The following is a 57671-nucleotide window of genomic DNA, read 5'->3' as shown; positions in this document are numbered from 1 at the left end:
TACTTCCAGCGTCCCCAGTACGGTGGCATCGACATGCCCTCCCCTGATAAGTCCAAAGCTGATATCGCTTGAGAAGAAGCTCCCTCCTGGCAGCAGGCTGATAAAGCGCCCCCCGGCCCCGATACATTTGTAATTCGGAACGGCCGGCGGCGGTCCGATTCCGATGGCTCCGTTTTCAGCTTGAAATATTATGTGCTTTCCCTCCGGAATATAATCAGCTACAAGAGTTGGGATCCCGATGCCGAGGTTGACCACCTCTCCCTCCTCGAATTCCATAGCTATTCTCTTTGCTATGCGCTCTCTGACAAGCTTTTCATCAAGTTCTGGAAGCATAGACAGAATCTCCTTTCAGTACCAGCATGTCCACAAGGATGCCTTGTGTCGCTATATTGTTGGGATCCAGTTCACCGACATTCACAACTTCATCCACTTCGGCGATCACGATCTTTGCCGCAGTTGCCATCGTTGGATTGAAGTTCTTGTTCGTCCCAGTATAAGTAAGGTTCCCCATACGATCGGCTCGGAAAGCTCTTATTAAGGCAACGTCGGCCGTGAGCGGCAGCTCGAGAATATATTTTTTCCCGCCTACCTCAAGCACCTTTTTCCCATCTTCGACCACAGTGCCGACGCCGGTAGGAGTGAGAAATCCTCCAAGCCCTGCTCCGCCTGCTCTGATCTTCTCGACATAAGTCCCCTGGGGGAAGAGCTCAAGCTCCATCTTTCCCTCGTGGAAGAGGCGTCCTGTCGTCTTGTTGAGCCCCACATGGGATGCGATCACCTTTTTGCAGCGCCCGCCGGCCACAAGTTTTCCCTGTCCGCAGAATTCGTAGATTGTATCGTTGGATATCAGCGTCAGTTGATCCGTCCCTTGGTCGTAAAGTGCGTCCGTAAGCGTGTAGGGGATACCGCCATAGTTGAAGCCGCCGACCATAACGGAGTCTCCTCTCTTTACACATTTCACGGCCTCCTGTGCGGAGAGCACAGGCTTAATGATTTTTTTAGGCATTACGAGATTCCTCCTTTTCTTGCAAGGTCCTTTTTCTTAAGATTGATCCGCTGCGTCGTATAGATTGCCGCGATTATCGCGACGCCGATCAGATTGCTCATCAGGGTCGGATATATTATCAGAAATGGAACGCAGAACAGAAATAGCCGCTCGACGATATTGAGGTCGTTGACCAGATATCCCTGTACCCCGGCCGACAGCCCCAGAATGCCGATCAGCGCCGTAACGCAGCCGATCAGTACATGCGGCGCGTCTCCCTGTAAGAGCAGATAGGGATTATAGACGAACATGAAAGGGACCAGGAAGCCGGCGGCTGCTGTGATGAGCGCCGTGAATCCGGTCTTGATGGGGTTGGATTTGGCAATGCCGGAAGCCGCGTAGGTGGCCAGCGCCACAGGCGGCGTGACGTCTGCCAATACTCCGAAGTATAGACAGAAAAGATGCGCCGACATCATCGGGACCCCCATCTGTGCGAGCGCCGGGGCAGCCAAGGTCGAGGTGATGATATACTGTGCCGTTGTAGGGACCCCCATTCCCAGTATGATCGAGCCTATCATCGTCAAAATGAGCGCAAGCGGAAGGATCCCGTATGAAAGACTGAGAACAAACGAAGAGAATGCCAGACCCACTCCTGTTATGGCGATGACCCCGATGACGATGCCGGAGCAGGCGCAGGCGGCCGCCACCTCTATTGCTCCCGTACCGCCGGAGATCAGCGCCGCGACGATCTTCTTGGGAGTCATGCGGTGCTCCTTATCTCCGAGCCACGAGAAAACTATTATCGCGATGATCGACCAGAAGACGGCCATAGTCGGTGAATAGCCTGTCGCGAGAAATACTATCAGCGCCACTATCGGCAGCAGCAGATGCGCGCCTTTACGCAGGACGGTGCTCACCTTGGGTAAGTTGTCTTTATCGAGACGTGCCATACGTTTTTTCCCAGCCCGGAAATGGACCATTGCCATTATGGAAATGAAGTAAAGGGTTGCCGGTATCGCCGCTGCGACGACGATCTCCCAATACGATACGCCGAGGAATTGCGCCATGACGAAGGCCGCCGCCCCCATGACCGGGGGCATTACCTGTCCTCCCGTTGATGCACAGGCGACGATGGCCCCGGCGAATTCAGATTTATATCCTGCCTGTTTCATAAGAGGGATGGTAAATGCACCGGTGGTGACGGCGTTTCCGCATGAGCTCCCAGATACGGTGCCCATCAGGCCGCTTGCGACAACGGCGGCTTTACCGGGCCCCCCTTGACTCCTTCCGGCGACCGCGACGGCAAGGTCTATAAAGAACTGCCCGGCTCCTGACGAGCTGAGGAACGCTCCAAAGAGAATAAACAGGAATATGAATGAGGCGGATACTCCGAGAGGAACACCGAAAATACCGTCCGTCCTCAGATAAAGAAACGGCGCCAATTCATCTAGATTGAATCCCCCGTGTGCCAGAATGCCCGGCATATAAGGACCAAATATGCCATAGAGTATAGCGACGATGGCCATTATAGGCAGCGGCCATCCCATCGAGCGACGTGTGCCTTCAATGACAAGGAAAACCATTATTATGCCTATATAGATATCTGAGGGTATCGCCGCCCCTTCGCGCAGAGCTATTGCCTCGTAATTGTAGAGAATGTTGGCGCATCCGATGACGAGCGCGCCTGCCAGTATCCAGTCAAGCCACTCTATTCTAGTCTTTGAGCCGCGTTTCTGCGACATTGGATAGCATAGGAACAGGAGTGAACCCATGAACATCCAGTGCCACGATCGCTGTGTCATTGCGTCGAAAAGTCCGAAAGCCGCCGTATAAAGGTGGAATATGGAAGCGATTATTGCAATCCCGGCAACCAAATAGTACTGGTATCCGGACAGCATCCTTTTTTTGCTCTCTTCCGGGTCAAAGACGATGACTCTTTCGGTCTCTGTGCGAGGAGTGCTTTTTTTGCCTGAGTCGTCAGTCATAAATCAAACCTCCTAAATCAGTGTCGGCTGTAAATAAGATAAATCCGGCGATACCAATGTTTTTCAAGAGCTTTGCATGATTTCAGCTTTATTAGATGGGACATGGGAAGATATTGACATCCCTATGCCCCATCTGCTGATGATTATTTCGTTTCTACGCTTACGCCCTTTTCCTTGAAGTATTTGGCCGCTCCCTTGTGGAACGGGATGATGCCGACTCCAGACTTTTGCGGAGTAAAATCTACTGCCTGCGGTGTCACCTTCATGATATCCTCTTTTTTCTCGATGAATATCTTCACCATATCATATGCCGCCTTCTCCGGCAGCCTCTCGTTCACGACGAGGAAATTACCGTCGGCGATTGTCTTGACATCCAGATCTTGCTTTGAATATGAGCCTTTGGTTATCGTATAGGGCATGAGGAACGGGTGCTTCTTCGTGACCTTCGCGATCACGTCATCGGGGAGGGGTATGAGCACCACGTCGCGGACGGCCGCGATCTCCATGACCGCGGAGCCGGGGACCGCGAAGTTGAAGAAGACGGCGTCGATATTCCCGTCTTTAAGCGCAGTTACCGCTTCCGGCTGCGAAAGCTGCTGTTTGCGAAGGTCCTTGTCAGGGTCCATTCCCGCCGCTTCGAGTATCATCAGGGAGAGAAGCTGATCCCCCCCGCCCTGTGCGCCGAGCGAGACCCTTTTTCCTTTAATGTCCTCAAATTTCTTGATCCCCGTTCTGGTCGTCGTTACCAGGTGCTGCGGCGCGGCATACATATGCATCAGCGTCAAAAGCGGCAGCTTGCCGTCGTCTTTGAATGCCTCTGTCCCCGTGTATGCCTGATAGAGCGTCGACCCCATCGTCATCCCTATCTGGGCTTTGTTGGATGCTACCAGACGGCAGTTCTCCTTTGATGCCGCCGTCGAGCGCGACGTCGCCTTGATATCGACGTTTCCTTTCGTGAGCAGCTCGGCCATCACCCCGCCCAGCGGATAATAGGTACCTCCGACCCCGCCGGAGCCGATCGTCACAAATGTCGTAGCAAACGCCGCCGAAGCAAATAGCGCTGAAATAACTATGCTTATTAGAATTCTGCTACTCTTCATGCTGTAATCCCCTTTCTGGATTAAAAATTACCTGCGTGTCTTTAAAGAGATATGGTCACGGTACTTACTTAGCGATAGCGTTTTCCGCTTTTTCGATGCCGGCTTTCAGTTTTTCTAATAGCTCTTTCACCTGGGGTTCGGTGATTACCAGCGGTGGTCCTATCATAAAGTTGTCTCCGCCGGTTCCGGTTATCTGTCCGCTGCTGGGATAGATGATAAGTCCCTCTTCAATACAGGCCCTGGTCACGACGTTCGCGGCGGCGAGTTTTTTCTCGAAAGGTTCCTTCGAAGCTTTGTCTTTTACCACCTCAAATCCCCACATCAGCCCCTTACCGCGGACCTCGCCGATAATGGCGCTCCCTTCGCCGATCTTTTTCAGTCCTGCTCCCAGCAGCTCTCCCATCTTCGCGGCATTCTCCACGACTTTATGCTCCTTCATATATCTAAATACGGCGGCTACGGCGGCAGCGCTCATTGGGTTGCCGTTATAGGTGTGCCCGTGCATGAAAGCTCCGCTGCCGTTTTTGATCGCCTCTATTAGATGGTTCCTGGCGATGATACCGCCAGTTGGCATGTAGCCGGCGGCCATGCCTTTAGCGGTGGCGATTATATCCGGTACGACGTTCCAATGGTCCACACAGAAATTCTTGCCGGTACGACCACAACCGGTCATCACTTCATCCGCTATGAGAAGGATGTCATACCTGTCGCAAATTTCGCGAAGCATAGGCCAATATTCGTCAGGAGGAACGACGGCTCCCGCCGTGGAGCCGACGATCGGTTCCGCAATGAACGAGGATATGTACTGCGGCCCGATTATTTGGATCATTTCTTCAAGGGCGTGGGCACAGAGCAATCCGCATTGCGGATACCGCTTACAGAAATGGCAGCGGTAGCAATAGGTGGAGGGGATCTTGGGGGATTCTTTAAACAACGGTAAAAACATTCTTCGGCGCGCCATCGAACCGGCTACGGCCATAGTACCGATAGTGCTGCCATGATAGGAGTTCCACCGGCCTATAGTGACATGCTTACCGCTGCCTTCGCCGTCACGTTCAACATAATATTGCCGCGCCAGTTTTAAGGCTGTTTCAACGGCTTCGCTGCCGCCGCTGACAAACCAGACGTTGTCAAGGTCGCCGGGAGCGGTCTCGGCCACCGCTGCCGCCGCTTCCTCGGCGATATCGGTGCGCCAGCGCGAAGGATGTGCGAATTCCAGCTTAGCGAATTGTTTTTCCACCGCGGCAATTATGTCCTTATTGCGATGTCCAAGGTTTGATATGAGAGCTCCGCTACAGCCGTCCAAATATTTCTTGCCGGCTTTGTCGTAGATGTAAAGCCCGTCGCCGTAGTCGGCTTCTAAATAGTTGGTTTTAAAACTGCGCGGAAACAAATATTGATGCATATGATTATCCCCCTCTTTTATGATTATTGAAGGATATACTTCATAAATTCAATATATTGTTGCAGTGTTATGAAGGAAATCCTTCAGCAAATATATAAACGCATTTGTCAATTTTGTCAAGTGCATTTTAGCCGACTATTCACTGTATACACCTGCAACGCCATTTTTTCAGAAGATTGATATATGGGAATTTTAAACATGGCATAATAATGGAAATATGTGTAAAATTACAAAATGATTCCTTGTGGCAGGTGAATTAATTGAGTTGGCAGAAAATTAACGAAAATCTGGACAATCTACCCTCGGCGCAGAAAAATGTGGCCTCCTATATGTTGATGAACAAAGAGAAATCTATCTTCATGACTGCGGCGGAGCTTGGGCATAACTCCGGCTCCAGCGAAGCCTCAGCGATCCGTCTGGCGACCACGCTCGGATACGCGAATTTTCCCGATTTCATTAAATCGCTGCAGCTGGAAGCCCAGGAGCAGTTGACAACGATGGAACGACTGCAGCATCATAAGCTGATACCTTACAAAGGCGGCTATGTCGCCAACATAATCGCCCGCGACCTTGAACTTACAAAAAACGCTTTGTCCGTCGACAACGGCAATGATGTGGCAATCAAAAGGATGGCTGCGGAGATATGCGAAGCGGACGCCGTCTATTTGATCGGACTAAGAAGCGCGCGCTGTCTTGTGTTTTATATGGAATATTATCTTTCGTGGTTTTTCCCTAAGATTTTCATTCCCTCGTACGATAATTTCGGCAATTATATTACAGCGGCCCCTAAGAGCAGTTTGATTATCGGTATAAGCTTTCCGCGTTATACAAGACAGACTGTGGAATGCCTTGCCTTTGCTAAAAGCAGCGGCTTCAAAACAGCTGCGATCACAGATTCTATGCGTAGTCCGCTGCTGAAAGAAGCTGACATTTATGTTACCGCGCCGTGTTCACACATAGCGCATATAGATTCTTTATTGATCCCAATCGGGCTGATAAACGCTCTTCTTATAGAGGTAGCTGAACATCTCGGCCCCAAAACGCTCCACCGTTTGGAAGAGCTGGAGGATATCTGGAAAGAAATGGATACCTATTACTGACGAACCGGCCGGGCAAAAGCAGGCGGCGCCGTGTCCGCGGCTCTGCCTGCGATTATGATTTACTTTATTGCTCTTATTGATTCTCTTCCATGCGCTTATATTTTGCGTATTTTGCTTTGGCCTCTTCGCTGCCCCGTTTGAAATACTTCCTCGCGTTTTCCGGGAAGGTGCGTTTGAGCGCCGAATAGCGGACCTCCCCTTCCAAGAATTCCTCATAGTCCATCGTAGGCGCCTTTGAGTCGACGGTTAGGGGCTTTTCCTTGCGCGGGTCGTAGCGGTAGAGCAGCCAGTAGCCGGCGGCGACCGCGCGCTTCATCTCCTCCTGCGCGCAGCCCATGCCGCGCTTTATGCCGTGCGAGAGGCAGGGCGCGTAGGCTATGACGACTGAGGGGCCGTCGTATTCCTCGGCTTCGCGCAGCGCCGTTACGAGCTGGTTCATATCGGCGCCCATCGCGACCTGCGCCACGTAGATGTTGCCGTAGGTCATGAGCATCGCGCCGAGATCTTTTTTGCCGACCTTTTTGCCGCTGATGCAGAACTGCGCGACCGCGCCGATAGGCGTCGATTTAGACGACTGCCCGCCGGTGTTGGAATATACCTCCGTGTCGACGATCAGCGCGTTGACGTTTTCGCCCATCGCCAGCACGTGGTCGAGCCCGCCGAAGCCGATGTCGTAGGCCCAGCCGTCGCCGCCGTACATCCAGAAGGTCTTTTTGGAGAGCTGGTCGCGGTTCGCGAGCATCTCGCGGACCTTTTCATCCTGTGGCGCGGCTGCGAGCGCGGCGGTCAGCTCCTTCGCCGCGGCCGCCGAAGCGGAGAAGTCGTCGAAGGCGGCGAGCCATTCTTCGAGCGCCCCTTTGAGCCGCGCTGGGATTTCTGATTTTAGAAGTTCCAGCGCGCGCAGCTTCTGCGCTTCGCGCTGTTGTTTAACCGAAAGGAACATCCCGAGGCTGAACTCGGCGTTGTTTTCAAAGAGCGAATTGGACCAGGCCGGCCCCCTGCCCTCTTTGTTTTTGGCGTAGGGGATGCCGGGCATCGCGCCCCCCCATGCCTGCGAGCAGCCCGTCGCGTTGGCCCAGTAGACGCGGTCGCCGAAGAGCTGCGTCATCAGCTTGGCGTAGGGCGTTTCGCCGCAGCCGGCGCAGGCCGCGGAGAATTCGAGCAGCGGCGTTTTGAACTGGCTCCCCTTGACGCTCCACTGATCTACGCCCTCCTTGTCGCGCAGCGCGAGCGCGTACTCCCACTGCTCCGGCAGAGATTTTGATTCTTCTATGGGGATCATCGTTATGGCCTTTTCCTTCGCCGGGCAGACGGCGACGCAGCTCCCGCAGCCGGTGCAGTCGTCGCGGCTTATCTGCATTGAGAAGTAAAGGCCCTTCATACCGATCGCCGACATCGTCAGAAAGCCCTCCGGCGCGTTTTTCTTTTCCTCTCCGGTCAGCAGGAAGGGGCGTATAACCGCGTGCGGGCAGACGTAGGAGCAGCGGTTGCACTGTATGCAGCGCGAAGGGTCCCACTGCGGCACGTTTACCGCTATCGCGCGCTTTTCGAACGCCGTCAGCCCGAGCTCGACCGTGCCGTCCTCGTAGCCCTTGAAGGCGCTGACCGGAAGGGAATCTCCCTGCTGCCTGTTGATCGGGGCGAGCAGCTTTTCGACGATCGCCGGCGCGCCGCCGCGGATTTTTTTCTTCGGCTCGTCCTTCGCGTCGAGCCAGCTCTGCGGTATCTCGACCTTTACGAGCATCGCGCCGCCGTCCTCGATCGCCGCGATGTTGTTGTCCACGACCTCGTCACCCTTCGCGAAAAATGTCTTGCGCACCGCGTCGGCCATATATTTTTTCGCATCTTCGAGCGGGATTATCTTTGTTAGGTGGAAGAAGGCCGACTGCAGCGGGATGTTGACGTGGCTTCCCAGCTTGTGCTTTTCGGCTATCTTCGTCGCGTTTATCACGTAGAGGTTGGCTTTCTTCCGCGCCAGCTTGCGGCGGATGTCGGCGGGAATCTTTTCCTCGAGCTCGCCGGCCTCCCACGGGCAGTTGAGGAGGATGGTGCCCCCCTCCTTAAGCTCGCCGACTATGTCGTAGTTTTCGACGTAGGTGTGGTTGTGCGCCGCGATGAAATCGGCGCGCTTCACGAGGTAGGAGGAGCGGATGGGCTCGTCGGAGAAGCGCAGATGCGAGATGGTGACGCCGAAGGATTTTTTCGCGTCGTATTCGAAGTATGCCTGCCCGTATTTGTCCGTGTGTCCCGCGATTATGTCTACGGTGTTTTTGTTCGCGCCGACGGTGCCGTCTCCGCCGAGCCCCCAGAATTTGAAGCACATCTGCCTTTCGCCGTCGGGATAGACGGCTTCGCCGAGCGGCAGCGAAAGGTGAGTGACGTCGTCGTTGATGCCTATCGTGAAGTTGTTTTTCGGTTCGCTGAGCGCGAGGTTGTCGAATACGGCGATGAGCTGGGTCGTGTCGGTGTCCTTCGACGAAAGGCCGTAGCGCCCGCCGACGATCGTTTTGTCACGCAGGCCGAGCTCGACAGCCGCGGTGCACACGTCCTGATAGAGCGGCCCGCCGTTCGAGCCCATTTCCTTCGTGCGGTCGAGCACGGCGATTCTTTTCACGTTCGCCGGCAGCGCGGCGGCCAGATGCTTCAGCGAGAATGGGCGGAAGAGGTGTACCTGTATGTAGCCGGTCTTTCTGCCGCGGGCGTTGAGCCAGTCTACGGCCTCCATCGCCGCGCCGCTGACGGAGCCCATCGCGACGACGACCTCTTCGGCGTCCGGCGCGCCGTAGTAGTTGAAGAGATGATATTCGCGCCCTGTAGCTTCGCTTATCCTGTCCATATAGTCTTCCACTATCTCCGGCAGCGCGTCGTAGAAGCCGTTGTTAGCCTCGCGCACCTGGAAGTAGATGTCGGGGTTCTGCACCGTGCTGCGCATCGTCGGATGCTCGGGGTTCAGCGACGCGGCGCGGAAGTCCGCGAGCGCCTTTCTGTCGAGCAGCTTGTCGAGAAGTTCGTAGGGAAGCTCTTCTATTTTGTCTATCTCGTGCGACGTGCGGAAGCCGTCGAAGAAATGCATGAAGGGGATGCGCGCCTTTATCGCCGCAAGATGCGCTACTCCCGCCAGGTCCATCACCTCCTGCACGCTCCCCGTCGAGAGCATCGCGAGGCCGCACTGACGGCAGTTCATCACGTCCGAATGGTCGCCGAAGATCGAGAAAGCGTGCGTGCCGACAGTGCGCGCCGCGACGTGCAGCACCGCCGGCTGGCGCTGCCCCGAGAGCCTGTGGAACACCGGAATCATCAGCATGAGCCCCTGCGACGACGTGAAGGAAGCGGCTAAAGCGCCCGTTTCGAGCGCGCCGTGGACCGCCGCCGCGGCGCCGGCCTCCGACTGCATCTCGATGAGCGATACGCTCTGCCCGAAAATATTCTTTTTGCCCTCGGCCGCCCAGGCGTCCGTTTTTTCCGCCATCGGCGACGACGGGGTTATCGGATAGATCGCCGCCACTTCGGTGAGCGCGTAGGCGATGTAGGCCGCGGCTTCGTTGCCGTCCATTATCACGAGTTTTTTATCTTTCATTGAAAGCTTCTCCTTTTCGGATATTTCAAAGAATATTCCGTTTTTTTATCTGTCTTTGTCGAATCACACGCGCAGCGCGGCGGGATTTTCGCCTTCGCCGGCTAAGCGGTCTTTATCGAAGCCGCCTCCTGCAGGCCGAGCTTCTTTACCGCCTCTTCGCGCATCTTGTATTTCAGGATCTTTCCCGCCGCGTTCATCGGAAATTCTTCGACGAAGTCGAAGTAACGAGGGCATTTGTGGCGCGCCATATTCGAGAGGCAGTATTTTTTCAACTCATCCTCCGTCGCGCTTTCGCCCTCCTTCAGAACTACGCAGGCCATTATCTCCTCGCCCAACCCCTCGTCGGGGACGCCTATCACCTGCACGTCCTTCACCTTGGGATGGGTGTAGAGGAATTCTTCGAGCTCCTTCGGATAAATGTTTTCTCCGCCGCGTATTATCATATCCTTAAGGCGCCCGGTGATTTTGTAGTTTCCTTCCGCGGTGCGGCAGGCTATGTCGCCGGTGTGCAGCCAGCCGTCGGCGTCTATTGCGGCGGCGGTAGCCTCGGGCATTTTGTAGTAGCCTTTCATTATGTTGTAGCCGCGTGCGACGAATTCCCCGGGCGTCTCGTCCGGCAGCTCTTCGCCGCTTTCCGGGTGGATTATGCGGCACTCGACCTCCGGCAGCGCGTGTCCGACCGTTTCGACGCGCACTTCGAGCGAGTCTCCGGTGTCGCTCATCGTGCAGCCCGGCGAAGCCTCCGTCTGCCCGTAGACTATGACTATTTCCTTCATATTCATTTTTTCGACGACGTCGCGCATCTTCGATATCGGGCAGGGGCTTCCCGCCATGATGCCGGTGCGCATGTACGAGAAGTCCGTCTTCTGGAAGTCTTCGTGCTCCATCATCGCTATGAACATCGTCGGCACGCCGTGGAAGCAGGTTATCCTCTCCTGGTTTATGCAGGCGAGCGAGGCCTTCGTCGAGAAGTAGGGCAGCGGCGAGAGAGTCGCTGCGTGAGTCATCGCGGCGGTCATCGCCAGCACCATGCCGAAGCAGTGGAACATAGGGACCTGTATCATCATTCTGTCGGCCGTCGAAAGGTCCATCCTGTCGCCGATGCATTTGCCATTGTTGACGACGTTGTAGTGTGTCAGCATGACGCCCTTCGGGAAGCCCGTGGTGCCGCTGGTGTACTGCATGTTGCAGACGTCGTGGACATCGACGGCGGCAGCCAGGCGGGCGACCTCCTCCGCCGGCGTCAGATGCGCGCGTGCCACGGCCTCCTCCCACGTCAGGCAGCCCTTCATACTGAAGCCGACGGTTATCACGTTGCGCAGGAAAGGCAGGCGGCGGCAGGCGAGCGGCCTGCCAGGCTCGGTGTATCCGAGTTCGGGGCAGAGCTCCTTTATTATTTCGTCGTACTTTGAATCTCGGTAGCCCTCGATCGTTACGAGCGTATGAGCGTCGGACTGGCGCAGCAGATATTCCGCCTCGTGAATCTTATAGGCGGTGTTCACCGTGACGAGCACGGCGCCGATCTTCGCAGCCGCCCAGAAGGTTATGTACCACTGCGGCAGATTCGTCGCCCATATCGCGATGTGGCTGCCGGCCTTGACGCCGAGCGAAATCAGCGCGCGCGCGAATTCGTCGACGTCGTCGCGAAATTCAGAATAGGTTCGCGTGTAGTTCAGCGTCGTGTATTTGAAGGCGTACTGGTCGGGGAATTCCTCGACGATGCGGTCGAGCAGCTGCCCGAAGGTCTTTTCTATCAGCCTGTCTTTCTGCCAGGGGAAGAGCCCGGTACCGCGCCTGTTCTCGTAGAGCCTGTGCTTCTTGACCATGCGCGCCGGGTTGTCGAAGCGGTTCATCGTGTTTACGAAGTGCAGAGAGATTAGCTCGAGCTCTTCGATCTCCGGCATCCACTCGGGGTTCCATTCCATCGATATGAAGCCGTCGTAGTTTAGGGAGTAGAGCGCGCGCATCATATCGCCGATCGGCAGCGTGCCCTCGCAGACGAGGCGGTATTCCATCTTCCCATCTTCGTTTACCGCCGAGTCTTTCAGGTGTACGTGCTTGATATGCGCGCCGAGGTTCCGGACGGTCTTTTCCGGCGCTTCGCCCGCGTCGCGGAAGGTGTGCTGCACGTCCCACAGCGCCGAGAGGTTGTCGCAGGCGAAGGAGTTCAGCACGCCGCAGAGCTTGTCCGTGTCGGAGTATATTCCTATCGTCTCGATCAGCAGCGTCACTCCTGCTTCACGCGCCTCGGGCAGCATCCTTTCGATCACCGCGAAGACGGCGGCGCGCTCCTCTTCGTCGGAACCGTCCGTTTTCTTCGCGCCGACGCGCACGTAGGGGATACGCAGGCTCTTGGCCGTCTTTATGTAATCGGATATCTCGGCGCAGTTCTCTTCGAACGCCGCCGCGTCCGCTATGTTGTGCCAAGCGTCGATGCAGGGAATCGAAAGCCCCGCTTCGGCGAGCTCGCGATGCACCGCGTTCGCGCGCGCCGCGTCGAAGACGCTGTTTTTCTCAAGGAATTTCGGCGCGCGTATGTTGTGGACTTCTATGCCGGCGAAGCCGCAGTCCTCGGCCACCGTGCGGAAATCCTCCCAGCTCCGGTCGTGCCAGCCGAATGTAGAAAAGGAAAGTTTCATTGTGCGTTGTTCTCCTCGTAGGAAATCTTGTTAAGCGCGTTGAGATACGCCCTGATACTCGAGCCTATGATGTCCGTCGAGATGCCGTTGCCCGAGTAGAGCTTGCCGTTCGAGCGCAGCTTGACGAGCGTCGAGCCCATGGCCTCGCGTCCTTCGGTGACGGCCTGTATCTGGAAGTCGTCGAGCTCGTAGTGGCGCCCCGTTATCTGCTCGATCGCCAGGAAGGCGGCGTCGATAGGACCGTCGCCGGCCGCAAGCCCGAAGCGCTCTTCGCCGTTGTGGCGGCAGCGGATGTTCGCCGTCGCGTTTATGATGTTGCCGCTGTTGATGACGAAGCTTTCGAGCTCGTAGGCGGGCGGCACCTGCAGCGCGCTCGTCGCGATGATCGCCTCCAGTTCCTTGGCGCCGACGGATTTTTTCGCCGCGACGTTCTTGAAGGTGTCGTAGACCTTCACGATATCTTCTTCCGAGAGCTCGTAGCCGAGGTGCAGCGCCGCCTTGTTCACGGCCGCGATGTCGTCGTTCGCGTCGAGCTTGACGTCCGTCGGCCCGCCGATCGACATTCCGGTCTCAAAGGCGCTCGTGCCGCTGCGCTCCGCGCGCGATATCCAGTTCATCTGCGCGATCGAGCGGTGAAGCTCGGTGTATTTGATATTGCTGTAGTAGCCGTGCTCCTCGCCGCGTGCGCGTATTATCGAGGCGACCGTTTCGAGCGACGGCGCGCAGCCCCCGCCGACGGAGACGGCCACCTCGGAAGCGCCGGCCGCCACCGCCGAAACCGCGTCGGCCGCGGCCATCGCGAGGCTGTCGGAGCATTTGACCGAGAGCGTCACGTCGTGAAGCTCCGGCACGTTCTCATAAACGTCGCGGATAAATGAGCCGAATTCGTACGGCATCATCTGACCGGCCGAGTCGCAGATCGTCACGGTCGCGGCTCCCGCTTCGACAGCGCAGCGCAGGGCTTGGTAGAGGAATTCGCCTTCGGCGCGCGTGGCGTCGGCCGCCGCGAATTCGACGTCGGCGCAGAGTTCGCGGCTCTTGCGGACGAGCTCCCCGATCATCTCCATAACGGCGTCGGGCTTTTTGCCGCATATGAATTCCATCTGCACGGTGGAGAGCGGCGCCTCGACGTAAAGGCGCGGGCTGACGGCCTCGGAGATCGCCTCCCACGCGCCCCTCACACCTTCGCCGGCGAGCCCGACGGGAAGCGAAAGCGAGCTCTTTTTAACGGCCGCCGCGATCGTCCGAACGAGCAGAGAATCTATTTTTTCGTTTACAATCGGTGCGAGGCTTATCACGTCGACGTTCAACCTGTCGAGAATCTTCGACATCTCTATTATCTCTTTGAAAGAGAGGGCGCCCCCTCCCTCGCGCGACGCTTCGCGAAGCGTGATATCCGTCAACCTTATTCTCTTCATCGTCCTGCACTCCTTTGTTGCGTTATTAAAAAATCCCTGGGGCATATAGCATGCCCCAGGGACGAATAAACTGAAACTAACCGCGGTACCACCCTGATTGCCGCAAAAAGCGGCCCCTCATTGGCGCCTCTGACGCGGCGCAAGCCGTAACCCCTTAACAGCGGAAGCTTTAGGGGGTTCCGCTCTGGAGCGAGACCGTATCGCCGCCCTTCGGTTCCGGCTCTCACCTGCGCGCCGGCTCTCTGTAAACTTATCTGCGGTGAACGTAACTCCGTCATAGCGTTTCATCTATATTTACATTTCACAGCCGAGATATATAAATCTCAGCTGTATTTTTTAATAATATTACCGATGCGCCGCGTTTGTCAATGTTAAATTTTGACCATCGCTGACTTTTTGTAAAATATCCCGTGTTTTTATTCGGATTCCACGATCTCTTGGTAGAGCGCGGCGTATTCCTTTGCCGGAATGTTCCACGAAGAATCCCGCGACATGGCGTTTTTGATTATCCTCTTCCAGCGCGCAGCGTCCCTCATCGCCTCGGCAGCGCGCCTTATCGCGCCTCTCAGCTCTTCTGCGCTGTAATCGGCGAAGAGGAAGCCGTTGCCCTCCTCCGTCCCGTCAGCGTCGATCACGGTGTCGCAGAGGCCGCCGGTGGCGCGTGCCACCGGTATCGTGCCGTAAGCTAAGGCGATGAGCTGCGAAAGCCCGCACGGCTCGAAGAGGGAAGGCATCAGCAGGAGGTCTCCGGCCGCGTAGGCGAGGTGGGCCTTTTCTTCACTGAAACCTGTAACGGTCCTCACGTTCTCCGCGTGAGCCGCGGCGAATTCGGCGACCCTGCCGCCGTAGTATTCGCTGCCCGAACCGATGATCAGAACATAAACGCTTTCCTTAGGGAGCTCGGACAAAGCGCCGAGCATTATGTCGACGCCCTTCTGTTCGGTGAGACGTCCTACGAATACCAGCAGAGGACGCCCGTCGTCCTCCCATGCGAATCTTTGCATCACCGCGGCGCGGCAGATCTTTTTGCCTTCGAGCTCCGACGCGTCGAAATTCGCCGGAAGCAGCCTGTCCCTCTTCGGGTTCCAGACGTCGCAGTCTATGCCGTTCAGTATGCCGCGAAGCTTGCGCTTGTTTTCGGACATCACGCCGTCGAGGCCGAAGCCTCCCTCCTTCGTCTGGATGTCCCAAGAGTAGCGCGGGCTGACCGTGGTGATCGCCTCGGCGTTGTCTATCGCGCCCTTCATCAGGTTGACGCGCCCGTAAAATTCGAGAGAGCCGACCGACATGGGCACGAAGGATTCCGGCTTGATCCCCCAGCCGTCGAGACATTCCGGCGAGAAGAGCCCCTGGTGCGCCATGTTGTGAATCGTGTAGACGGTGTCGTAATCTCCAGCCATCGAAGAATAGTGGCGGTGATGGCGCAGCGCGCTGGGAATCATCGCGGCCGGCCAGTCGTGAGCGTGCAGTATCAGCGGCTTCCAGTGAGCCGCGGCGGCCAGCTCGAAGGCCGCGTAGGAAAGGAATATCATCGGCTCCGCGCTCTCGGCGTTCGTCTCTTCGGGATATATGTCCGTGTTCGAGAAGAGCCTGTCGTTCTCAAGGATGTAAATCGGGAGTTCGTCTATCGTCGCGCGCCACAGCTTCGCGGAGAGCACGCGCCAGTCGAGCGCGGCGCTGATCGTCGCGAACGGGCGCGAGCGCAGCGCGCCTAAATCTCTTGCCGCGTCGAGCACGCCGGGCCACGCTGGCATCAGAACGCGGGCGTCCACGCCGTTTTTGCGCAGCGCCTTCGGCAGGGCGTAGGCGACGTCGCCCAGGCCGCCCTTTTTCGCGAGAGGCGCGCATTCCGGCGAAACGTGCAGTATCTTCATCACGCTTTTTTCCATTTTAGTGGCCGCGGAACAGAGTCCCGTAAGCTTTCTCGCAGTATTCGCGGACGACGCGGTGCGTGTTGAAGTAACTCGCGTTTATCGCTATCGCCGCCTTCATCATGTTGATCCATTTTCTGCGGTCGTGGTAGTAGGTCGGGATTATTTTCTGTTCGAGCTTGCCGTAGAGGTCGGTCGCATCCTCCGCCTCGTCGTATTCGACGAGCGCGTTCTCCGTCGGCTCGGGGCCTATGGCCCAGCCCGTCATGTCTTCGATACAGCCCTCGATCCACCAGCCGTCGAGCACCGAAAAGTTCATGACCCCGTTGTGCACGCATTTCATTCCGCTCGTGCCGGAGGCCTCGCGTGGACGTATCGGCGTGTTGAGCCATAGATCCACGCCTGAGACGATGAACTTCGCCGGTCCCATGTTGTAGTTTTCTATGAAGACTACCGGCAGCTCCATACCGAGCTCCTCCGATATCCTGTTTATCCTCTGTATTATGTCCTTGCCGGGTTCGTCGTGCGGGTGGGCTTTGCCCGAGAAGATGAACTGGACCTTTCCTTTGGCTATCTCGACGAGGCGCTTTAGGTCGGTGAATATAAGGTCGGCGCGCTTGTAGGTCGCGGCGCGGCGCGCGAAGCCGATAGTCAGGATGTCGGAGTCGAGCTGCAGCCCCGTCTCTTCGAGGACGAAGGCCAGCAGCTTCATCTTCGCAGCCTGGTGCGCGCGCCATATCTCTTCGTCAGGTATGCGTAGCGCCTGCATCAGCCGCGACGGGTCGTTGCGCCAGCCCGGTATATGCGCGTCGTAGAGCTTCGCGAAGCTCGGGCAGGTCCATGTCGTCGAGTGGACTCCGTTCGTGACCCAGTCTATCGATTCGTCGTTGAACATCGCGCGGCTGACGAGCGCGTGCTTGTGAGAGACGCCGTTGACGTAGCGGGAAAGCTTCAGCGCGAGGTCCGTCATCGAAAGGCCGCTGCCCCCGATGTGGGTGCGCAGAATCTGCGAGACGCCGCCGTCGATCACCTGGTTGATTAGGTCGTAAGAGAAGAAATCGTGCCCCGCTACTACCGGCGTGTGAGTCGTGAAGATCACCTGATTTTTCACCTTTTCTATATCGTTGTAGCCCTGCTCGCGCAGCAGCTCGAGGGTCAGGAAGCCCGCGTGCCCCTCGTTGAGGTGGAAGGTCGTGATGTTGCGGTAGCCCATGTCGCGGAGCAGGCGCAGCCCGCCGATGCCTAAGACGAGTTCCTGGCAGAGGCGGCATTTGTTGTCGCCGCCGTAGAGCTCCGCGGTGATCTCTCTGTCTTCCGCGCTGTTTTCCGGCAGGTCGGTGTCGAGGAAGTATATCGGCAGAGAATGGCCGTCGATGCCGGTCAGCGTGAAGCACCAGACGCCGATCTTGACATCTCGGCCGCTCATCGTCACAGATACGCGGTTCGGCAGCTGCGTCAAAAATTCGCGCGGGTTCCAGTTGACGGGGTATTCCCGCTGGCGCCCGTCCTTGTCGATCTTCTGGGCGAAGTAGCCGCGCCTGTATAGCAGCGTTATGCCCACCATCGGCACGCCGAGGTCCGCGGCGCTCTTAAGGATGTCTCCGGCTAAGACTCCGAGGCCGCCGGAGTATGTCGGAATCTCCGGCTTGAGCGCCATTTCCATCGAGAAGTACGCTATGCTTTTGAACGCCGGATCTGTTTCCAGCGTCGTGAGGAGCGAGTTGGCAAGGTTCGTTTTATGATTCATATTTTTTATCCTCTCCCATCCGTCCGTTTTTTGCTCGGGGGCTTTTTCGCCGTTTTTTGCGCCCCGTTTCAGGAGCGGCAGTATGTCGCGCTCCGCGATCGTCCCTGCGTCCGGGCACGCGGAGGTGTTGCCGCGGGTCTCTCTCAGCTCTGCGAGCAGCGGCATCGTGAAGTCTCTGCCGAAAATTTCCTCCGCGATCTGCGCGGCGCGCAGCGCGTAGGCTATGGACTGTTTTGTCTCTACGCCGGAAATGTCGTTGAAGAACCAGGCACAGGAGGTGTACATGAACATCCTCATGCGCTGCATTTCGATGAGCGCGGCCGCCGTGCCGTAGACTTCGTCGGGGGCGCCTTCGATTCGCTCGGCGAAGAACGCGCGCCTTTCCGCCCCCGTCTCCTCGGCGCTGCGCCTTCTGCCGCTTTTGTAAAGTTCTATCGCGTCGTCGCGCAGCCGCCACGGGTCGCAGTACCCGCTCAGCTTCTCCTCGAAAAGCTCGTCGACGCTATTCGCGAGATTGTCGAAAGCCGAGCGCAGCGGAGCTCGCCATTTTTGATTCCAGCCCTTTTCGCCGCCGGTATGGCAGCCGCAGTCGCTGCGCCAGCGCTCGACGCCGTGCGCGCAGGACCAAGAGCTGTTCTCCTTTATCACGCAGCTCGCCGTCGGGCGGTGCGTTTCGAGGAATTCCTCTATCGAGGGCAGCGCCGCCCTTTTGTCGCGCTCCAGAATGTCGAAGCAGCGCGCGAGCGCCATCTCTCCGAACTTGTGGTGATGCCCGTAGCTCTCTCCGTCCGTCGCGGTGATCAGAAGGCGGTCGGGGCCGTCGGAGGCGGCGTTGAGCAAAGCCTCTGCGAAGCGGTCGCCGTTGTCCAACATGCCGCCGAATGCTATGCCCTGCGCGATGCCGGCGTGATAAAAGACGATCGTGAGCGAGCGTCCCGACGGCAGCTCGCAGCGGTAGGGGCGCGTGACGTCGAGCCCCAAGCCGTCGGCGACGTTCCTCGTCCCCTCTTCCGTGGTCACGGCGGCGCACTGCCGCGGCGAGAGAATCGTAAAGGTTATGCCGCAGGAAGCGAGCGCCTCGAGGGTCTCGGCGTTCACCGCGCACTCCGGCAGCCACATGCCTTTAGGCTTCCGCCCGAAGCGGTATGCAAAATCCCCGATGCCCCACAGCACTTGAGTCCGCTTGTCCCGCTCGTTGGCGAGCGGCAGGATCATGTGGTTGTAGGCCTGAGCGATCGCGCGCGCGCCGTTCTGCGTGATCGCCGCGTCGAGGGCCGGCGCGCTGCCCTCTATCCACTTGTGCAGCGTAGGGCCGAAGTCGAAGGAAAGCTTCTCGTAATTATTTTTTTCGGCGATTATGCGGCCGTCCGCGCCGAGTATCCTAGCGCAGCTGTTCGGTATGTAGCATTCGGACGCGACCCTCTCGTTCCAATCGTGAGAGGGTGCGGCGGCATCGTCGCGCGGCACGGCCCCGCTTATCGGGTCTTCGCGCGGCGGCTGGTAGAAATGTCCGTGAATTGCGATATTTATCAAAAAACGATTCTCCCCACAAAAAACAAGAATTGCCACAAGGGCACGCCGTGATATGATTATACTATTAATCGCGCGCTTGCGTCATAACCGATCGTAACGTCGCTGCGATGTTTTTGCGTAGGGCGCGGCGCAGAGGGAGGAAGGACGATGCTTGAAGATCTTTCCGCGACGGTGCTGGACATCTCGGAGAACAGCACGAGGGCCGGAGCCGACAGCGTGGAGATTACGATAAACGAGGACGAGAAAAACGACTGGCTCTCCTTTTCGGTAAAGGACAACGGCAGGGGAATGACGCCGGAGTTCGTAGCTAAGGTGACCGATCCCTTCACGACGACGAGGACGACGCGGCGCGTCGGCATGGGGCTGCCCTTCCTGCGCCAGTCGGCCGAACTCTGCGGCGGCGCCCTCGTAATCGACTCTGCCGTGGGCGTCGGCACGACGGTGACTGCGACCTTTCGCTATTCGAACGTCGACAGACCGCCGCTCGGCGATATGCCGTCGACGATAATGACGCTCGTGATGGGCTCGCCGCGCGTCCACTGGAAGTACCGCCACGTGGTCAACGGTAAAGAGTACCTGCTCGACACAGACGAGATAGTCGAAGCGCTCGACGGCGACAGAGATATGCTCGCGACGCCCGATGTCGGCATGTGGCTGCGCGACAGCCTCTGCGAAGAGCTTGCCGCGCTGAGGGCGCAGCCGTGCTGAGCCGTATTAATAAGATAAAAGCGCGGACGGTTTTCTCGTCGGCCGCGTTTCGCGCGCTTTTAACGGCGGACGGGCGAGCCGCCCGCCTTCGCTGGGGAGTTATTTTTTCATCAATTTTGCGCCGCTCTTCCACGCCTGCCCGACCTTTTCGCCGATCGCGTAGTAGCCGGACTGGAACTGATCGAATATGAAAGCGTTCAGCTTCGACGGGATGACGCGCCCCTTTTCGTCGAGCACGCTTTCTTCCGCGAGTACTCCGACGATCTCACCAAGTATGTGTAGGTCGCCGGGCGTTTCTTCCTTTATGTCAATAACTTTGCATTCGAGCGTCAGAGGAAATTCTTCGACGACCGGCGCGTCGACCTTAGCGCTTTTGACGGCGTGCAGGCCGCTGCGCGCGAATTTGTCCGGCGTGTCGTTGCCCGACGCGATGCCGAAGAAATCGGCCTCCTCAAGATGCGGCACGTCGGCGACGCTTATAGTGAAGGCTTTGCGCTTTTTCAGATTCTCGCAGGTCTTGTGTCCGGCGCCGAGGTTCAGCGAGACCGTCTTCTCGCTGCTGATGCCGCCCCACGCCATAGGCATGTCGTCCACGCTGCCGTCCTCGTTGTAGGTCGCTATCATAAGCATAGGCATAGGAAAGAGATAGGGCTGGATTTTCAAATCTTTTTTCATTTCAAAGACCTCCGTGTCGCTGATTTATTCTCCCATGCGGAAAAAGGGTGATCCCCTATTCCGCTCTTTGCCGCGTCCGTTGACTTTTTCACTGGACGATACTATAACTATATTTAGAATTTACCAAGGCGCAAGTACGCACATTTAAGTTCGATACTATAATATAAGTTTTATACTGACGTTAAGGAGAGTGTAACATGACAGGAGAGTGTATTCTCAATTCGAAGCTTGAAGATACCGGCTTTTCATATACTATGTCGCTGATTCAGGGGAAGTACAAAATGATGGTTTTATACGTTCTGATGCTCTTCAAGGTGGTGCGCTTCAACGAGATGAAAAAATATATCGACGGCATATCGTACAAGACTTTGAGCGCGACGCTGAAGGAGCTGGAAAAGGACGGGCTCGTGCACAGGGAGGAGTACCCACAGATTCCGCCGAAGGTGGAGTACAGCCTCACGCCGCGCGGCGCGTCGCTTATCCCTATTCTCGACAGCATGTGCGAGTGGGGCGAAAAAAACCGTCTGTAAATTACGCCGGGCTCCTCGCTTAAAAATCAAAATTTTAGCTTCGGCAGCGCTTCGATCAGCGCTCTCGTGTAGGGGTGCTTCGGCGAAGATAGAATCTCCCGCGCCGCGCCCCTTTCGCATATTTTCCCGTCTTTCAGGACTATCATCTTTTGCGACGCGTGTGCCGCGAGCAGCAGGTCGTGCGTCACGAAGAGCATCGACATGCCGGCTTTCACGCGCTTTGCGAGCGCGTCGATTATCTCGCCGCGAGTCGAGGCGTCCTGCATCGAGGTCGGTTCGTCGCAGAGCAGCAGCTCGGGCCCGAGCATAAGGGCGCGCGCTATCTCCACGCGCTGGCGCTGTCCTCCTGAGAGCCCGGCGGCGCGGGCGTTCAATATCCTTTCTCCGCTCAGCCCAAGGCTGTAAAGGATTTTTTCCGCGCGTTCGCGGCGCTCCTCTCCGGAGCTTTTTACGCCGGCGATGATATATGGCTCCGCGACTGCCTCTATCGCGCTGAGGGCTGGGGGGATTGCGCCGTAAGGGTCCTGCGGCACGTAACCGCAACGGCGGCGCAGCGCCTTCAACTCCGCGGGCGAAAGCTTTGAAACGTCCCTGCCGAAGAGCAGCACGCCGCCGGAGGAGGTGGGAATCAGCGCCATAGCGGCCCGCAGCAGAGTGCTCTTACCGCTGCCGGATTCGCCGACTACGGAGAGCGTTTCTCCGCGCGAGAGCGACAGCGAGACGCCGCCGAGCGCGCGGACGCGCTTTTTACCGCGCGGGCTGAATTCAACGGCAAGCTCTTTTGTCTCGAGAATGTTTTCCGTCATGGCCTTTCATTCCTCAGCATCGCGGCGACGAGCGCTTTGGTGTGCTCATTCTCGGGAGACGAAATCAGCCGCTTCGACTCTCCGCGCTCGACGATCTCGCCATCCTTCATCACTAAGAGCTCTTCGCAGGCCGACGCCGCCATCGGCAGGTCGTGCGTGACGAGCAGCACCGTAAGATTTTTTTCGCGCCGCAGCCTTTCCAGCAGGCGTATGATCGCAGCTTGCGTCACGACGTCGAGCGCCGTCGTCGGCTCGTCGGCGAGCAGGGCTTCAGGAGAACAGGAGAGGGCCATCGCTATCGCGGCGCGCTGCTTCTGCCCGCCGGAAAGCTCGTGAGGATAGCGCGCCGCCGCCGACGCCGGAAGCTCGGCCTCTTCGAGAAGTTCGGCGCTTTTCCTCTCCGCCTCCGACGCCGTGGCTCCCATATGCAGCATTATAACCTCGCGCATCTGTCTTCCTATCGTCATGACCGGAGTGAAGGAGTTCATCGCGCCCTGCGGTATAAGCGAGAGGCGGCGCTGGCGCAGCGCCAGCATCTCCTTCTCCGGCGCGCCGAGTATCTCGTGGCCGCGGTATAAAATGCTGCCGCGCGCCTCGCCCCCGTTCGGCATAAGCCCGAGCATCGTCATCACCACACTGCTTTTGCCGCTGCCCGATTCGCCGATGAGCCCGCAGAAGGAATTTTCGCGCAGCGCGAAAGAAATATCCTTCACCGCATTTGCGGCGGATTTCGACCGCGCGTTGTAGGTCACGCTTAGATGCTTTACTTCGATTATCATTTATCCGAGCCTCGGGTCTATCTTTTCTTCGAGGAACTTCCCCATGTCGAGGAATATCAGGCAGACCGCTACGATGCCGAGCCCCGGGGGCAGCAGCAGCCACCAGGCGCCCTGCGTGAAGGCGCCGAAGGAGTGCGCCTCGTGAAGCATTCTGCCCCACGAGATGAGGCGTGGATCCGATAGGCCGAGGAAGGCCAGACCTGCCTCCGAAAGAATAGCTCCCGGCACGCCGAGCGCGACATTCGCGAGCAGTATCGGGGCAGTCTCGGGCAGCAGGTGCCGCCGCAGGATGTAGCCGCGCGACGCGCCCAGCGCGCGCAGCGATTCGACCCACGCGCTTTCGCGCAGCGTCAGCACGAGCGAGCGTACCGAACGCGCGGTGCCCATCCACGAAAACATAGAAAGAATCAGCACGAGCTGCCAGAGCCCCTTTCCCCAGACTGCGGCGAGCGCCATCAGGATCGGCAGGGTCGGTATCGAAAGCAGCACGTCGACCGCGCGCATGATCAGCGCGTCGCACAGGCCGCCGGCGTATCCGGCCGCGAGGCCGAGCGACACGCCTAATAGACTTGCGACGAGGGTCGCCGCGGTGCCGATGATCAGAGAGGTCCTTATGCCGTAGAGGAAGAGAGTGAAGACGTCCCTTCCGCGCTGGTCAGTGCCCAGCAGCCCCTGCCTCTCGCCGGGCAGGAGGAGACGGAGTTCCGCGCCCTTAGCGCCCTCGACGGATAGCGAATATTTTCCGCGCGACGGGAAGAGGTGATCGACGCTCCTGCTGACGAGCGGAAGCCCGAGAGCCTGCTTGAAGATCATGTCGCGCCCGTCGCTGTTGATCCAGTAGAGTTCGGAGCCGCTCAGCCTTTCGAGTAGGTATTCCTTCCGCGGCGTGCGCCATATCACGCGGACCTCGGAAGAGGCGTCGGCCGTGACGCGCCCGTAAAGTGAAAAGATCGCCGGAGGCTCGTCCTCCCATTCGAATTCAATCCCGTCGATCTTTACGTCGAAAGACTTTGCGGCTGGAAGTTTGCCGCTCTTCCACCAGATGGGGCGCGCGAAAGGCGCTCCCACTATCTCCTGCGGCGGAGCGGAGGCGAAGAGAGGCGCGAAGATTCCGACGAGCGCGATCGCTGCGAGGGCTATCGCGCTCTTGCGCAGAAAGAGTGCCTTCATTCTTTTTTACCTTCGATATCTTACGCGCGGGTCCGCGAAGCCGTAGCTGACGTCGGCCGCTAAATTGCAGGATACCGTGATCAGCGCGAGAAGATAGAAGGCGGCGCCGGCGGCGGGGTAGTCGTGCCCGGAGACGGCTTCGAGCAGGAACGTGCCGACGCCGTGCAGAGAGAAGACGGATTCCGTGATCACCGCGCCGGAGACGAGCCCGGGGACGGACATCAGGAAAATAGTTATTATCGGCGGCAGTATGGTGCGGAAGGCGTGCCAGACGACCCGCCCTCGCGGCAGGCCGCGGGCACGCGCCATCAGCGCGAAATCCTCGCCGAGCGCGCGCACCATCAGGTTGCGCACGTAGAGCGCCCAGCCTCCGAAGCCTATCAGCGAAAGGGATATCACCGGCAGCGCCATATGCCGGACGTAATCAAAAAATAGATTCATCGTCCCGGAGGGAGGCGGCGCCGAGAGCGTGCCGCGCAGCGGGAAAATCGGCAGCGCTCGCGCGAAGAGCATCAGCAGCACGAGCTGGACGAAAAAGCCCGGAAAGGAGGCCGTCACGGCGCTCGCGCCAAGGACTATCTTTTCGGCGAGGCGTCCGCGGCAGAGCGCCGCCTTTATGCCGAGCCAGATGCCGAAAGCCGCCGAAAGGGCCATCGAGGCCGACGTCAGCGCGAGCGTCGCCGGCAGCCGCGACAGCAACTCTTCCCAGACGGGCTTTCTGCTGATGAAGGAGAGCCCGAAGCTGAACGTCAGCATCCGCTTGACGTAGATCATGAACTGCTCCGCCAGCGGCCTGTCGAGGCCGTAGATCGCGCGGAGATTCTCCTTCGCCTCCGGCGAGAAGGAGGGGTCGATTATAGTGCTCACCGCGTCGCCCGGCATCATGCGGAATAGTATGAAGTTCAGCGCTATCACCGCCGCGAGCACGAAGAGCGACGAAAGAAGGCGCTTTGCGAACCATCCGGCGTTCATTTCACCGCGCCCTCCAGCAGCCTGTAATGCGGATTTCTCTCAAACAGCAGATACTCTCCGGCTCTGTAGCCCTTAAGCATGAAGGGGCCGCTTCCGATGAGTCCGGCGGGACCAGCTTCGCCCCCGCCGGCGAGAGGGTCCCAGTTCTGCCAGTCGCGCACGGCGTTTACGACCTTTGCGGGCATCGCCGGAAGCCCGGCTACGTTGTCGAGATACCAGTAGCTGACGTCCTCCATCACGACGCGCAGCGTATGATCGTCCGGCGTCTCGATCCTTTTTATGTTTTTCACCGCGTCGAAGAAGCGCGGAATCTTATTTCTGCGCAGAAAATCAACGGTCGCCTTTATATCGCGCGCGGTCAGCGGCGAGCCGTCGTTCCAGCGCAGTCCGCGCTTTATTTTGAAGGTGAGCTCCGTGTGGCGCGCGCGCCCGCTTCCCGCCACCGCGACCTTCCACGACGAGGCTATCGCGTCCATATTTTCTAAGGTATAGGGATCAGTCGTCAGCAGAGATTCGTAAATCACGCCGAGCGCCTGCCACGAATAGGCCGACGAAGCGGTGAAGGGATTCAGGTTGCGCGGCTCCTCGGGAAGCAGCATCGTCAGAGGGCGCCCTACGCCGCCGCGGGGCTCGGCCGCGAGCAGAGTCCACATATTGTCGGCCGTGCTGCTCTCCGTCGTAAAAATATTTTTCCACTTTTTCGAGACGGCGGTTACGGAGAAGCGGCTGTAAATAGGAATGGAGGGCATAAGTTCAAGCAGCGCGCGCTGGGCTTCGCGCGCTGCCTTCCGCGCCGACGCTTCGTCCGGCGCGCCGCGCAGCGCCTCCAGCGACCTGTCGAGGCGCGCGTCGCACGTGCCGGTCATGTTATAGCCGCCGTCGAAGTCCATCGAGCTGTGGTAGAACGAATAAAGCGAGTCGGGATTCCTTCCCATGCTCCACGCGAGCACCGCCATTGAATAATCCTTGCGGTCGAGGCGGTTGATCATCGTCGAAAAGTCCATCGGTTCCGTTTCGACGGGGAAGCCCGCCGAGGAAAGCGAATCCGCTATCGTCTGCGCAAGCTCCGCCGTCGTCGGCGAGACGCGCGCGAGAGGAGTCAGCAGCTTCATCGCCGGCATCTCCTTGCCGTCCGGCGCGACGAGCCTTCCCGCCATGTTCCACGAATAGCCCCTCTTTTTGAGCAGCGCGCGCGCAGCCTGCGGGTTGTAAATGTCTTGGGCGCCGCCTGCCGGCGCCCATGGCGATACCGGCGGGAGCCATGAATTTATCGGCTCGCAGTAGCCGCTGAAAATCATCCTCACGATGCCGCTCCTGTCGATGGACATCGCGGCCGCGCGGCGCAGAGCCGCGTCGTCCCACGGACTTTTTTTATTGTTCAGCAGCAGGAAGAAAGCGTGAAAGCCGCGTGCTATGGACATCTGCAGATTCTTGTTCTTCGCGAGCCTGTCGATATCCGACGGCCGCGCTATGTCGCCGATTATGTCGAGCTCTCCGGCCTCCGCGGCCATTATCTGCGCGTCGGGGTTCGAGATGATCAGCATCGAGAGCTCGGATATTTTAGGGCCCCGAAGCTTCGATATGTCGATCTTTTTATCCGTGAGGGCGGCGGCCGGCGAGATCGAAAGGGCGAGCAGCAGAAGCGCGCAGAAAAATTTCTGAGAGATCGACATAGAGCGTTAGGCCAGACTTTCTCTGTCGCCCGTCTCCGGCGAGACGATCCTTATATCGCGTCCCGGCAGGGGCCTGCCGGCTAAAATCTTCAGCATCATGCGCCCGACCATCGCGCCCGTTTCGAAGGTCGGGTCACCTCCGCCCTCCGCGGTGACGGAATATTCGCCCTCCTTGGCGAAGCCGACGCACAGGATGGGGATGCCGGCGGCGCGCGGCGGATTTTCCGCGTCGCACCATATGAGCCCTTCGACGTGCCGTTCTCCGAGCGCTCCGACGATCCGGCGTGCGCGCGTCTCGTTTGCCTCCGTGGCCTTCAGCAGTATCTCATATTCGGAATTTGAAAAGGCGCGGTCGATGCCGGCGAGGAAAGCGCCCAGCCACGGCACGCCGAGCGCATGCACAACGACGCCGACGAGCCCGCTCGAATTTGTCGAGAGGCTCCTGGCGTTTCGATCGATTTTATAATCGAGAGCCCGGATGCTCTCCATCACTTTGATCTTCGTTTTCTCCGAAATGCGGTGATCGCCGCGCAGGACCCGGCTGACCGTAGCCTTGTCGACTCCGGCGTGATTTGCAACGTCCTGCATCGTAACCTTCATAGCGAACACCTCTTATGCAACCGATTGAATGAAATTATAGCAAAGCTCGGCGGGGATGTAAATTGTTGCGGCGCCGACGGAGTTTTATCCCTACCCCGCGGCTTTGATGATTTCCCCCTCCTCCGCGTCCGGCAGCAGTCCGCGCAGATGTGCAAGGATTTTCTCCTTCGACTGCTCCGGCCTGCGGCTGTAGACGCGCTCCCTGAAAGAGCCTCCGAAATACTTTTCCGGCAGCGCGAAGCGCGCCACCCCCCAGCCGTAGGGGGTCCCGGAATTGTCGAGCTGGTATTCGAAATCGATTATCGTGACGTAGCACTGCATCTGCATGCACGTCATTGCCGTCTCAAAGCCCCTGTTGCCGCCCTTACGGAAATTCCCCAGGCGCTTCAGCTCCTTCGAAAGCAGGCTGCCGCGTCCTTCGAGAAGTTCAAAAATCTCCCTGTCGCGGCGCTTCGCGAGTCCCTCTTCGTAGCGCGCGTCGAAATCATAGCCGCTGCGGCGGTAGTTCGCAAGCTCTGGATACCACTCTCCGCTGACGAATCCAGCCCTGCCGCCGCCGAACAACCTGCCGTAGGCGCAGCGGATCTGTCTGATGACGGGGCCCTTCCATTCCCACGGGCCGGGGAGGCCGTCAGTGAACCAGAGGCGGGGCGGCGTATGCTCCTCGACGGAAAAGCCGGGTATACCGCTGCGCAGCAGCGGCAGAAATCCGGCCGCCTCGACGAGTTCCGCGAGACGTTCGGGGCTCGTGACGACATTTCCGATCTCTCCGATGTTCTTTACGCGCAAAGCGGACGTTTCCCTCTTTTGGACGCTAATAATATTTTTTGTCTACGGCGCGTCCGAGGCGCGCCATGGCGTTGCCGAGGTCGTCCATGAGACGCGACTTGACGCGCAGCTCGGTGGGGAAGTCTGGGTTTTGATGCGCCGGGTTCACGCTCTTGCCTATGAAGAGCTTCAGATGAGTGCAGCGTTCGATAAGTATCTTCGCGAGCTTCGCGGCGCCGTCGGGCCTGTCGAGCGCCGCGGTGGTCTCCGCGGCGGCGGGAAACCTCGTGTACGTTTCGATGATCTCGATGGCGCGCTTCAGCGTCATGACCCCTTCCGTGACGAGATCGATGCCCGCGATGGCGGCCGTCGGCGGAATGTCGCTGTCCGCGTAGTCTATGCTGACTTCAAGCTTCCTGCCGAGCTCGCGCGCCAGGATCTCCGAGCTGGTGCCGCCGCTTACGATGTGCATCCCGCCCGTCTCCATGTACTCGCGGACGAGGCGCGCGTCGTCCGCGGGATGGCGCGGCGGCCCGGAGAAGAGGCAGACCTGTTGCTCCGGCAGGATGTGGGCTATCGAGACCGTCGTGTCATCGCCCGGCCTGCCGAGGTAGAGCTCCCTTGCGACTTCCAGCACGCTGCCGATGACGCGCGGCGCGGAAAGCTTCTGAGAGCAGGGGGCGCAGAGAAAGTCCGCCACTTCCTTTTCACCCCAGCCGAAGGAGAGCGTTTCGCCCATGCCGGCCTGCGTCACGCCGTCGCTGACAATGACGAAATAATCGCCGCGCTGCGCCGTGAAGCGGGATTCACGCACAAGCTTGCCGCCGATGGTCTTTTCTTTGTATGCGAAAGGCACGTGGACGCCTCCGCGTATGAGCATGCAGGGGGGGTTGTCGTACTCCGCCAGATAGCCGCGGCCGTCCTTTTCGATCTGCAGTATCATAAAGGTGGAGTAGGCGATGCCGCGCTCTTTGCATACCGGCAGCGTGTGCGCAATAGTATCAACAGTGTCCTCTATCGTCGCGCCGCGGTTTATCATCGTGGAGATGATCTTCGAGGTCAGAGTCGAAAGGATGTTGGCTTTAACGCCGCTGCCGAGTCCGTCGGAGAGCACCAGCAGCGTGCCGCCGGCGGAGCTGGTAATCAGGACGCGGTCGCCGCAGAGTTCTTCGTCTTTCTTGTTGAGGCTGCTGTAGCAGGCGTCTATGCAGAGACTATCCATTGCCTTCGTTCTTCCCGTCGTAGATGATGAGGTTCTTCAATTTCGTCAGAGTTACCTTCGTCTCTGCGGTCGTCTCGCCGAGCAGGCTCGCTATTTCCTGAGCGACGGTCATCTGTTTGTCTATGACGTTCTGCGCCATCTCCATCGTATCCAGCTTTAATCTGCCGAGCTCCTCGGCCTCTTCCTCTTCTTTCGTAATGTCGTGCAGGAAGGCGATGGCCAGCCCCTGCTCCTTTATGTAGACGACCGTCTGATTGACCGTGATGCCGCGCTTTTTATAGCGCACCTTGTGCAGCGGTATATCCTTCCGTTCTCCGATCGAGATCGCGAAATCGTACGGGTCGAGGAAGTCGTCGATGCGGCGTCCGACGATTTTGTCGCGCGTCAATCGGAAGAGGTGCTGCGCGGCGAGGTTGCATTCCCTGACGAGCAAGGCGTCGTCGACGGCGATGATGTAATCTGGGCTGACTGATAGCGTCACATTTGCGAGCGTCTCGGATATTTGGCTCATATAAGGCATGCACATGTAGAGCTCAGCCTTCTTCTGGTAGACGGCGATCGCCTTCTCGCGGCAAGTGCGGTAGCCGCAGCTGCCGCAGTTGAGCTCGTGCGAGGGATCGGTCTTGCCTATCTGGGCGAGTATCGAGCGTATCGTCTTTTCATCCGGAATTTCCATCCGCACCGGGGTCGGCTCTATGACGCGCGCCAGCTCCACTGAAGAAAGGTCCATCTCGCGCGCGTTCTTCTCTTCCTTTTTCAGATAGCGCCTCAGCTCGAGGGCGGTGCTGATCGGCATATAGCCGCTGTCCGGCTTCTCGGGGCCGTTGACGCAGCTGCCGTAACAGATCCCGGCTTCGATGAAGCAGTCGTGCAGCCGCCCGGCCTGCATCTCTTCCAGCATTTCGACGACATCCTTAGCGCCCTGTAGGCTGAGGAATGAATAACGGTCGAAGACCGGGGAATCCGGCGGCAGATTTGCGCGCACGTCCTCGGTGATGCCCTCGAAGACAGGATATATCGCCGATGCGCTTGGGTCGCTGCCGAAAAAGCCCTCCGGAGCTGAGGAGATGGAGATGTCTTCCTCTTCTAACCATTCAGACAGCTGTTTGAATGTCACGACGCCGCTGATATTGTGCGCCGGTGAAGTGCGCGCCTCCTCTATCTTCGAGATGCAGGGGGCGAAGAAGACTATGAGCGCGTCCGCGCCGTACTTCTTCCGCAGCCACGCGCCGTGGGCTTCCATCGGCGAGAGCACAGGGGCGAGCTGGGGCGTCAGCCGCGGGAAATATTTCTGCACGAGAAAGACGAGCGAAGAGCAGCAGGTCGTTATCATGTTGTCCATCTTGCCGCTTTCAAGGATGCGCGCGTACTCGCGCGTAACGGCGTGCGCGCCGACGGCCGTCTCTTCGACGGCGTCGAAGCCGAGCCGCCGCAGCGCTCCTGCGAGCTTGAAACGATTATCCGCGCCGAACGACGCGATATAAGAGGGCGCAAGCGCCGCGACGCGCGCCCGCCCGCCGGCGCGCAGCGCGCCCCTGATCGCGCTGATGTCGTTAGTGAGCGACTTCGCGTGCTGCGGGCAATTGCGGATGCAGCGGCCGCAGAGTATGCATTCTTCATCCAGCACTTCGACGTGATTGTCTTTGTACCTTATCGACTTGACGGGACAGACCTTCAGGCACTTATAGCAATTTTTGCAGTTGGCCTGCGCCACATGTATGTATTTCATTATCGTCCGCCCCCGCCGAAGACGCCGTCGATAAATTCTTCCAGACGGTCGGGATCGATGAAGCAGATTTTGCCGTCCACCGACGCGGACACGCCCTTCTCGGAGCAGCGCCCCATACAGAAGGAGCCCGAGAGCTCTATCTCACCCTTGAGGCCGCGCGCTTCGACGATTTTCACAAGCCCCTCGACGACGCGGCGAGCGCCCTTGAGGTGGCATGAACTTCCCACACAGATCACGATTTTGGTCAATCTTCCGCCCTCCCGCCAGTTATTCGCTTAGTTCGCTGTACGCTAAGGTTTTGTGTCGCCGATACGCTTGTAAATTTTATTTTCCGTTGTCTTTTCAAATTTATTCATGGATCGGCGCTATTTTTATTATTATCTACCATTATTAAGAACGCCGACGAAGTCTTAATTCATCAGCGTTCTCAGCTTCGTTACGCTTATTTCCAGCGCGAGAATATCCTTGCGTATTCGGTGTCGTCCCCGCCGTGCCGCAGCGAATGAAGGAACGATCTACCCCCGCCTGCCGGGAGCTCCTGAGTCAGACAGCGCACTCTCGTGCGCGGGATGGGATGAAGGAATTCTCCTTCGACGAAGAGCGGCGACATTTTCTCCGGCACCTCGTCGGGCACGCTGTCGAGCGCCCAGCTGAAATATACCGTGTGGTTCGTGTGATCGTTGACGTCGAGGTCGTTCCAGCGCACCTTCCAGAGCTCTTCTATCGACGGCGCTTCGACGGCCGGGATTTTCACGTCCTCCGGCAGCTCGTCGGTGAGAGGCGTCATGAAGGGCTTCATCAGCTCGCATCTGTCGAGGCGGAGCGGGCGCATCTTCGCGAAATCGACGAGCACCCACCACGTATAAGCGGAGCCGACGAAGGCGCCGTGCGCGTCGCGGAGCTTGAAGCTCCTCAGCGAAAAAAGATTTCTGTAAGGCTCGGCGTAAGTCTTTATCGTTAGGGCTCCGCTTTCCTTAGTAGGGTATTTTTCGAGCTCGACGCGGTATTTGCGCAGCACCCAGGAGATGCCCCGCTCCATCGTCTGGGAGACGGAAAGCCCGAATTTTGACGCGTCGACGTCCGCCATCTCCTGAAACATCTCAAGGAGCACGGAGAACTTGACGCGCCCGCGCGGGTCGATGCCGCTGAAGGGAATCGAATTTTCGAGCTCAGTCATCGAGGTAGTTGTCGAAATAGCCCTGGATGTATACCACGGGCGTTCCCTTGTCGCCGGAGCCGGAGGTGAGGTCGCATAGAGAGCCGATGAGATCCGTCAGGCGGCGCGGCGTCGTGCCGAGCGTCGAATGTTCAAACCTTCCGAGGCTGTCCTTCGCGCGTATCGCTTCTTCGACGGCCTTCGCGGCGTCTATCTCGCCGGCGTTGTCCGCGACGTATTTGAATTTGATTTCCTTCGGCATACCGTTCAGCCCGTCGGTGTAGCCCGGCGAGACGACCGGGTCGGCGAGCTCCCATATGCCGCAGGCCGGGTCCTTGAAGGCGCCGTCGCCGTATACGAGCACCTCGAGTTTTTTGCCGGTGCGAGAGAGCAGCTCGCGCTGAAGCTTTTTGACGAATTCGCCGCAGCCGCGCGGGAATAATTTGACCGACTCGTCGTTCGTGTAGTTTGAGCCGAGGAGCCCGTAATCGGGGTTGAAGCCCGCGCCCTCTCTTGCCGGCGAGCTGCATATCTGATCCATAGTCACGACCTTTTCGGCCCCGCCCCTTTCAAGTATGTCGCGGTGTATCCTGCGCGCGTGGATGCTGGCGACGAGCGCCTGCTTCGTGAATTTGAGCGCCGAAAGCGGATTGTTGGAAAAATGCACCGAGATGCGCTGCGGGTCCGTGCTCTTGTAGAGTTGGATGTAATCGACGCCGGTAAAGGGATGTTTGTATTCGCCGAAGATTTCGTAGAATTCTTTTTCGTCGAAACATTCGCCGGAGAGCTTCGAGGAATTGAGATAGTAGTTCATCGGCTCGATCAACTGGTTGCCCACTTCGTCGGAGGGATACGTCAGCATTATATGAACGCGCCCCTTTATGCCCTTCGCCATTCCGCGCAGCAGCTGATGGAAGCGGTTGCGCGAAAGTATCGGCGCGATCACCGCCACGTCCCCCGAGGGAAATTTCTCCGCTACGTCGTCGGAAATGTCCGTGAGAGTCACGTAATTGCCCTGCGAGCGAGCCACGAGGGATTCGGTGACGCCCACGATGTCGCGGTCCCTGATCGTGAAGCCGTCTCTCTCGGATTCGGAGGCGTTGATTATGCTCTCCGAAATTATTCTTATGACGTCAGCCCCTCTGGTGACGACGGGGAGGCGTATCCCTTTTGAAGCTGTTCCGACGTAGCGCATTAAGCAAAACTCCCTTTGCAGAAGCATATTTACAACGGTCTATTGTACATCCAACGCGCGCTCCCGCGCAAATTCAAGCGGTAGCGTGCGCCCGTCGTTTATGCTATCGCTTTGGCGACGATGCGCGCCGCCTCTTCGTTTATCGCGGCGAGGTGCTCCTCGCCGACGAAGCTCTCCGCGTAAATTTTATAAATGTCCTCGGTGCCCGACGGACGCGCGGCGAACCAGCCATTTTCCGACGCGATCTTCAGCCCGCCGATCGCGGCTCCGTTGCCGGGCGCCGACGTGAGCTTCGCCGTTATCTTTTCGCCGGCGAGCTTCTCGGCCGAGACGTCGGCCGGAGAGAGTTTTTTGAGCTTTTCTTTTTCTTCGCGCGAGGCCGGAGCGTCTTTGCGCGAGTAATAGGGGACGCCGAATTTTTTCGTCAGCTCTTTGTAGTGCTCCGACGGCGATTTGCCCGTCACCGCCGTTATCTCGGCGGCGAGCAGGCTCATTATGAAGCCGTCCTTGTCGGTGCTCCACGGGCGCCCGTCTTTGCGCAGGAAAGACGCGCCGGCGCTCTCCTCTCCTCCGAAGCCGAGCTCGCCCGAGAGCAGACCGTCGACGAACCATTTGAATCCCACAGGCACTTCGCAGAGCCTGCGGCCGAGCGAGGCCGCGACTCGGTCGATCATCGAGCTCGAGACGAGCGTCTTGCCGACCGCCGCGCTCTTACTCCAGCCGCCGCGGTGCGTGAAGAGATAGTTTATCGATACCGCGAGGTAAGCGTTCGGCTGCATCAGCCCCTCCGCCGTGACGATGCCGTGGCGGTCGTAGTCCGGGTCGTTGCCGAAAGCTATGTCGTATCTGTCCTTCAGTGCGACGAGCTTCGTCATCGCCCACGGCGAAGAGCAGTCCATGCGCACCTTGCCGTCGTGGTCGAGAGGCATGAAGGAGAAGGTCGGATCGACTCTCTTGTTGACGACCTCGATGTTCAGCCCGTACTTCTCGGCTATCGGCTCCCAAAAATAGATCCCCGAGCCGCCGAGCGGATCGGCGCCTATCCTGAGGCCGGACTGCGCTATCGCCTCGACGTCGATAACCTCCGCGAGCCCCGAAGTATATTGCTCGACGAAGTCGACGAACTTGACGTTTTCCTTTGCGACGGCTTTTTTGAAGGGGAGACGCTTGACGCCGGCGAGCTTGCTTTCGATTATCTCGTTCGCGCGCGTCTCGATGATTTTTGTTATCTCAGTCCCGGCCGGGCCTCCGCTCGGAGGGTTGTATTTGAAGCCGCCGTCCTGCGGCGGGTTGTGCGACGGAGTGATGACGACGCCGTCGGCCGCAGCACCGCCCTTTCCGTTGTTCCACTCGAGTATCGCGTGGGAGACGACGGGCGTCGGCGTATAGGTGAAGCCACGCTGCATGCGCAGCTCGACGCCGTTCGCGGCGAAGACCTCGGCCGCGGTGCGCAGCGCCGCTTCCGACAGCGCGTGAGTGTCCATGCCCATGTAAAGCGGTCCGGTTATATTTTCCGATGCGCGGTATTCGCATATCGCCTGGGAGATCGCCGCGATGTGGGCGTCGTTGAAGCTGCCCTTCAGCGACGAGCCGCGGTGCCCCGACGTCCCGAACGAAACGCGCTGCCCCTTGTCGCCGGCGTCGGGTCCTTCGCTGTAATAAGCCGCGACGAGCCTCGGTATATTTATATCAGGCCTTTCTGACATTTGAAATCCCCCTCCTGAATGATAACGATAACAATCCGCATAGCCGCCGTTATTATAACATAGGCGGACGTCCGGCCTGTTTCCAGCGGCAATACAGAGCGCTCAGCGCCGCACGCAAAACCCCCATTTGCCGAAATCGAACGCGCTGTCGTGGAAGCTCGTCGTGAGATCCGCGCCGAGCCCGGAGCAGTTTCCGATTCCTTCGTTCTTCCGCACGCGTCGCTGCCGCTATAGTAAAAAAATATATCGGCGTAGCATTTTCTGTTACCGGACCGTCATGCCGCCGTCCGGCGCCCTGCGCCGCCATTTCCGGGAAGCTCGGATATTTTTGCCGAGATAGCGTTAACCCCCTGTAACGCGCAGCGTGGCACGGTTTTTAATGTTTTTCGTAATTGACTTTGAAGGGATGAATTACTTATCGTACGTTGGAGTAGCGGCAAAAAAATATAACAAAGGAGGATAAACATGAGGCTTGAAATAGGCAAATTCAAGGTGAAGGATATAGTCTTCGGAGGCGAAACCTCCTACGCGGACGGGATCCTCACGGTAGACAGAGAGGACGCTCTGAAGGTCGTGCGCGAAGATAAGTATATCACCGACGCGGAGCTTGAGATCGTTCATCCCGGCGATATGGTGAGGCTCTGCCCGATCAAGGACTCGGTCGAATTCCGCTGCAAGGTCGAGGGGGGAGAAGGAGCTTACCCCGGCGTCACGAGCCCGCTCGGACAGGCGGGAATGGGCAGGACCAACGTTCTTGACGGCGTCTCGCTGCTTGCGGTGGGGAAGCACTGGGGCGGCTTCCAGGACGGTCTGCTCGATATGGGCGGAGAGTATCAGCATTACACGATATGGGGCGATATGCCGAACCTCGTGCTCGTCGCCGACACATCGGAGGCAGAGGAACGGCATGAACAGCAGAAGAAGAACCACGCGATAAGGTGGGGAGCCCTGCGCCTCGCTGAGCATATAGCGCAGTGCGTGCGCGATATGGAGCCAGAGGAGACGGACGTTTACGAACTCCCGCCTCTCGCGGCGCGCGACGAAAAGACGAAAGCGCTTCCCGGAGTAGTTTACGTGCTCCAGCCTCAGACGCAGATGGAAGCCCTCGGCTACAATACGCTCGTCTATGGCTGGGACGGCAACAGGATGCTGCCGACGCTGATGCACCCGAACGAGCTTCTTGACGGATGCCTCGTTTCCGGCAGCTTCATGCCGAGCTCGTCGAAGATTTCCACCTATGAGTTCTCGACGAATCCGATGATCAAAAAGCTTTACGAACAGCACGGCAGGACGATAAACTTCCTCGGAGTGATTCTTTCGACCCTTAACCCGAAGATGGAGGAGAAAGCGCGCTGCGTGCAGATAGCCGGACAGATCGCGGTAGCGATCGGGGCCCAGGCTGCCGTCGTCGCCGAAGAGGGCTACGGCAACCCCGACGTCGACTACACTGCGATGCTTGTGGAGCTCGAACGTCTCGGCATCAAGACGGTCGGTATCTCCGACGAGTCGACGGGGAGGGACGGCGCGTCTCAGCCCCTCGTTTCGATGAACCCCGCGACGGACGCCCTCGTCACGACCGGCAACGTTTCGCAGTTCTACAAGATGCCGGCGATGAAGGTGATCGGCGAGCTCGAGGCCCTCGCGCGCGACGGAAACTCCGGCGGCTGGGAGGGCTGCATCAACCCCGACGGAAGCTGCGTGATGGAAAATAACGGGATGTTCTGCGCGAACCATATCAGCGGCTACTCGCGCAGAAGCTGCTCTGATTTTTAGGAGGCGGGAGCAATGAAGGCCATACATTACATCAACCAGTTCTTCGGGCAGGTGGGCGGCGAGGACGCGGCCGACTCGAAGCCGATATTCCACGACAAGCCGATCGGCTGCTCGATGATGCTCGACAAAATGCTGCCGGATATCGAGGTCACCGATACGGTGGTTTGCGGCGACAACTACATCACGAACCACACGGACGAAGCGTTGAAAGAAATTTTCGCATACCTCGACGGGAAAAAATTCGACATCTTCTTCGCCGGTCCGGCGTTCATGGCCGGGCGCTACGGCGTCGGCTGCGGCATCGTCTGCAAAGCCGTTTCTGAGCGTTACAAAGTTCCCGTCGTCACTTCGATGAACGAGGAGAACCCCGGCGTCGCCGAGTACAGGGGCGCCTGCTATATTTTCAGGGGCGGACGCAAGGCGACGTTTATGAAGGACGACCTTACGGCGATGGCGGCGTTCGCCGAGAAGATAGCCAAGGGCGAAGAGCTCCTGCCGGCCGCCGAAGAGGGATATTTCCCCCGCGGCATCCGCAGCGAGATTCCTGCGAAGAACGGCGAAACGGCGGCGGAGCGCGTCATCGATATGCTGCTCAAGAAGCTGAGGGGCGAGCCCTTCCAGACAGAGCTCATCATCCCCAAGACCGACAAGATCCCGCCGGCGGCACCGGTCAAGGACCTTTCGAAGTGCACGATAGCGCTCGTATCGTCAAGCGGCGTCGTTCCCTCGGACAACCCCGATAGGATTCAGAGCGCGTCGGCGCAGAAGTGGGGCAAATACGACATCGCCGGCAGAGACTGCCTGCCCGCCGGAGAGTTCAAGACGATACACGCCGGCTTCGACCCCGAAGCGATGTGCGCGGTGCCGGATCGCGGCATTCCGCTCGACGCCATGCGCGCCTACGAGAGGGAGGGCAAGTTCGCCAAGCTCTACGATTACTACTACGTAACGGTGGGGACCGGCACGACGCAGAACTACGCGGCGAAGTTCGGAAGGGAGATCGCGGCCGAGCTGAAAGAGGCGAAGGTCGACGCCGTGATACTCACCGCGACCTGAGGAACATGCACTCGTTGCGGTGCAACGATGGCAAAAGAAATTGAACGCGCGGGGATTCCGATCGTAGTGATGTGCAACCTGATAGACGTTGCGAAAACCGTGGGCTCGAACAAAATAGTGCCGACAGTCTCGGTGCCTTATCCGCTCGGCGACCCGACTCTCTCAAAAGAAGAGGAGTGGGCCCTCCGCTACCACAGGGTGGGCGTGGCGCTTGACGCTTTAGCCGACGATATCAAAGAGGCGAAGGTATACAGAGTCTGACGGATATGAGCCGGGGCACGCCGCAAGTCGGCGTTCTCCGGCTTTTCTACTGCGAAAGGAGCCAGCGGTATCATGAAAATGAATAAATCGCCGGAAGGCGGAGGCGTATATATAATTTCGATAGCGATAACGATAGCGATAGTTTTGTGGGGGCTCGTCTCTCCGCAGTCCTTCGGAGCGTTCGCGGGTATGCTGAACGGAGGGCTGACAAAATATTACGGCTGGGGCTACATGCTCACGATGAACATATTCGTCGTCTTCTGCATCGGCATAGCGTTCAGCCGTTTCGGCTCGGCGCGTCTCGGCCCGGAGGATTCGCGCCCGGAGTACAGCAACATGTCGTGGTTTGCGATGCTCTTCTCGGCCGGCATGGGGGTCGGCCTTGTCTTTTACGGCGCGGCTGAGCCTCTCTTTCATTTCGGCTCGCTGCCCTTCGGCGCCGCGCCCGGTTCTACCCAGGCGGCGCGCGACGCGATACGCATATCTTTCTTCCATTGGGGGCTTCATCCGTGGGCCGGCTATGCGGTGATCGCGATGCCTCTTTCCTACTACCAGTTCAGGCACAACACCCCGGGGCTGATAAGCTCTATCTTCATCCCTCTCGTCGGCGAGGAAAAGGTCGGCGGCGCGTTCGGTAAAACGGTCGACATCCTCGCGATCTTCGCAACACTGGCCGGAATCACGACGTCTCTCGGTCTCGGCACGCTTCAGCTCAACAGCGGGCTGAATGAAATTTTTTCCGTTCCGAAAAGTGCCTTCATACAGGTAGCTGTCATCGCTGCGCTCGCCGTCCTCTACACCGGCTCGGCGGCGCTCGGCATAGAGAGGGGAATCAAAAAGGTCGCGGATTTCAACCTGTGGGTCTGCCTCACGCTCATGCTCGGCCTCTTCATCGTAGGGCCGTCGCTCGCGATGATAAATTCGCTGATGACCGGGGTAGGCGATTACATCAGCGGGCTCGTGAGCGAGAGCTTCACGCTCGCGCCGTACGGCGGCGAATATCAGAAATTCCTCGACGGCTGGACTCTTTACTATTGGGCGTGGTGGATCTCGTGGGCTCCTTTCGTCGGCTCGTTCGTCGCGAGAATTTCGCGTGGACGCACGATAAGGGAATTTGTCGCCGGAGTCCTAATCGTTCCTGCGCTCGGCAGCTTCACGTGGTTCTCGATATTCGGAACGTCGGCGCTGCATCTTGAGCTCGTCAGAAAGCTCGATATCTCCGCGAGCGTCCTCAAGGACGTTTCCGTCGGAATATTTGAGATGTATAAATATTATCCGCTCGGTTACGCGATGTCCGTAGTGATGCTCGTGCTGATCGTGACTTTCTTCGTGACGTCGGCGAATTCGGGTACCTTCGTCCTCTCGATGCTCTCGGAGCACGGCGCTCTGAATCCGTCGAAGGGCAAGATGGCTGTGTGGGGGATATTGATGGCGGCGCTTGCGGTCGTCCTTCTCCTAAGCGGCGGACTGCAGAACCTTCAGACGGTCTCGCTCGCTGCGGCGGCTCCGTTCTCTGTGGTTATGGTGTGTGCCTGCGTTTCTTTCGTGAGGGCGCTGGTAAAAGAGGCTGATAAGAGATGACATGCGCGGAGGAGGCCCTGGTAAGGATGCTCGATGATATGAATCCCGTGTGCGGCGACAAGATCGAACGCGCGCTGCTGCTTTTCGACGAGGAATTCCCTTGTTGGGACGAGGAGACCTTCGCTCTCGCCGGAGAAGATTTCACGACTCTGAAGAAGCTCTGCGAGATAGGGCTGCTCGCCGAAGTGGGGCGCGGCTATGTGCTCACGGACGAGGGTGTACGCGTGCACGCCGAATGCTCCGAAAGGCTCGGGCTGCCGGCGAGACAGACCGGAGATTTCGACGCCGAAGAAGCTCTCTGGAACAACCGCCTATACCTACTGATGGATCGCGCGTTCGTCGGGCAGTTCGGGATAAAGGAGTATTCCGTGAACGAACCCCTTTCCTTCGCGCCGGAGCTGAAGAGGGAAGAGCTCTGGAAGATAGAGGACGGACGCGTGAAGTATATCTGGCGGGAGGCGCCTCTCGTCCGCTCTTTACTCGCCACCTTTCCGAGATGGGGCGTCGCCGCGAGGAAATTCGCTTCGCCCGGCAGGGAAAGCATGATCAAGTGGGTGAAGGAGGCAGGTGCGTCGATCGGCGAGCTGCGCTTCAACCTGCTGCTGAGAAGCCGCTACGACTTTGAGCTTTACCGCAAAGAGGCGCCTCTGCCCGAGGATGTCTTCCGCATGAAGGACGCCGACAGACTCTTCTTCTTCCGCGCGAAGGAGGGCCGCTACGACGAGATATACGACGCGATAGGCAGGCTGCATATCTTCATGCTCGACCAGCGCCGCGTCTATATTCCGGGCTACGCGGATATCGACGCGCACGAGCAGGAGAACTGGACGATGTTCGTCGTCGCGGCGGAGAGCGAAAGGGAGCTCGAAAGCGTTGCTGAGCGTCTTGCGCGCGACGGGAAAAACCTAATCGAGCCGGCGGTCCCGCTTTTTATAATAGGGACGAGCATGGAGCGCCTGCGCAGGCAGGAGGAGCCGGAGGATACGATCTACGACTGGTTCTGCGACAGAAGCGTGCATATAGTGAGGCCCGATGTCTGATTTTATAGTAAAATAGTGGTACCGTTGAAATAATGAGTTGACTGGAGGCGTCGCTTGCATGAGTATCTCGAAGGAAGAAATAACGTCGTTCGTGAAGGCGCAGGGAGCGGATCTCTGCGGCATCGCCGACATGAGGAACGAGAGCGGTTATATAAAAAAGACCTACGGAGATTACTTTGCAGAATTCCCCACCGCCGTCTCCTTCGCGATATTTTTCCCAAAAGAGGTCGTGCAGGAGCAGATAGGCGGCCCCACGCGCAATTACATCACGGTCTACGGCACGTTGAACCGCGAGATCGACAGGATCGCGGCCTTGACGGCCAACAGGCTCCAAAGCGCGGGCTTCCGTTCCTATCCCGTTCCTGCGTCGGACTACCGCCCGCAGCCCGGCGCTGAAAGACTGCACTGGAGGGTCGCCGAAGCAGGCGACCCATCTTCGCTCCCGAAGATGAAGCTCGACGTGATAGGGATATACAGCCACAGAATCGCGGCGGCGAAGGCCGGGCTCGGCTGGGTAGGCAAGAGCTGCAGCATCGTCAACAAACAGGTCGGCCCACGCATGAGGCTCGGGACGATTTTGACGGACGCGCCCCTGGAGGGCGACGGAGCGGTCCCGAATCTCTGCGGAAGTTGCGAGCTGTGCAAAAATGCCTGCCCTGTTGAGGCGCTGCGCGGAAGGGCCTTTGACCCGAGCGAGGAGCTTTCGGCGCGCTTCGACGCGATGAAATGCTTCAACTTCTGGGATGACATGGGCAAAGTCTACGGGCTGGGAAGCTGCGGGCTCTGCCTCGCGGCCTGCCCTTGGGGGAGATAATTTTTCCGCGCGCGCAAATTTCGCGAAACTTTGCTAAAGGTCTTTGCCGCCCTTTGGCGTTTCTTTATTTAAAGGGAGTGCGGGAGTGGCCGGGTTAAAGGAAAACAATTTTTTTGAAAAATTCTTCTTCGAGCAGACGTTCAATCCGATAGCGCTCTACAGGGTATTGCCGGATATCGCCGAGTGCGGAGCCGCCGCCCTCGTCTACGTTGATGTCAACGACGCTTATGAAAAGGTCAACAAGGTGAAGCGCGAGGAGGTGATAGGTAAAAGCTTCGCGCAGGTATGGCCCGACGCGGAGCCCTGCTGGCATCAGATAATAGAAGAATGCGTCGGCGAGAATCGCGCGGTGCACTGCGAAAGCGAGAGCTCCGTCACGGGAAAATATCTTGAGGCGATTGCCTTCCCGCTGTCGAACAACATGGCCGCGACGATATTTCTCGACAGGACCGAGCTGAAAAAATCCGAGATGGAGCTTGAGGAAAGCCAGAAGAAGCTTCTCGGCTACCGCTCTATGCTGCGCGAACTGGCGACTAAGCTGACGATAAGCGAAGAGACGACGAGACGCGAGATCGCGACCGACCTGCACGACAGCATAGGACATTCGCTGCTCTCGCTGCTGCTCGACCTGCGTAAGCTGAAAGAAAAAAATTTCGGCAGCGGCGAAGAGGCGGATAAAATTTTATCCGGCGCGATCGAATCGACGGAAAAAATGATCGCCGAAAGCCGCGAGCTGATATTCGAGCTAAGCCCGCCGATACTTCTTGAGGTCGGCATCACTCCGGCGCTCGAAGCCCTCGCCGACAAGCTGCTGACGCCCAGAGGGATAAAATGGTACGTCGCGACGCGCGGCGGCTGCGAAAAAGATTTTTCCGCCGACGACGCTGTCTGCATAATCCTCTACAGGATGTCGCGCGAGCTTCTGATAAACGTCATCAAGCACGCGCAGGCATCCGCTGTGCACATCAGCGTAAACAGAGGCCCGAACAAGATACAGGTCGTGATAGAGGACGACGGAGTCGGGATGAAGAAAAAATATACAGCGGGCGGACGCAAGTCCGGGCTTGGGCTCTTCAGCATCAGGGAACGGCTGCTGCATATCGGCGGAGACATGCGGATAGTGTCGAACAAGGACGGTACGATAGTCTCGCTGCTCGCGCCGCTCAAGATAGAAAACGAAAAAAACGGTGAGATATAAGAATGATAAGACTTTTTATTGCCGACGACCACGAGCTCTTCCGTGAGGGGCTGAAGAGCCTACTCAACGGAGAAGAGGATATCGAAATAGCCGGCACGGCCTCTGACGGCGCGGAGGCCGTCGAGGCGGTGCGGAAGATACTGCCCGACGTAGTCCTTATGGACGTCACTATGCCGAACATGAACGGCATTTCGGCCACCGGCGCGATCTGCGCCGAACACCCTGAGATATGCGTGCTCGTGCTTTCTATGCACAACGACAGGCGCTTCATCGCCGAGGCGCTGAAGGCCGGCGCGCGCGGTTATATTTTGAAGGAGAGCTCGCCGGAGACGATGCTTGAAGCCGTGCGCACGGTGAGCCGCGGCGACATTTACCTTTCGTCCAAGGCCTGCAACGTGCTTGTCGAAGATTACCTGCGGCTGCTTTTAAACGAAAGCGTCAAAAGCGATTCGCCCCTATCCGAACGTGAGATAGAGGTGCTGCGCCTGCTCGTCAAGGGACGCACCGGCAAGCAGATCGCGGACACCCTCTGCATAAGCAAAAACACTGTGGACACACACCGCCGCCGTATTATGGACAAGCTCGGCTGCAACAGCACGGCCGAGCTGACGAAATACGCGATACGCGAGGGATTTTTGGCGCTCGATTAGCGATAGTATATAATTGTTGCCGAGGAGCGTGTTTCTAAATGCCGCAGATACTTATCGGTGCGGCGGCTATCGCCGTGCTCGCAGGAATTTATATCGTAATGTCCCTCTCCCGCTTCCGCGAAAGCGCCGGGGCGATGGAACAGACCGCGCGCGAAGTGCTTTCGCGCCTTCAGAAGGCCGAGGAACGCCTCGGCGACGCGGAGCAGCGCATAGACGACGGCTTCGCGTCGATGCGCAAGGAACAGCGCGAGGCCGCGCTCGACGCGCGCAGCGAACAGTCGCGCGCGATCGAAAGCTTTGGGGACACACAGGCGAAGCGCATAAAGGAGATAGGAGACGCGCAGCGCGAGAACTTTACGGCCTTCTCTCAGCAGATCACGGGGCTCGGCGACGCCCAGGCGGCGCGCGTCAAGGAAATGGGCGACAGCCAGAGCGAGAGTCTCTCGGCATTTTCCCAGCAACTCGCGAACATCAGCAGGCTCAACGAGGAAAAGCTCGAGGCGCTTCGCTCGGTCGTCGAGCAGCGTCTGATCGAGATCAGCAAGAGCAACGAGGAAAAGCTCGAAAAGATGCGCGCCACCGTCGACGAACAGCTACATTCCACGCTTGAAAGGCGCCTCGGAGAGGCCTTCGCTACTGTATCCGAGCGCCTCGAGCTCGTGCACAAGGGACTCGGCGAGATGCGCGCGCTGACCACCGACGTAGGCGACCTGAGAAAGGTCCTCTCTAACGTCAAGGTGCGCGGCACGTGGGGGGAGATGCAGCTTCACGCGCTTCTCGCGCAGGTGCTGACGAATGAGCAGTACGCGGAGAACGTGGCGACGCGCCCCGGAAGCTCCGAAAGGGTCGAATTCGCGATAATCCTGCCCGGCTCGGAGGGCTCCGGCAGCGTCTACCTGCCGATAGACTCGAAATTCCCGATAGAGGATTACAGGCGCCTCGTTTCGGCCTCCGAAGAGGGCGACGCCGCGGCGGTCGCCGAAGCGCGCAAGGCTCTGCGCGCGCGCGTGCTCGAAGAGGCGAAGGAGATACACGCGAAATATATCGAGCCGCCTTACACGACGGACTTCGGCATTCTCTATCTGCCGATAGAGGGGCTTTACGCCGAGGTGCTGCGCATCGACGGCCTCTGCGAGCAGATGTCTCGCGACTTCCGCGTCGTCCCCGCCGGGCCGGCGACGGTCTGTGCGCTGCTGAACAGTCTGCAGATGGGTTTCCGCACGCTCGCTATAGAAAAGCGTTCGAGCGAGGTTTGGGAGCTTCTCGGCAAGGTCAAGAGCGAGTTTGAAAAATTCGGAGACATATTGGATAAGACGAGGAAAAAAATAGACGACGCGGCCAAAGAGCTCGACAAGGCCGGGACCCGCACGAAAGCCATCAAACGCGCGCTGACGGACGTCCAGCGGCTGCCGGCCGGGGAAGAGATGGCCGAAGAGGAAGAAACGCAACCGGCGGCAAAGGACTACGAATAGCGCGCGGTCTCCGATATCAGGACATCGTCCAGCCGGTGCTGGTATTTTTTGCCTGAGACAATGACGTCGGCGGGCGTATGTTATAATGATGAAAATCGGCGCCGTTGCTACTGAACGAGGTGAGAAAATGCTTTTCAGCGTGAAAAATGTCGGGCAGATCGCGGAAGCCAAAGTAAAATTCGGAGACCTCACAGTGCTTGTCGGCGCTCAGGGAAGCGGCAAGAGCATATTTTTGCAGCTTTTCAAGCTATGCAAAGATCAGGAATATATAAAAAATACTATGGCTGATTTTGGGCAAGACTGGAATCAGAATGATAACGCCGATCTCATTTCCGTATATATGGGAAGCGGCACGAAACAGCTGTGGAGAAGCGGCAGCAACGTCCGGATAACTCCCCCCGACAGGAAGTTTTCCGCGCGTATGCAGAGCGGCGGCAAAAGAGCAGCGGCGGAATCGGTGTACTATATCCCGGCCCAGAGAGCGCTGACGATGCCTTACGGCAGGCCGGAACCCTTCAGGGCTTATGACAGCGGGACTCCGTTCGCGGTAAAAAATTTCAGCGAACATCTTCGCCTTTATATCGATAAAAACGCTAAAAACAGAGAAACGCTCTTTCCTCTTTCCGGCAAACTGAAGCAGCCCGTTAAAGACGCGTTGAACGAAGCTATATTCCATGACGCGTCGGTATCGCAGATTTCCGCCGCGGGACAAAAGGAACTGCGCTTGAGGATCAGAGGTGGCGAAGAAGATTCGCCGGGTATATCGTATATGGCGTGGTCCGCCGGGCAGAGAGAATTTTTCCCGCTTTTGCTCGGCTGCTACGAACTGCTCCCGGGCGGAAAAAGTACAAAAGATGAGCGTTTCGACTGCGTTGTGATCGAAGAACCGGAGATGGGGCTTCACCCAAAGGCGATTTTTGCTGTCATGACGCTGACGGCTGACCTGCTCTCCAGGGGGTATAAAGTAATACTCTCGACCCATTCGCCGAGCGTGCTCGACATAGTCTGGGCCGTTAGGACGATAAAGGCGCAGAAAAAACTTAGTACTCCGGAGAAAACGGCGCTGCTGCAAAAACTTTTCTTTCTGCGGCAGCAGTCTTCGGGTGGAACGTATGATATGCTTGTGTCCCTGCTGGAAAAATCGTTCAGCACATATTACTTTTATTATGATAACGCTGAGAACGCTTTCGTGAAGACGAAAGACATATCGATTCTCGACCCGGGCGACGATGACGAGAAAATATCCGGTTGGGGCGGACTCTCCGGCTTCAGCGGACATGCGGCGGATGTAGTCGCGGACGCCGTGGAAAGATCGGAAAATGCCGGCAAATAAGAATCCGCTGACGCTGGCAAAAGCCGCGTCGCTTTCCCAGGACCGTTTGAACGTAAAAAACTCGCTTGACGCCCTGCCGAAAAAATACCGACCGAAGATCACGGTCGAAGACGGCTCTGTGAGCGGAAGCATTGACATCGACGGCGACCTTGCAGCCAAATATCCCAACGACAACAGATGGGATTATGTGGTAGGCCATTTACAAGGCGCGTCGGAGAAAGTTTATTTTATAGAAATACATTCGGCGACGTCCAAAGAAGTAAGCAGGATTATCGCAAAGGCCAAGTTCTTAAAGGAATGGGCCGTGTCCCGCGCGACTGAACTATGGGAGATGAAGGGGCCCGACGGCAAACTGTACTGGCTTGCTTCGGATAAAATGAACATTCCAAAGACATCAAGAGAATATCGCTTATTGAGCCAGCACCCATCGCTGCGGCTCATGAAAAGTTTACCGTTGAAGTAACCGCGGCGACGGCGGCTCCATTTTCGCTAAAAGCGCGGGCGCGTAAAAGCTTGCCGCCCTTCTGCGCACCCGCGGAATTTTCTACGGCTTCATGTACCTTCCTATAAAGAGTATCGCGCCGCTGTTGTTTTCCGTAATCAGATAGACGAACGGATGGTCCGCGCGAAAAGTCACGACGTCCGCCGGACGCTCTGCAAGCGACGTGCGCTTCATTATTATCGCGGTCGCGGCCGCCGCCTCCGTCCCCTCCTCGGCGACGTCTATGAAGGTCTTGTGCAGCGCCTTGTCGATGTGGACGCCGCCGGTCCCCGTGACGGCGGAGAAGTCGGCCGAAGGTGAAAATGCCGACGATATGCCCAGCCTCGACAGCATCGAGGTGAGCTCGTAGCTGCTTTCCTGCTTGAATTTCGGCATGAATATCTCTACCGCGCGCGGCGCCATTTTTTCGCGCCATTTCGTGAGCTGTTCCGCGCTCAGCATCTCTTCCGCCGCGTCGAAGCCGTTTCTTTTGTCGGGCAGGATCACGAACATCGAAAAGCGCCTGCCCTTGTAAGGCATCTCGATGATTTCGCATTCCGGCAGCTTGGCGTAGTTTAGCGCCTCTCCGCGCCGGCGCATGGTGACCACATTGACGGAATGTTCCCCGTCGGGCCAGAAGGGGCGCGGCAATGTGTCCTCCGGCTGGAACTCCTCAAGCCACGACGATTTGAAATATACCGCGTTCGTCAGCGTGAGCAGCGTCTCCCTCGTGAACGCGCCGGCTGGGACGAGGTCTTTTATCTTCTGCTTCGTCATCTTTTCGACCCATTTGTTCACGCGCCTGCGCGAGCCCTCCGGCGCTCCGGCGTAGTCGAGCGGTGTGAGCTCCGCGCCGTAATATTCGCGGACCGTATGAGCGAAATCCGGTAGAATCTTTTCGTTCTTCGCCGGCCACAGCGCGTTGGCGCAGCTCACTTGAGCGACGTCCTGCGGCACGTTGTTTATCTCGCTTATCAGCGCGCCCATGCTTTTATGTATCTCCGGCGAGAAGAAGAGGGCCTCCTCCATTTCACGCTCCGTCGCTCCGCGCGCGCCCGCGTAGGTCATTGCTAGAGCCGTCGACACGCTGTAGGGCGAAATGAAGAAACTGTTATTCCCGCCCGACAGCGCGGCCTGCCTATAGAGGCCGAAGGTGAACTTGTTCACGGAGCGTGCGGCCTCCGATGAAAGTGTCCGCGCTTCGTGCGCGGCGCCGTTCGTCTCCATCGCCGTGAGCCCAGCGTTAAGCGCGGCGATTTCGATATCGTTGCGTATAACCTCGTACTGATAGCCGGCGAGCTTGAAGTGATCGCGGTACGCGCTGGTGAGCTGGCGCATCGCGGAGAGCTCGGCGTCGCCGAGCTTCGAAGGGTCGTTTTCCGCGCGCTTCAGCGCCATTACGACGAGCGAGCAGACCTGCTCCGGCGTGAAGGCGCTCTTTCCCGGCACGATCTCTTCGTTTATCAGTCCGGCAGCGTGCAGGCTTGAAAGCGAGTGATAGGTCCAGTGAAAGGGCGGTATCAGCGCCGCGGTCTCGGCAAACGCGGTGGCGCATATCGAAAGAAACAGCGCAGCCGCAAGGGCGGTTAATTTTTTCATCGTGCATTACCTCCAGCAAATCATATTTGCCTGAAGCTAAATTATAGACCATAATCGAAAAGAGCGCGAACGTGCGGCTTAAAAGCGCGCTGAAAAGAGCGGCGTAGTGATAGAATTGAAATGTTTAAACGTATCGAACGGAGCGTGATTCTCATGGGCGGGCTTTCCGTCGACGAAAGTAAATGCACGAAGTGCGGATTATGCGCAAAGGTGTGTCCTGCGGACGCCATCGAGCCGGATGACTTCGGCTTCCCGCAGATATCCGAGAGGCGCAGGGAGCGCTGTATAGAGTGCGGGCAGTGCGTCGTCTTCTGCCCGGCCGGCGCGGATATGCTCTCCTTCATGGACGCTGAAAAAGTCGTCAGCGCAGCCGACATCGAAACGCCGTCGCCGGATGCGGCGCTGAATTTTTTAAAGACGCGGCGCAGCGTCAGGAGATTCAAAGACGAGCCCCTGCCGCGCGGGATATTCGATAAAATTTTCGACGCGGTGAGCCAGGCCCCGAGCGCCGTCAACCTTCAGCCCGTCCGCTGGATCGTGACGGAAACGCCGGAAAAGACTAAAGAAGTGGCGAATCTGATCCTCTGCTGGTTCAGAGAGCTGATTTTCAAAAATCCGACGTCACGCGCGGCGCTTCTCGGCGCCGCGATGATCGCGAAAGCGAAGTCCGGGGAGGACGGGCTTCTGCGCGGCGCGCCGCACGTCGCAGCCGCGGTCGTGCCGAAGGAGCACCGCTGGCCTGAGGACGGAACGATCGCGCTGACCTACCTCGAGCTCGCCGCTCACGCGCTCGGAGTAGGCTGCTGCTGGGGAGGCTACTTTACGACGGCGGCGAGGAATTTCGCGCCGCTGCGCGACTTCCTCGGCATAAAAGAGGAGGAATATATATGCGGCGCGCAGATGATGGGGCTTCCGCAGCTGCGCCCCGTCAGACAGTATCCGGCGCGCAGGAAAGCCGAAATAAATTGGCTTTAGAGGGGTTTTCGCTTACGATAGGCGTCTTTGCCCGCGTCGATGCCGGCAAAACGACGCTTACCGAGCGGATGTTCCGCTGCGGCGTTTCGTCCCTCGACCGCGCGAAATATATGCTTTATAAACGGAGGCTCTTAGAGCGTAGGGAGAAAATAAAAAATGGAAGATAATTACGCGCTTGCGGCAAAGATAAGGGTGCGCTACAGCGAGACCGACAAGATGGGAATCGTCTACAACGCGAACTACCTAGACTGGTTCGAGGTGACGCGCACCGAGCTCTGCCGCGGATGGGGAAAAGACTATAAAGAGTGGGAGGCCGAAGGGCTCATGCTGCCGGTCGTCGAGGCTTACTGCCGCTACAAGAACTCCGCGCGCTACGACGACATCGTCGAGCTGTGGGGGCGCGTCGCCGATCTGAAGGTCTACAGCATAAAGTTCGAATACAGGATCGCGCGCGAGTCCGACGGCAAGCTGCTGGCGACGGGTTGGACGCGGCACGGCTGCACCGACGCGGAAGGAAGGCTTTACAGGGTAGAACATCCGTTCTATAAATGGCTCCTCTCGGTGATCGACGATGAAAGGGAGCCGCAAACTTAAACGCGAAGCTTTTACTCTCATCGAAATACTGTGCGTGCTCGTCATCGTAGCAATCGCGGCGACGACGCTTGCTTTGACGGCGCAGGATTCGGACGCGCGCGAGCGGCGCCTGATCCGCAACGAGGCGCGCGATTTCTGCGCGTGGATAAAGTACAGGATGGCTAAGGCGGCCCGCGAGGGCGAGGATTTTAAATTTCTTCTCACCGACGGCGCGGAGGGCTATGCGATAAGGGCGATATGGCTCGCCGGCGGCAGGCTGAAGAACGAAACTTATTCCTTCAGCGACGCGGCGCTCGCTTACGAAGGCGCGAGGGAATTATATTTTTCGTCGCGATGGTTTACTTTGACCCCGGCCGCCACTTTTATAGTAAAATCAAAGAGGAAGAGGGATATAAGATTTTTCGTTACCGTTTCCGCGGCAGGTTATGCGCGCGTGAAAGATAAACCGTAGGAGACAGCTTGTCATGGAAAATAAATCGTGGCAGAGGGAAATAGATTTTCACTGTACTTTCGGGGTATGGCCGTTCAAAAAGAGCCTCGACATAACGCCCGCCGGCTTTCTGTACTGCGGCGAGCTCTTCCCGCTGAAGACGATCACGCGCCTCCGCTGGGGGGTCGATCAGAAGCGAGGCGGCCCTTTCCCGAAATATTCGTACTATGCCGCCTTCGGCACCGAGACTCGTGAATTCGTGATAAAGACGAGGCAGAAGGATTTTTACGAGCACCTGACCCAGCGCTTCTGGGCCGCGGCGGGAAAGAGGATGCTTGCGGAAATGTTCGCGGGCTTGCGCAAGGGGCGGAGCTACGGCTTCGGGGATTTTTCCGTCAGCGACGGCGGCATAACGATCACGCGCAGAGGGCTCTTCAAGAGCTCCGAGCAGGAGAAGTACCGCTGGAGCGATCTAAAGTGGGGGATAGTTAACGGCAATCTCGTCTTTACCTCCGCCGAAGCCGAAGAAAAGCTTCTGACAAGCGCCTCCTTCCTCTGGACCGACAACGCCCACATCTTAAGCGTGGCTCTTGCTCTGCTGCAAAAGAGCGGACAGAGGGAGAGCCTGGCCCGAGCGGCCGGAGATTCCTCCCAAAAATAGATTCTTTAAAAACAGCAAAGAGAGCCGTTGACGCTCAGCTCTCTTTCTGTCACAATCCTCTGTCCTTTCCGGAAGGTTACAGTGTGAACTTGCTGTACTCGTCGCGCATACCTTTTACGGCTGCCGCAAGCGCCGGCGGGTCGAGGACCATTTCCATCATGGAAATCTGCTCTTCCCACTGTGCTGGGTCACACTCTTCGCGGATGGCTTCATCAAAAACGTGGTAAACGGGAAGTCCCAACGGGACTCCTGCAAGTGGACCTGCAAACGTCGGATCGCCGTTAGTAACTGTTTCGGCGTAGATCTCCGCGCCTTCGGCGTCGGAAGAACCAAGCACCACTACGCAGTTCTCGGCTCCGTACTTCTCAGCGGCGTCTTTGATGCGCTGCTGATTCTGCAAGTCCATTGCTCCTGCTGCTGTTCAGACAAAGCATTCCGTTGCGGAGAAAACTATCTCAGCTCCGGAATCTTTGAGGCACGCCTCCATCGCGGGCCCCGGCACGCCGTCTCTTTCACCAAGCAGGAGAAGTTTCTTACCATTTAATTTGCCCATGGACAAGATACCTCCTAATTGTGATTTATGCTCAATCGGGTTTCCCCGACCGCAGCCCTGCTTATTGCTTACCCTGAGCGAGCTTCTCTATCTCCGCTCTGATCGATTCTACCGTGCACTCATCCTTTGAAAGGCGCTTCACCTCTACTCCGTCCTTCCAGAAGAGGAAGGTCGGCAGTCCCATTACGCGGAAGCCCATCGCGACCCTTTTATTTGAAGAGCAGTCGACGGAGGTGAACTTAACCTTGCCCTCGAACTCCTTTTCCATCTCATGATAGTGCGGCATAAGCCCCATGCAAGGCACGCACTGTGGCCCCCAGAAATCGACTACTACGGGCAGATTCTTTTCCTCGCGAACTTCGGCGTCGCAATTCTCTTTTGTAAGCGCTATCATTATATCTCCTCCTGTGATTTATATAATTTTTCACTTGTATAGCAAAGCCGGCGAAGCAGCAGATGCTGTCAAATGTTTTTTCCCTCTTCGACGAGAGCTGCGTCGCGCAGCGTCCTAATAAGCATCTCTCTGTCTATGACGCCGAAATCCTTAGACGGGCGAGGCGGTTTTCTGTCTTTCCGCTCAAAATTATAGCGCGTCCTTGCCTTTTCGATCTCCAAAATCCCGTCTCGGTCATACAGGCGGTCGTTCTTTTCCAGCACCAGCGAGCGATAGGGGCCGCGCATTATAGGAACGTTCGGCGGCAGAGGGGCGGATACCAACTTCCAGCCCTGCTGGAGCAGTTCTTCCGCCTTGTCCAGCACGTCTATCGGCGTGCCCTCGGCAAAGACGATATCCTGCGGCAGAGAGGCGTCGCCCTTTATCCATTCGTTGTTTGTAACAATACGGTATTTGCTTCCTTCCATATCATCACCTCTGCCGCCTTTTGTATGATATGCTATTCTACAGCAAAAAGCAAAGCAAATATTTGTGCAGAGCACTAAAAATGTCTCAAAAGAGGTATTTTAGACAATATTTTACAAAAAAGAAGCAGGCTAAATAGAAAACGGCGGAGGGAACTCTCCGTCCGCCGCTGACTGCGTTAATTCTTCTCGAAAATGGTCTGTTCGGTTATCGGAGTCGTCATGGCCTTGAAAGCGCGCATGACTACCTCTCTGCGCGCGGCTTTGTCGACTTCTTCTCCCAGCTCCGGCTTTCCTACGGGATGAGGGATCGCAATGCCGGGGACTATTCTGTTCGCTCCAACCGTGAGCATGATGGGAACTATTGTCGCTATCTGAACTACCGGGATGCCCGCCGTGTTTTCTATTTCTCTTGTCATCGATGCACCGCACCGAGTGCAAGTTCCTCAGGTGGAGGTGAGTATCACGGCGTCAACATTTGCTTCCTTTAGTTTTTTGCCGATCTCCTGACCGAACTTCTCCGCGAAGGCGACTGCAGTTCCTGTGCCGGTCGTTGCGTAGAACTTGTCGTGCAGCTTGCCGAATACGCCCTCTTTTTCGAATTCGCGCATGATGTCGAGAGGGACTACTACGTCCGGGTCGAGATTAGCCCACTGACGGTCGTAGCCGCCGTGGATCGATTCGTAATTTTCAGGAGTCAGGTCCGTCAGCGCGGAGATGTCGTATTCGCCGAAGCTTTCAGCGGACGAGACGCGTATCTTGTCGGGGTTGCCCTCCGGCACGATGCCGCCCGAAGTTACGAGCGCTATCGTCGCGTGCTTCAGGTCTTTGACCGGCGCTGCCGGCGGAATCTTTTTGAAGGTCGGCATCTCGTATTCCGTCTGGAACTCTTCGCCGCGGAGCTTTTTCAGCAGCATATCGACCGCACGCTCGGCGCCGCTCTTCTCGTGGAAGAAAGATTTACGGATTCCGCGCGGAATATAACCCTCGACGCGGGCCGGCCCCATCTCTTCTTTCTTTGCGAGCTTGAGCCCGAGCTTTGCCATCACGGGGAGCGCCTTGCCCATGCCTCGGGCGGAGTCGGCGCAGGGCACTATGTAAGTCTTCTTCGAATAGAGCTCGACGCCGGGGTTCTCCGGGTACATCGCCGTTACCGTCGGGATCCCCAGCTCTGCGGCTACCGCGGCCGAAATGTCGCCGCAGGCGAAGCCGTAGCGTCCCGCGTTGAAAGCCGGGCCGGCTATGAAGAGGTCGGGCTTCTGCTCCTTGATCATTTCCAGGCATTCCGCACGCGCTTCGTCGGTGTGCTCGCCGTAGAAACCGTCGCCGCAGATCACGGTGGCGACTATTTCGGCTTCGGCTCCGAGAGCGCCTTTAAGGCCGAGTCCAGGGCCTGCCGCGCCGCTGCGCGCCTCGGGCTGATGGTCGGCTTTTTCTTCTCCGCCTATGCCGGCGTAGAACTGGTTGATATAGTGGACAACTTTGATCGTCATTGTCATTACCTCCCTATATCCATTCGCAGCCGAGCTTGTTGAAGCCTATCTCGGCAGTCGAGGCTATGATGGACTGGAGTTCGACGTACATCGAGCCGTCGGGGCGCAGGCTTTCCGCCGCGCCGCCGGAGAGCACGGCGATCGATTCCGGGTATCCGATGACCTTGTCCATTGCCGGGACTTCGATCATTTCGTTGACGTTGCCTGTCGAAATGAAGCCCGTGAGCTCAGGCGTAGCGTCCGCGAGGCTCTGGCTTGCGCCGTCCGTACCGGCCGATTCGTCGGAGACGAGGACGGCCTTGATTCCGGCGTTTTCGAAGTTCTTCGCGTTGAGGCAGAGGTCGGTGTCGGGGTTGCCGTATCCTTCTTCGGATACGATGACGCCGTCGGCGCCTAACTGCTGCGCTATCGAGAGGTTCATCTGCGACGCGCGGATCTTTCCGGCAAGCACGGTGCTCTCTTGAGTGGGAATCACGCCGAGGAAGTTGATGTCCTTGCCGTGGTGTGCGTAGAGGGTCTGAACTATCGGGTTATGGCAGTGGTGCCAAGTCGTGTTCTTGTCGCAGGCGGAGACGCAGTTGCCGGAGACCATCGCGCCGTCGAGGACTTCGTTCGGGTGAATAAGAGTCGGCATCGACGGGCGCAGGTCGCACGCGTACAGATAAGTGTCGTGCAACAGCCCCTGCGTGATGTTCATGCAGACGTAAACGACCTTCGGGAGGTCGGGATACTTCTTGCTTTCTTCAAACGTGTCTCCCTTTTCAAATACCGCGACCTCGTCGGCCTTCGCGCCATGTTCGTCCGCGCAGCGCGCGAGATACACCGCGAGCTTCAGCCCGGCTTCGCGCAGCGACGTCTCGTAAAGGTGCTTCTCCAGGTCGGCTACCGGTTCCACCGAAAGCACGATGTTGTAAGTGGCGGAGAATGGCGTGTACGGGGCGGCCGGGCCGCTCATATCGATGAAGCCCTCCTGGAACGCGACGATCGGACCGCAGGTGACGACGGCCGCGCCGTCAAGGACGAGCGTCCGCCCTTCCCCGGCCTTTCCCATAGGGGCGGCGAAGCCTGGGAAATAATTCCCCTTTCCCATCTTTACGCGCGGTTCCACCGCGTCCTTTACCGGAATAATGCGCGTTTTCTCTCCCGGACGTGCAAAGTCGACGCTTACCTTTGTGAAATTCCTGTCCTCTGCGATGAGAGCCTCCGCTTCGGCCTTATTCACATAAAGCACGCCGTCTTTCACACGAGTTTCGTCCGCAAATTCCAGCCCTTTGATGTGGACCTTGTGCAACTCCAAACGCATTTTGCATTCCTCCTTCAGATTGCTGTTTTTGCTTAAACAAACGCAGCGTCATTCGAATAACTTTTTTATCTGATCGCCTTTTCATTCATAATTTTAAACAGGGGACTTTGAAAAAACATTATCCAAAAGAACATAATTATGATATATTATATGCGCTAAACTATGCTTGTGAATAAAAACTGAGGTGATTCGAATGTTCAAGAAAATGGCGCAGAACATAGCGGAAAGCACCTGCGAGGTAATAGGACACAACGTGCTGGTCACCGATGAAAACGCCGTCATAATCGGCTGCAGCGTAAAGAAAAGGATAGGTACGTTTCACGAGCCCTCGCTTAAGGTCATGAGAGAGAACAAGACCTTCATCACTCAAAGCGACGAGGCTAAAAAAGTCGGCGTCTATCCCGGCGTGACCCTTCCCATACACTTTTTCGACAAGGTCATAGGCTCCGTCTCGATAACGGGCAGCCCGGAGGAGGTAGAGCGCTACGGCCTGCTCGTGCAGAAACAGGCGGAGATAATGCTGCGCGAACAGGCCTTCCTTGAGTCGAACCTCGTACGCGAACGCGCGCTGCGCGACCTTTTCGAAAACATCGCCTCCTACGACGGCTCGCAGGGGATGGGGGACCTGATAAATCTGCAGGCGCGCGAACTCGGCGTGACCCTTTCGCGCTGCCGCATGGCCGTCGTGCTTGAGATGAAAGGCTGGAAAGACGAATCAAGCGAGAACGCCTACCAGATAATGGTGCGGGAACTGCGCTCGGCGTTCTCCCATCCGCGCAATGTGATATGCCCGCAGCGCAACAGGCGCGTGACGGTCTTCGTCACGCCGAACAGGCAGGGCTCGAACGAAGAAATAACTCAGAACGTGGAGGAGACCGCGAAAAAGTTCATCGAAGTGCTGAAAAACAAAGGGATAACCGCCGACATAGCCGTCGGATTTCCGGCAAGCGACCTCAACAGCCTTGCGATGTCGCTGCGCTCCGCAAGAGACGCGATGCGCCTCGCCGGACAGCTCGGCCTCAGCGGAGTGTTTTCGGCGAGGAACCTTACCGGTGAAGCGCTGCTCGACCTCCTGCCGGTAGGCAAGCGCGAAGAGTTTGCGGAGAGGACTCTAGCTGCGCTTACCGCGCGCAACGACTACGAGGAGATGCGCGACACGTTCCTCGGTTGGTGCGAGTCCCCGTTCGCGAGCGGCGAAGTCGCGGAGAAGCTCGCGATGCACAGGAACAGCCTGCAGTACCGTTTAAAGAAAATACGCGCGCTGACCGGTAAAAATCCGTGGAACTTCAAAGACGCGTTCGAACTGTGGGCCGCTTTTGTGCTGAAGAACATAAGCAGCGAAGGGAAAACAAAAGTCAAGGCCTTCTGAGGACGGCGCGCGACGGCGGCGGAAATGTTTGCGATGTTAAGGACGAAGCGGCGCAAAATAGGATAACGAATATAAAAAAACGGATATCAAAAGCAGGGAAATTTATCTAAAAGCAAAAATCCTGAGGCTCTGGGGGCGGCGTCGGGTTCTAAAAAGGTCGGAGTTAGTTTTGCAATCAGCCAAAAAGTTCAAAAATTTTTGGGGTGTCAATAACCAGAGAAAATGTCACCCTAATTGTTCTGAGAAAATGTCACTCCCTCCCTGTTTGTGTGTTATTATATATAGCAGGTTTGATTTTAAATCCACCCCGCCAGGGGTGGTCCGAAGCAGGCTTGTGTGGTGACACAGCGCCTGCTTTCTTTTTCACGCCTACATCGATCGCTTTTTGCGCCCTAAACACCTTCTTCATTAGGACTGGCATGCCGTTTTGTATGACGTAAACGGCCCCGTCAAAGGTTTCCCTGACTTCCAGTATTCTTCCACGAACAAATACGGGGCTCTTTTCATCCTCTGGAGTATATATCTCCCCTTTGTATGATATGGTATTCCCCCCGCCGGCCCTTCTCGTGTCCCTTATGGAGAAAACAAGTCCGAGATCGATGCTTCTGTCAAAAGGCATGCAGGCGCTACCGTCCTCATGCGGCAGCACTGCAAACCTGCGGTTATAGTCGCTGATAAAACCTTCCGCTATCATCTTATTAGCGTCAGCGATGTTTGTGATGGATGAAAACCTCAATTCGGCGATGAGCCTGTCCTGAAATGTATTCCAGAGCCTTTCTATACGTCCCTTGGCCTGAGGGCTGTGCGCCGTTATCTGCTTTATACCAAGCTCATACAGCGCCTTGCCAAAGTTTGACAGCGGCAGCTCCGTTCCGCTCAAAATCTCATCGTCGGTCAACTCCTTGGGCGAACGGAATATAGTATGGCGGTCGCTGTATATGGACAGAGGCAATCCATATGCAAGCATCCCTTGTTCCAGCGCCGCGGCATAGCCGCGCATACATTCAGTTTCAGTAAAGAACGCCCCTGTAACGACCCCTGTCGCATCGTCTATATATGCGTGCAAAGTTGCATATCCGTGTTCTTCACCAAACCACTTGTGTCTGCTTGCATCGGTCTGCCACATAA

Annotated in this window: 49 protein-coding genes (1 of these 49 running past the window's edge); 18 read left to right on the top strand and 31 right to left on the bottom strand. The window is 57.7% G+C overall.

Annotated elements, in window-relative coordinates:
* The 5 genes from EH55_RS04900 to EH55_RS04880 form a co-directional block, all read right to left on the bottom strand.
* Window positions 1-333 carry the beginning of a 3-oxoacid CoA-transferase subunit B gene (locus EH55_RS04900; protein ID WP_037975326.1) on the bottom strand. The gene continues 348 nt to the left of window position 1, outside the view, so the window shows 333 of its 681 coding nt (coding positions 1-333); the start codon lies at window positions 331-333; the stop codon falls past the left edge of the window.
* Entirely contained in the window at window positions 317-1006 is a 690-nt protein-coding gene (locus EH55_RS04895) for a CoA transferase subunit A (protein WP_081839443.1), read from the bottom strand. Before EH55_RS04895 ends, EH55_RS04900 begins: the two co-directional genes overlap by 17 nt.
* Window positions 1006-2970 carry a TRAP transporter permease gene (locus EH55_RS04890; RefSeq protein WP_037975325.1) on the bottom strand — a complete coding sequence of 655 codons (1965 nt, stop codon included), beginning with the start codon at window positions 2968-2970 and terminating at the stop codon, window positions 1006-1008. The genes EH55_RS04895 and EH55_RS04890 overlap by 1 nt, the downstream gene beginning before the upstream one ends.
* 143 nt (window positions 2971-3113) lie before the next feature.
* Entirely contained in the window at window positions 3114-4070 is a 957-nt protein-coding gene (locus EH55_RS04885; RefSeq protein ID WP_037975323.1) for a TAXI family TRAP transporter solute-binding subunit, read from the bottom strand.
* A 64-nt stretch (window positions 4071-4134) separates the two neighbouring features.
* Window positions 4135-5475, bottom strand: a complete 1341-nt coding sequence (locus EH55_RS04880) for an aminotransferase class III-fold pyridoxal phosphate-dependent enzyme (RefSeq protein WP_037975320.1) — start codon at window positions 5473-5475, stop codon at window positions 4135-4137.
* Window positions 5476-5735: 260 nt separating this feature from the next.
* On the opposite strand from EH55_RS04880, the gene EH55_RS04875 reads away from it, so the two are divergent.
* Window positions 5736-6575, top strand: coding sequence for a MurR/RpiR family transcriptional regulator (locus EH55_RS04875; protein ID WP_037975319.1), 840 nt, complete (start codon window positions 5736-5738; stop codon window positions 6573-6575).
* A 73-nt stretch (window positions 6576-6648) separates the two neighbouring features.
* On the opposite strand, the gene nifJ is transcribed toward EH55_RS04875, so the two are convergent.
* The 5 genes from nifJ to glgP all read right to left on the bottom strand — a co-directional run bounded on the left by nifJ (window position 6649) and on the right by glgP (window position 19360).
* Window positions 6649-10152 carry a pyruvate:ferredoxin (flavodoxin) oxidoreductase gene (gene nifJ / locus EH55_RS04870; protein WP_037975317.1) on the bottom strand — a complete coding sequence of 1168 codons (3504 nt, stop codon included), beginning with the start codon at window positions 10150-10152 and terminating at the stop codon, window positions 6649-6651.
* A gap of 101 nt (window positions 10153-10253) precedes the next feature.
* Window positions 10254-12791, bottom strand: coding sequence for an AMP-binding protein (locus tag EH55_RS04865; RefSeq protein WP_037975315.1), 2538 nt, complete (start codon window positions 12789-12791; stop codon window positions 10254-10256).
* A complete protein-coding gene (locus EH55_RS04860; protein ID WP_037975313.1) occupies window positions 12788-14209 on the bottom strand; it encodes an alpha-isopropylmalate synthase regulatory domain-containing protein in 1422 nt (473 codons plus the stop codon). Before EH55_RS04860 ends, EH55_RS04865 begins: the two co-directional genes overlap by 4 nt.
* 416 nt (window positions 14210-14625) lie before the next feature.
* Window positions 14626-16098, bottom strand: coding sequence for a glycogen synthase (locus EH55_RS04855; protein WP_037975312.1), 1473 nt, complete (start codon window positions 16096-16098; stop codon window positions 14626-14628).
* 1 nt (window position 16099) lies between these two features.
* Window positions 16100-19360: an alpha-glucan family phosphorylase gene (glgP, locus tag EH55_RS14815; RefSeq protein ID WP_081839441.1), complete on the bottom strand. Its 3261-nt coding sequence runs from the start codon at window positions 19358-19360 to the stop codon at window positions 16100-16102.
* Window positions 19361-19507: 147 nt separating this feature from the next.
* On the opposite strand from glgP, the gene EH55_RS04845 reads away from it, so the two are divergent.
* Complete coding sequence (locus tag EH55_RS04845) at window positions 19508-20068, top strand: ATP-binding protein (RefSeq protein WP_037975310.1); 561 nt, start codon at window positions 19508-19510, stop codon at window positions 20066-20068.
* A gap of 99 nt (window positions 20069-20167) precedes the next feature.
* Here the strand turns inward: EH55_RS04845 and EH55_RS04840 are convergent, their stop codons facing one another.
* The gene (locus EH55_RS04840; protein WP_037975308.1) at window positions 20168-20743 is read right to left on the bottom strand and encodes a flavin reductase family protein; all 576 of its coding nucleotides are present in this window, start codon (window positions 20741-20743) and stop codon (window positions 20168-20170) included.
* A 197-nt stretch (window positions 20744-20940) separates the two neighbouring features.
* Between EH55_RS04840 and EH55_RS04835 the strand changes: the two genes are divergently transcribed.
* The gene (locus EH55_RS04835; RefSeq protein WP_037975306.1) at window positions 20941-21273 is read left to right on the top strand and encodes a winged helix-turn-helix transcriptional regulator; all 333 of its coding nucleotides are present in this window, start codon (window positions 20941-20943) and stop codon (window positions 21271-21273) included.
* A 26-nt stretch (window positions 21274-21299) separates the two neighbouring features.
* On the opposite strand, the gene EH55_RS04830 is transcribed toward EH55_RS04835, so the two are convergent.
* The 13 genes from EH55_RS04830 to pgm all read right to left on the bottom strand — a co-directional run bounded on the left by EH55_RS04830 (window position 21300) and on the right by pgm (window position 35049).
* Window positions 21300-22079 carry an ABC transporter ATP-binding protein gene (locus tag EH55_RS04830; protein WP_037975302.1) on the bottom strand — a complete coding sequence of 260 codons (780 nt, stop codon included), beginning with the start codon at window positions 22077-22079 and terminating at the stop codon, window positions 21300-21302.
* Window positions 22076-22858 carry an ABC transporter ATP-binding protein gene (locus EH55_RS04825; RefSeq protein WP_037975300.1) on the bottom strand — a complete coding sequence of 261 codons (783 nt, stop codon included), beginning with the start codon at window positions 22856-22858 and terminating at the stop codon, window positions 22076-22078. Before EH55_RS04825 ends, EH55_RS04830 begins: the two co-directional genes overlap by 4 nt.
* The gene (locus EH55_RS04820; protein WP_037975299.1) at window positions 22859-24028 is read right to left on the bottom strand and encodes an ABC transporter permease; all 1170 of its coding nucleotides are present in this window, start codon (window positions 24026-24028) and stop codon (window positions 22859-22861) included. It lies immediately after the preceding gene.
* 6 nt (window positions 24029-24034) lie between these two features.
* Window positions 24035-25000: an ABC transporter permease gene (locus EH55_RS04815; protein WP_037975297.1), complete on the bottom strand. Its 966-nt coding sequence runs from the start codon at window positions 24998-25000 to the stop codon at window positions 24035-24037.
* Complete coding sequence (locus EH55_RS04810; RefSeq protein WP_037975295.1) at window positions 24997-26673, bottom strand: ABC transporter substrate-binding protein; 1677 nt, start codon at window positions 26671-26673, stop codon at window positions 24997-24999. Before EH55_RS04810 ends, EH55_RS04815 begins: the two co-directional genes overlap by 4 nt.
* Before the next feature lie 6 nt (window positions 26674-26679).
* The gene (locus EH55_RS13395) at window positions 26680-27273 is read right to left on the bottom strand and encodes a LacI family DNA-binding transcriptional regulator (RefSeq protein WP_051682655.1); all 594 of its coding nucleotides are present in this window, start codon (window positions 27271-27273) and stop codon (window positions 26680-26682) included.
* Window positions 27274-27363: 90 nt separating this feature from the next.
* Window positions 27364-28062, bottom strand: a complete 699-nt coding sequence (locus EH55_RS04800; protein ID WP_051682654.1) for an AlkZ-related protein — start codon at window positions 28060-28062, stop codon at window positions 27364-27366.
* Between the two features lie 25 nt (window positions 28063-28087).
* A complete protein-coding gene (locus EH55_RS04795; RefSeq protein WP_037975293.1) occupies window positions 28088-29263 on the bottom strand; it encodes a SpoIIE family protein phosphatase in 1176 nt (391 codons plus the stop codon).
* Entirely contained in the window at window positions 29256-30992 is a 1737-nt protein-coding gene (locus EH55_RS04790; protein ID WP_037975291.1) for a [Fe-Fe] hydrogenase large subunit C-terminal domain-containing protein, read from the bottom strand. Before EH55_RS04790 ends, EH55_RS04795 begins: the two co-directional genes overlap by 8 nt.
* The gene (locus EH55_RS04785) at window positions 30992-31240 is read right to left on the bottom strand and encodes a (2Fe-2S) ferredoxin domain-containing protein (protein ID WP_037975289.1); all 249 of its coding nucleotides are present in this window, start codon (window positions 31238-31240) and stop codon (window positions 30992-30994) included. The genes EH55_RS04790 and EH55_RS04785 overlap by 1 nt, the downstream gene beginning before the upstream one ends.
* A 194-nt stretch (window positions 31241-31434) precedes the next feature.
* Window positions 31435-32169, bottom strand: coding sequence for an acyl-[acyl-carrier-protein] thioesterase (locus EH55_RS04780; protein WP_037975287.1), 735 nt, complete (start codon window positions 32167-32169; stop codon window positions 31435-31437).
* Window positions 32162-33343: a coenzyme F420-0:L-glutamate ligase gene (locus EH55_RS04775; RefSeq protein ID WP_081839440.1), complete on the bottom strand. Its 1182-nt coding sequence runs from the start codon at window positions 33341-33343 to the stop codon at window positions 32162-32164. The genes EH55_RS04780 and EH55_RS04775 overlap by 8 nt, the downstream gene beginning before the upstream one ends.
* A gap of 98 nt (window positions 33344-33441) precedes the next feature.
* Complete coding sequence (pgm, locus tag EH55_RS04770) at window positions 33442-35049, bottom strand: phosphoglucomutase (alpha-D-glucose-1,6-bisphosphate-dependent) (protein WP_037975283.1); 1608 nt, start codon at window positions 35047-35049, stop codon at window positions 33442-33444.
* Window positions 35050-35514: 465 nt separating this feature from the next.
* On the opposite strand from pgm, the gene EH55_RS04765 reads away from it, so the two are divergent.
* From EH55_RS04765 to EH55_RS04710, 10 genes are all read left to right on the top strand, one after another.
* The gene (locus tag EH55_RS04765; RefSeq protein ID WP_037975281.1) at window positions 35515-36822 is read left to right on the top strand and encodes a glycine/sarcosine/betaine reductase component B subunit; all 1308 of its coding nucleotides are present in this window, start codon (window positions 35515-35517) and stop codon (window positions 36820-36822) included.
* A gap of 12 nt (window positions 36823-36834) precedes the next feature.
* Window positions 36835-38139: a glycine/betaine/sarcosine/D-proline family reductase selenoprotein B gene (locus EH55_RS04760; RefSeq protein WP_081839439.1), complete on the top strand. Its 1305-nt coding sequence runs from the start codon at window positions 36835-36837 to the stop codon at window positions 38137-38139.
* Between the two features lie 78 nt (window positions 38140-38217).
* Window positions 38218-39720 (top strand): BCCT family transporter, encoded by a 1503-nt coding sequence (locus EH55_RS04750; protein WP_037975417.1) that lies wholly within the window; start codon window positions 38218-38220, stop codon window positions 39718-39720.
* Window positions 39717-40760 (top strand): hypothetical protein, encoded by a 1044-nt coding sequence (locus EH55_RS13390; RefSeq protein WP_051682653.1) that lies wholly within the window; start codon window positions 39717-39719, stop codon window positions 40758-40760. Before EH55_RS04750 ends, EH55_RS13390 begins: the two co-directional genes overlap by 4 nt.
* Window positions 40761-40818: 58 nt before the next feature.
* Window positions 40819-41574: a 4Fe-4S double cluster binding domain-containing protein gene (locus tag EH55_RS04735; RefSeq protein ID WP_037975272.1), complete on the top strand. Its 756-nt coding sequence runs from the start codon at window positions 40819-40821 to the stop codon at window positions 41572-41574.
* A gap of 85 nt (window positions 41575-41659) precedes the next feature.
* Complete coding sequence (locus tag EH55_RS04730; protein WP_037975270.1) at window positions 41660-42772, top strand: sensor histidine kinase; 1113 nt, start codon at window positions 41660-41662, stop codon at window positions 42770-42772.
* A gap of 2 nt (window positions 42773-42774) precedes the next feature.
* Entirely contained in the window at window positions 42775-43422 is a 648-nt protein-coding gene (locus EH55_RS04725) for a response regulator transcription factor (protein WP_037975268.1), read from the top strand.
* 38 nt (window positions 43423-43460) lie between these two features.
* On the top strand, window positions 43461-44894 hold the full coding sequence (rmuC, locus tag EH55_RS04720) for a DNA recombination protein RmuC (RefSeq protein ID WP_037975266.1): 1434 nt from the start codon (window positions 43461-43463) through the stop codon (window positions 44892-44894).
* A gap of 85 nt (window positions 44895-44979) precedes the next feature.
* Window positions 44980-46227 carry an AAA family ATPase gene (locus tag EH55_RS04715; RefSeq protein ID WP_081839438.1) on the top strand — a complete coding sequence of 416 codons (1248 nt, stop codon included), beginning with the start codon at window positions 44980-44982 and terminating at the stop codon, window positions 46225-46227.
* On the top strand, window positions 46214-46690 hold the full coding sequence (locus tag EH55_RS04710) for a hypothetical protein (RefSeq protein ID WP_037975262.1): 477 nt from the start codon (window positions 46214-46216) through the stop codon (window positions 46688-46690). The genes EH55_RS04715 and EH55_RS04710 overlap by 14 nt, the downstream gene beginning before the upstream one ends.
* An 81-nt stretch (window positions 46691-46771) precedes the next feature.
* On the opposite strand, the gene EH55_RS04705 is transcribed toward EH55_RS04710, so the two are convergent.
* Window positions 46772-48307, bottom strand: coding sequence for a serpin family protein (locus tag EH55_RS04705; RefSeq protein WP_051682652.1), 1536 nt, complete (start codon window positions 48305-48307; stop codon window positions 46772-46774).
* Window positions 48308-48427: 120 nt separating this feature from the next.
* On the opposite strand from EH55_RS04705, the gene EH55_RS04700 reads away from it, so the two are divergent.
* From EH55_RS04700 to EH55_RS04685, 4 genes are all read left to right on the top strand, one after another.
* Window positions 48428-49282 carry a nitroreductase family protein gene (locus tag EH55_RS04700; RefSeq protein WP_081839437.1) on the top strand — a complete coding sequence of 285 codons (855 nt, stop codon included), beginning with the start codon at window positions 48428-48430 and terminating at the stop codon, window positions 49280-49282.
* 156 nt (window positions 49283-49438) lie between these two features.
* A complete protein-coding gene (locus EH55_RS04695; protein ID WP_037975258.1) occupies window positions 49439-49876 on the top strand; it encodes an acyl-CoA thioesterase in 438 nt (145 codons plus the stop codon).
* Entirely contained in the window at window positions 49854-50327 is a 474-nt protein-coding gene (locus tag EH55_RS04690) for a type II secretion system protein (protein WP_037975256.1), read from the top strand. Before EH55_RS04695 ends, EH55_RS04690 begins: the two co-directional genes overlap by 23 nt.
* A 13-nt stretch (window positions 50328-50340) precedes the next feature.
* Window positions 50341-50967, top strand: coding sequence for a hypothetical protein (locus EH55_RS04685; RefSeq protein WP_037975254.1), 627 nt, complete (start codon window positions 50341-50343; stop codon window positions 50965-50967).
* 76 nt (window positions 50968-51043) lie between these two features.
* Here the strand turns inward: EH55_RS04685 and grdA are convergent, their stop codons facing one another.
* From grdA to EH55_RS04650, 5 genes are all read right to left on the bottom strand, one after another.
* Window positions 51044-51520 carry a glycine/sarcosine/betaine reductase complex selenoprotein A gene (grdA, locus tag EH55_RS04680; RefSeq protein WP_081839436.1) on the bottom strand — a complete coding sequence of 159 codons (477 nt, stop codon included), beginning with the start codon at window positions 51518-51520 and terminating at the stop codon, window positions 51044-51046.
* A 61-nt stretch (window positions 51521-51581) separates the two neighbouring features.
* Complete coding sequence (locus tag EH55_RS04670; protein ID WP_037975249.1) at window positions 51582-51914, bottom strand: thioredoxin family protein; 333 nt, start codon at window positions 51912-51914, stop codon at window positions 51582-51584.
* A 68-nt stretch (window positions 51915-51982) separates the two neighbouring features.
* Complete coding sequence (locus EH55_RS13385) at window positions 51983-52381, bottom strand: GrdX family protein (RefSeq protein WP_051682651.1); 399 nt, start codon at window positions 52379-52381, stop codon at window positions 51983-51985.
* 176 nt (window positions 52382-52557) lie between these two features.
* Window positions 52558-53871 carry a glycine/betaine/sarcosine/D-proline family reductase selenoprotein B gene (locus EH55_RS04655; RefSeq protein WP_081839435.1) on the bottom strand — a complete coding sequence of 438 codons (1314 nt, stop codon included), beginning with the start codon at window positions 53869-53871 and terminating at the stop codon, window positions 52558-52560.
* 13 nt (window positions 53872-53884) lie between these two features.
* On the bottom strand, window positions 53885-55174 hold the full coding sequence (locus tag EH55_RS04650) for a glycine/sarcosine/betaine reductase component B subunit (RefSeq protein WP_037975240.1): 1290 nt from the start codon (window positions 55172-55174) through the stop codon (window positions 53885-53887).
* A gap of 193 nt (window positions 55175-55367) precedes the next feature.
* Between EH55_RS04650 and EH55_RS04645 the strand changes: the two genes are divergently transcribed.
* A complete protein-coding gene (locus tag EH55_RS04645; RefSeq protein WP_037975239.1) occupies window positions 55368-56543 on the top strand; it encodes a CdaR family transcriptional regulator in 1176 nt (391 codons plus the stop codon).
* A gap of 250 nt (window positions 56544-56793) precedes the next feature.
* Here the strand turns inward: EH55_RS04645 and EH55_RS04640 are convergent.
* Window positions 56794-57671 (bottom strand): ISNCY family transposase (locus tag EH55_RS04640; protein WP_037975237.1); only part of this gene is annotated, 878 nt, incomplete at its 5' end.

It is taken from the genome of Synergistes jonesii, from assembly GCF_000712295.1.
GTDB lineage: Bacteria > Synergistota > Synergistia > Synergistales > Synergistaceae > Synergistes > Synergistes jonesii.
This window is presented reverse-complemented; position numbering and strand designations above follow the sequence as displayed.

Coding starts and splice junctions, on each gene's coding strand:
- EH55_RS04845 (WP_037975310.1), top strand. CDS start 19,508: ATGCTTGAAGATCTTTCCGCGACGGTGCTGGACATCTCGGAGAACAGC.
- EH55_RS04780 (WP_037975287.1), bottom strand. CDS start 32,169: ATGACTGAGCTCGAAAATTCGATTCCCTTCAGCGGCATCGACCCGCGC.
- EH55_RS04810 (WP_037975295.1), bottom strand. CDS start 26,673: ATGTCGATCTCTCAGAAATTTTTCTGCGCGCTTCTGCTGCTCGCCCTT.
- EH55_RS04815 (WP_037975297.1), bottom strand. CDS start 25,000: ATGAACGCCGGATGGTTCGCAAAGCGCCTTCTTTCGTCGCTCTTCGTG.
- EH55_RS04765 (WP_037975281.1), top strand. CDS start 35,515: ATGAGGCTTGAAATAGGCAAATTCAAGGTGAAGGATATAGTCTTCGGA.
- EH55_RS04890 (WP_037975325.1), bottom strand. CDS start 2,970: ATGACTGACGACTCAGGCAAAAAAAGCACTCCTCGCACAGAGACCGAA.
- nifJ (WP_037975317.1), bottom strand. CDS start 10,152: ATGAAAGATAAAAAACTCGTGATAATGGACGGCAACGAAGCCGCGGCC.
- EH55_RS04705 (WP_051682652.1), bottom strand. CDS start 48,307: ATGAAAAAATTAACCGCCCTTGCGGCTGCGCTGTTTCTTTCGATATGC.
- EH55_RS04690 (WP_037975256.1), top strand. CDS start 49,854: ATGAAAGGGAGCCGCAAACTTAAACGCGAAGCTTTTACTCTCATCGAA.
- EH55_RS04820 (WP_037975299.1), bottom strand. CDS start 24,028: ATGAAGGCACTCTTTCTGCGCAAGAGCGCGATAGCCCTCGCAGCGATC.
- EH55_RS04885 (WP_037975323.1), bottom strand. CDS start 4,070: ATGAAGAGTAGCAGAATTCTAATAAGCATAGTTATTTCAGCGCTATTT.
- EH55_RS13390 (WP_051682653.1), top strand. CDS start 39,717: ATGACATGCGCGGAGGAGGCCCTGGTAAGGATGCTCGATGATATGAAT.
- EH55_RS04735 (WP_037975272.1), top strand. CDS start 40,819: ATGAGTATCTCGAAGGAAGAAATAACGTCGTTCGTGAAGGCGCAGGGA.
- EH55_RS04670 (WP_037975249.1), bottom strand. CDS start 51,914: ATGATAGCGCTTACAAAAGAGAATTGCGACGCCGAAGTTCGCGAGGAA.
- EH55_RS04790 (WP_037975291.1), bottom strand. CDS start 30,992: ATGAAATACATACATGTGGCGCAGGCCAACTGCAAAAATTGCTATAAG.
- EH55_RS04650 (WP_037975240.1), bottom strand. CDS start 55,174: ATGCGTTTGGAGTTGCACAAGGTCCACATCAAAGGGCTGGAATTTGCG.
- EH55_RS04685 (WP_037975254.1), top strand. CDS start 50,341: ATGGAAAATAAATCGTGGCAGAGGGAAATAGATTTTCACTGTACTTTC.
- EH55_RS04835 (WP_037975306.1), top strand. CDS start 20,941: ATGACAGGAGAGTGTATTCTCAATTCGAAGCTTGAAGATACCGGCTTT.
- EH55_RS04700 (WP_081839437.1), top strand. CDS start 48,428: ATGTTTAAACGTATCGAACGGAGCGTGATTCTCATGGGCGGGCTTTCC.
- EH55_RS04750 (WP_037975417.1), top strand. CDS start 38,218: ATGAATAAATCGCCGGAAGGCGGAGGCGTATATATAATTTCGATAGCG.
- EH55_RS13395 (WP_051682655.1), bottom strand. CDS start 27,273: ATGAAGGTTACGATGCAGGACGTTGCAAATCACGCCGGAGTCGACAAG.
- EH55_RS13385 (WP_051682651.1), bottom strand. CDS start 52,381: ATGGAAGGAAGCAAATACCGTATTGTTACAAACAACGAATGGATAAAG.
- EH55_RS04645 (WP_037975239.1), top strand. CDS start 55,368: ATGTTCAAGAAAATGGCGCAGAACATAGCGGAAAGCACCTGCGAGGTA.
- EH55_RS04865 (WP_037975315.1), bottom strand. CDS start 12,791: ATGAAACTTTCCTTTTCTACATTCGGCTGGCACGACCGGAGCTGGGAG.
- EH55_RS04880 (WP_037975320.1), bottom strand. CDS start 5,475: ATGCATCAATATTTGTTTCCGCGCAGTTTTAAAACCAACTATTTAGAA.
- EH55_RS04840 (WP_037975308.1), bottom strand. CDS start 20,743: ATGAAAAAAGATTTGAAAATCCAGCCCTATCTCTTTCCTATGCCTATG.
- EH55_RS04855 (WP_037975312.1), bottom strand. CDS start 16,098: ATGGAAAAAAGCGTGATGAAGATACTGCACGTTTCGCCGGAATGCGCG.
- EH55_RS04830 (WP_037975302.1), bottom strand. CDS start 22,079: ATGACGGAAAACATTCTCGAGACAAAAGAGCTTGCCGTTGAATTCAGC.
- pgm (WP_037975283.1), bottom strand. CDS start 35,049: ATGTCAGAAAGGCCTGATATAAATATACCGAGGCTCGTCGCGGCTTAT.
- EH55_RS04695 (WP_037975258.1), top strand. CDS start 49,439: ATGGAAGATAATTACGCGCTTGCGGCAAAGATAAGGGTGCGCTACAGC.
- EH55_RS04775 (WP_081839440.1), bottom strand. CDS start 33,343: ATGCGCTACGTCGGAACAGCTTCAAAAGGGATACGCCTCCCCGTCGTC.
- EH55_RS04795 (WP_037975293.1), bottom strand. CDS start 29,263: ATGGATAGTCTCTGCATAGACGCCTGCTACAGCAGCCTCAACAAGAAA.
- EH55_RS04715 (WP_081839438.1), top strand. CDS start 44,980: ATGATGAAAATCGGCGCCGTTGCTACTGAACGAGGTGAGAAAATGCTT.
- EH55_RS04860 (WP_037975313.1), bottom strand. CDS start 14,209: ATGAAGAGAATAAGGTTGACGGATATCACGCTTCGCGAAGCGTCGCGC.
- rmuC (WP_037975266.1), top strand. CDS start 43,461: ATGCCGCAGATACTTATCGGTGCGGCGGCTATCGCCGTGCTCGCAGGA.
- EH55_RS04825 (WP_037975300.1), bottom strand. CDS start 22,858: ATGATAATCGAAGTAAAGCATCTAAGCGTGACCTACAACGCGCGGTCG.
- EH55_RS04725 (WP_037975268.1), top strand. CDS start 42,775: ATGATAAGACTTTTTATTGCCGACGACCACGAGCTCTTCCGTGAGGGG.
- EH55_RS04710 (WP_037975262.1), top strand. CDS start 46,214: ATGCCGGCAAATAAGAATCCGCTGACGCTGGCAAAAGCCGCGTCGCTT.
- EH55_RS04895 (WP_081839443.1), bottom strand. CDS start 1,006: ATGCCTAAAAAAATCATTAAGCCTGTGCTCTCCGCACAGGAGGCCGTG.